Here is a 56,367-nt window from a genome sequence, read left to right as displayed (position 1 = left end):
CTGGGCATCGTCGTCACCGACACCTTCGGTCGCCCCTGGCGCATGGGCCTGGTCAACGTGGCCATCGGCCTGTCCCGGGTACCGGCCCGCGTCGACCTGGTCGGCGAACGTGACGCCTTCGGTCGCGAGCTGTCGGTGACCATGCCGGCCCTGGCCGACGAGCTGGCCGCGGCCTCGGGCCTGCTGATGGGCAAGCGCGACAAGACGCCGGTGGTGCTGTTCCGCGGCGTCGACTGGCAACCCTGCGACAGTTCGGCGAGCGAACTGATCCGCCCCCAACAAGAGGACCTGTTCCGATGAGCATTGCAATCCTAGGCGGTACCGGCCCCCAGGGCCGCGGCCTGGCCCTGCGACTGGCCCGCGCCGGCACGCCGGTGGTGATCGGCTCCCGTGACGCCGGCCGCGCCCGGGCGGCCGCCGACGAGCTCAACGCCCGGCTCGAGAACGCGGCCGCCATCGGCGGCGACGACCTGCGCGGCGCCGTGGCGGCCGCCGACGAGATGGTCATCCTGGCGGTGCCCTATGCGGCCCACGACGCCACCCTGGAGGCGATCCGCGACCTGCTCCCCGGCAAGATCCTGGTCGATATCGTGGTGCCGCTGGCCGACGGCGATCCCAAGCGGGTCGACATGCCGGCGGCGGGCTCCGCCACCGAGGCGGCCCAGGCCCTGCTCGGCGACGCCGTCCCGGTGGTCGGCGCGCTGCACAACGTCTCGGCCGTGACCCTCAACGACCTGGATCACCCGATCAACTGCGACGTGCTGGTCTGCGGCAATGACCTGGCGGCCAAGGAGAAGGTGATCGAGCTGGTCCGCCGGCTCGACGTGGCCGCCTACAACGCCGGCCCGGCCGTCAACGCCCGCTGCATCGAGGCCATCACCCCGATCCTGATCCGCCTCAACATCTCCAAGAAGGTCCCCTTCACCCATGCGGGGCTGCGTATCTGGGCGCCCGGCGCCTGACGCCCCTGCCGTCGATAGACCGCCAACAATCACAACAGGCAAGGAGAAAGACGATGGAATTCGGTATCTGTTTCAAGGGCTTCGTCAGCCCCGATCGCGCCCGCAACCTGGTCAAGCAGGCCGAGGAAGCCGGCTTCGACTACTGCTGGTTCTACGACTCGCACATCCTGTGGCGCGAGTGCTACCCGGCCATCGCCATGTGCATGGAACACACCACCCGGATGCGCTTCGCCCCCTGCGTGACCAACCCCAATGCCCGCGACTGGTCGCTGGCCGCCAGCCTGTTCGCCAGCCTGGCCAAGCAGAGCGGCGGACGCTTCGACATCGGCCTGGGCCGCGGCGACAGCTCGGTGCGGGTGATGGGCAAGAAGCCCGCCCCGCTGGCGCGGGTGGCCGAGTTCACCCACAAGGTGAAGGCCATGGTGCGCGGCGAGGAGGTGATCTACGGCGAGTGCCCGGAACCGGTCAAGTTCCCCTGGGCCGACGGCTACGAACTGCCCGTGCATATCGGCGCCTACGGTCCCAAGGCGCTCAAGACCGCCGGCGAGGTGGGCGATGGGGTGATCCTGCAGATCGGCGATCCCTACCTGGTGGAATGGCTGGCCGGCCAGGCCACCGCCGCGGGCCAGGAGGCGGGACGCGACATGGCCGACTACAAGGTGATCGTCGCCGCCCCGGCCTATTTCGGCGACAAGGCCAGCTGCATCGAGTCCACCAAGTGGTTCCCGGCCATGGTCGGCAACCACGTGGCCGATATCGTCGAGAAGTACGGCACCGACAGCGGCCTGGTGCCCAAGAGCCTCACCGACTACATCGAGAAGCGCAAGGGCTACGACTACTCCAAGCATGGCCAGAGCGACAACCCCTACCTCGACTTCATCACCCCCGAGATCGTCGAGAGCTTCTGCGTGCTGGGCCAGCCCGAGGACCACGTCACCAAGCTCAATCACCTCAAGGAAGCGGGCATGACCCACTTCAACATCTATCTGGATAACGGCGACGAGGAAAACATCATCGCCCAGTACGGCGAGCACATCATCCCGCGCTTCCGCGACTGATCCGGGGGGCCGGCGACGCGTCGCCGGCGCTTCCCTTTCCCACGACACGCTACGACGCCGCAGGGCCAGCCTCTCACCGGGCCGGGCACGCCCTGGGGAGAGGCACCCCTGCGCCCTGTGCACGGCAATAGGCCATTCGAACCACGTTTTCACGAGGCACCGACCATGCAAGACATCCGCACCAACCAGCAACGCCTGTGGGACAGCCTGATGGAGATGGGCGAGATCGGCGGCACCGAGAAGGGCGGCTGCTGCCGCCTGGCGCTGACCGACCTCGACAAGCAGGGACGCGATCTCTTCGTGCGCTGGTGCGAGGAAGCCGGCTGCACGATCACCGTCGACAGGATGGGCAACATCTTCGCCCGCCGCGCCGGCCAGGACGACTCGCTGCCGCCAGTGGTGATGGGCAGCCATCTGGACACCCAGCCCACCGGCGGCAAGTTCGACGGCGTGTATGGCGTGCTCGCCGGACTCGAGGTGATCCGCACCCTCAACGACCACGGCATCGAGACACGGGCCCCCATCGAAGCCTCGGTGTGGACCAACGAGGAGGGCTCGCGCTTCCCGCCGGCCATGGTGTCGTCGGGCGTCTTCGCCGGGGCGTTCGACCTGGAATACGGCCTCAGCCGCGCCGACCTGGACGGCAAGACCATGGGCGAGGAGCTGGCCCGCATCGGCTATGCCGGCAGCGCGGAAGTCGGCGGCCGCCCGTTCAAGGCCTTCTTCGAGGCGCATATCGAGCAGGGCCCGATCCTCGAGGCGGAGGGCAAGCGGATCGGCGTGGTGACCGATGCCCAGGGCCAGCGCTGGTACGAGATCACCCTCACCGGCCAGGAGTCCCACGCCGGCCCGACGCCCATGCCGACCCGTCGCGACGCCCTGGTGGGGGCCGCCCGCATCGTCGACCTGGTCAACCGCATCGGCATGGAGCACCAGCCCAATGCCTGCGCCACGGTCGGCCTGATGCAGGTATTTCCCAACTCGCGCAACGTCATTCCCGGCCAGGTGTTCTTCACCGTGGACTTCCGCCACCCGGATGCCGAAGTCCTCGCGCGCATGGACCAGGCATTGCAGGAGGGCGCCCGGCGCATCGTCGAGGACCAGCGCCTCGAGATGGACTTCGAGCAGATCTGGTACTCGCCGCCGGTGCCCTTCGACCGCGACTGCGTGGCCTCGGTCCGCCAGGCCACCGAGTCGCTGGGCCTCAGCCATCGGGAGATGGTCAGCGGCGCCGGCCACGACGCCTGCTACATCTCGCGGGTCGCGCCCACCTCGATGATCTTCGTGCCCTGCGAGGACGGCATCAGCCACAACGAGGCCGAGCGCGCCGCCCCGGCCGATCTGGCCGCCGGCTGCGATGTCCTGTTCAAGGCGGTGCTGGAACGCGCCAACGACTGACGAGTCCCTCCGGACCCAGGAGATTCACCATGCGCATATCGATCATGCGGGAGCGCTCCCCCGGCGAAGCCAGGGTGGCGCTGACCCCCGCGAATGTCTCGACGCTGGCCGGCCTCGGCTGCCAGGTCTGCGTGGAGACCGGCGCCGGCGACGCCGCCGGCTTTTCCAACGCCGCCTATCGCGAGGCGGGCGCCGAGATCCTCGAGACCCGTACCCAGCTGCTTGAGCGCGGCGAGATCGTGCTCTGCGTCGATGCCTCACGAGAGGACAGCCTGGCCGACCTCCAGGACGGCCAGGTCGGCATCGGCCTGATGGATCCGCTCGGCCACTGCGAGCGCTTCACGGCCCTCGCCGAACGCGGCATCACCACCCTGGCGCTGGAGCTGGTGCCCCGCATCAGCCGCGCCCAGAGCATGGACGCCCTGTCTTCCATCGCCACCCTGGCCGGCTACAAGGCCGTGCTGCTGGCCGCCGCCCAGGCGCCGCGCCTGTTCCCGATGATGATGACCGCCGCCGGCACCCTGAACCCGTCACGGGTGTTCATCATGGGTGCCGGGGTCGCCGGACTGCAGGCCGCCGCCACGGCCAAGCGGCTGGGCGCCGTGGTCGAGGCCTACGACGTGCGCCCGGCGGCCCGGGAGCAGATCCTCTCGGTGGGCGCCAAGCCGGTCGAGCTGGACCTGGACACCTCGGCCGCCGAGGGCAAGGGCGGCTACGCCAGCGAGCAGGACGACGCCTTCCTCGCCCGCCAGCGCGAGCAGATGGGCGCCGTGCTGGCCCAGCAGGACGTGGTGATCACCACCGCGGCGATCCCCGGGGCCACGGCGCCGGTGCTGATCACCGAGGACATGGTCAAGGGCATGAAGCCCGGGGCAGTGATCGTCGACCTGGCCGCCGAGCGCGGCGGCAACTGTGCGCTGACCCGGGCCGGCGAGACGCTGCAGGCCTACGGGGTCACCATCCTCGGCCCCGCCAACATCGCCGCCACCCTGCCCCACCACGCCAGCCAGATGTACGGCCGCAACCTGGAGAACCTGCTGCGCCTGCTGCTCGATGACGACGGGCGGCTTCAGTTGGACTTCGAGGACGAGATCGTCGCCGAGACCGTCGTCACTCATGCCGGCGAGGTTCGCGCCGCCCGTATTCGCGAACGCCTCGCCCCCGCCCCGGCCGCCCGGGAGGAGATCGCCTGATGGATATCCTGATCCTGCAGTTCTCGCTGTTCGTGCTGGCCGTGATCCTGGGGGTCGAACTGATCACCAAGGTCCCGGCCACCCTGCACACCCCGCTGATGTCGGGCAGCAATGCCATTTCCGGCATCACCCTGGTCGGCGCCCTGCTGGCCGCCGGTTCCGGCGACGCCAGCAGCCTGTGGGTCTCGGTGCTGGGCCTGGTGGCCGTCACCCTGGCCACCATCAACGTGGTGGGCGGCTTCCTGGTTACCAACCGCATGCTGCGCATGTTCCAGCGGAGGGGATGAGCCATGAGCCTGTCAATCGTCAATCTGTGCTACCTGCTCTCGGCCGTGCTGTTCATCGGCGGCATCAAGGGGCTGACTCGGCCGCGCACCGCGGTGCGCGGCAACCTGATGGCCGCCGTCGGCATGCTGCTGGCGGTGGTGGTGACGCTGCTCGACCGCTCGATCCTGTCCTACGGCTGGATCCTCGCCGGCGTGGTGCTGGGGTCGCTGATCGGCGTGCTGCTGGCGGTGCGCATCCAGATGACCGCCATGCCGCAGATGGTGGCGCTGCTCAACGGCTTCGGCGGCGGCGCCTCGCTGGCGGTGGCCGCGGCAAGCTTCCTGTCGAGCGGCGGCCCGGTGGCCGCCTCGGGCGCCATCGGCCTCACGGCCGTCGGCCTGACCCTGCTGATCGGCGCGGTGACCCTGACCGGTAGCGCGGTGGCCTTCGCCAAGCTGCAGGAGCTGCTGCCGGGCCGTCCGCTGGGCTTCCGCGGCATCACGCTGGTCAACGGCGCACTGCTGATCGTGGCCCTGGGCAGCGTCGCCGCCCTGACCGCGGGCCACGGCGGCATCGGCCTCGTCGTGCTGCTGACCGTCCTGGCCCTGGTGCTGGGCGTGACCCTGGTCATGCCGATCGGCGGCGCCGACATGCCGGTGGTGATCGCGCTGCTCAACTCCTACTCCGGAATCGCCGCGGCCGCAGCGGGCTTCATCATGGGCAACACGGTGCTGATCGTGTCCGGCGCCCTGGTCGGCGCCTCGGGCCTGATCCTCACGCGCATCATGTGCGTGGCCATGAACCGCTCCCTGGCCGGCGTGCTGTTCGGTTCGCTCTCCGAGGACGGCGGCCCCGGCGTGGAGGCCGACGAGGTCTATGCCGGCAAGGTCAAGTCTTCCTCGCCGGAGGAGATCGGCATGCTGCTGGAGACCGCCCAGCGAGTGGTGATCGTGCCCGGCTTCGGCCTGGCCATGGCCCAGGCCCAGCACGCGGTGCGCGACCTGGCCGATACCCTGGAGCGACGCGGCGCGGAGGTGATCTACGGCCTGCATCCGGTCGCCGGACGCATGCCCGGCCACATGAACGTGCTGCTCGCCGAGGCGGAGGTCGACTACGACAAGATGCAGCCCATGGAACAGATCAATCCGCACTTCGCCCAGACCGATGTGGTGATCGTGATCGGCGCCAACGACGTCACCAATCCCATGGCCCGGGAGGACAAGGGCAGCCCCATCTATGGCATGCCGATCCTCGACGTCGACCAGGCACGGACCGTGGTGGTGGTCAAGCGCAGCCTCAGTCCCGGCTTCGCCGGCCTGCCCAACCCGCTGTTCGCCAAGGACAATACCCTGATGCTGTTCGGTGACGGCAAGCAGGCGATCCTCGACCTGACCGGGGCCCTCAACGAAGCCGCCTGACACGGGCGAAGACGCTCCCCTCAACGTCACCGCCTCCCGGCAACCCCGCCGGGAGGCTCGCCGTTCTCCTCGCCATCTCCGCTCTGTTTCCTAGCCCTCGCCTCGATCGCACGGACGGCGGGCGCCCCCCGAGGCCGGAACGGCGGCATCGCGGGCGCACGATCGCGGACATCCGATCGAGCATGCCGGCCGGTGAACGGGACGACGGCGCTAGCGCTGCAGGCCGGTGCCCTTGAGCAGCACATGGGTCAGGAAGTCGCCGGCGCGCTGGAAGTCGCCCTGGTCGAGCGACGCCTTGCCCAACGCCAGGCTGATCTGGGCGGCGAAATCCGCGTAGGTCTGGGTCGAGGCCCAGATGCTGAAGAACAGGTGTTCCGGGTCGATGGGGTCCATCTGGCCCTGGTCGATCCAGCGCCGAACCAGGGCGACGTCGGCGTCCAGTTGGGGCAGCAGGTTATGCCGCAGGTAGTCCTGGAGGTGCTCGGCGCCGCTGATGACTTCGTTGGCGAAGACCTTGGAACCGTGGGGGCGGGTGCGCGAGATCTCGAGCTTGCCACGAATGTAGTTCTCGAGCATCGCCGCCGGCGTATCGCCCTCCTGCTCCATCAGCGCCATGTGCTCGATCCACAGGTCGAGGATATTCTTCAGGACATGGCGGTAGAGGCTTTCCTTGGAAGGAAAATAGTAGAGCATGTTCTGCTTGGAGAGGCCGACGCGCTCGGCGATGCCTTCCAGGGACGCTCCATTGAAGCCCAGTTCGGCGAAGGCGACCTCCGCCGCCTCCAGGATTCTCTGCTCCTGGGCTTCACGGGCGGCAGAACGCTTGCGGGGCTTGCGCTCGACATTGCTCATCTCGGATCCCGGCCGTTGTACATGACACCCCTCGCGGCCCGGGAGCTTGCACAGTCCATGCGCGCCCCGGCGCCTCGGGGCTGCGTAACATATCATAAGCCGCCCTCCGGAGTGGACAAGGCCGGGGCAACGTCGACACGGGAAACCGGGTGGCAGGGGCAGGCCGCCCCTTCGGGCGGCCAGGGCTGATGAAGGCTAGAACAGGTAGCGGGGAGTGACGATCTTCGCCGGCTCCCGTTGCAGGATGATCCGTCCGTCGCGGATGGAAAGCAGCACCTCGCTCTGGCGACGCAGCACGTCGTAGTCGTCCTCGCCATCCAGCAGGATGCAGTTGGCCGGCTTGCCCGGGGCGATCCCGTAGTCGTGCTCGATACCCAGCGTACGGGCGGCATGGTCGGTAATGAAATCCAGCGCGCGGCTGAAGTCCGCATAGCCCATCATCTGGCAGATATGCAGGCCGAAATCCAGCGTCCTCAGCAGCCGGCCATTGCCCAGCGAGTACCAGGGATCGCGGATCGAGTCCTCGGCGAAACAGACGTTGAGGCCGGCGGCGTCCAGCTCCTTGACCCGGGTCAGGCCGCGCCGCTTCGGGTAGCTATCGAAACGCCCCTGCAGGTGAATGCTCTCGGTGGGACAGCAGATGAAATTGATGCCCGAGTGCTTGAGCAGGCGAAAGAGTTTCGAGCAATAGGCATTGTCATAGGAGTGCATGGCGGTGGTATGGCTGGCCGTCACCCGACTGCCCATCTCGGCGAACAGCGCCTCGGCGGCCAGCACCTCCAGGAAACGCGAGTTGGGATCGTCGATCTCGTCGCAGTGCACGTCCACCAGGCGATCATGGGCCCGGGCCAGGCGGATCGCCTCCTTGAGGGACGCCTCCCCCAGCTCCCGGGTGTACTCGAAGTGCGGTATTGCACCGACCACGTCGGCTCCCACCTCGACCGCTCGCTCCATCAGCGCCAGCCCATCGGGATAGGACAGGATGCCCTCCTGGGGAAAGGCCACGACCTGGATCTGCAGGCGGTCGCTCAGCTCGTCGCGCAGTTCGCACAGGGTCGTCAGGCCGACCAGGCTGGGATCGCTGACATCGGCGTGGGTCCGCACGTGCTGCACGCCCTGGCTGACCAGCAGTTCCAGGGTCTCCAGGGCGCGACGGCGGATGTCACGCCGGTCCAGCATGGGCTTGCGCTCTGCCCAGCATTCGATGCCCTCGAACAGGGTACCGCTCTCGTTCCAGCGCGGCTCCCCGGCGGTCAAGGCGGCATCCAGATGGATGTGCGGCTCGATGAAGGGCGCGCAGAGCAGCCTGCCTTGCGCGTCGATCGCGCCGTCCTCCGCGGGGCGGCGGTCGGTCTGGGGCGTGACACTCGCAAAGCGTGCCCGCTCGATCCGGATCTCATGCAGGTCAGGCTTCCCACGCAGCCTGGCATTGACGATTCTCATCGCTGTTCCTCGGGATGGTGACAGTACTCGGCCCAGGCGCCCCATCCGCGGCGCCTGGGCCTCGATCATGAGCCCCTGGCGACATCGCCCACGTCCGACCGTCGCACGCAGGCCTGCAGGACGGTGTAGGCCAGGGCGGCGGCGCCGACCCCGACCAGCGGCGGCAGGATCGGCGAGAGCAGCGCCGCGCACGACCCCAGGCCGTAGGCGCCCAGCCCCACCCAGTCGAAGTTCGGCAGCCGCGCCTCGGCCATGGCCGGATACCGGCCGCGATAGCGCACCCAGAAGTTGGCCATGATGACGCCGCCGAAGGGCGGAATGAAGGTGCCGAGCAGCACCAGGAAAGGGATCAGCATGTCGTACATGCCGAATACGGCCAGCAGCGTGCCGATCGCCGCCCCGACCAGCGTCACCAGTCGGCGCCGCCGTGTGCGGACCAGGTTGCAGCCGGCCACGGCGAAGTTGTAGATGGTGTTGTCCTGGGTGGTCCAGATGTTGAGGAACAGCATCAGCACGGCCAGGACCACGAAGCCCTGCGCCAGCATGATGTCGACGATATCGGCCTGCTGGTAGACCAGGGCGCCGAAGGCGCCGGTGATCACCATCAGGCCATTGCCGACACAGAAGGCCAGCATGGTGGCGATGACCGCGATGCGCGGCGAGCGCGCGAAGCGGCTCCAGTTGGTGGCCTGGGTGCCCCCGCTGACGAAGGTGCCGATGATGACGGTCACGGCCGCGGCGAAGGTCATTTCCCCGCTGGGCGTCTGGGCGACCAGCTCGGCCCATCCTCCGGCGTCGGCCAGCCCGGTGAACAGGCTGATCAGGATGAACAGCAGCATGGCCGGCACGGCGAAACGCGACAGCCAGTCAAGGCCTCGATAGCCCACCATGGCGGTCAGGCAGAAGGCGATGCCGAAGAACACCATCAGCGGCGCCTCCGACCAGGCCGGCAGCCCGGTGGTCTTGACCAGCACGATGGCGATGGTGGCGGTCCCCCAGGCATACCAGCCGATCTGGGTGAAGCCCAGCAGCATGTCGGACAGCTTGCTGCCCATCTCGCCGAAGCAGAAACGCCCCATGAGCACCGAATTGAGACCGCTCTTGCAGGCGATATAGGCCAGCGCCGAGGCATAGCTCCCCAGCAACACGTTGCCGATCACGATGGCGAGGATCAGGTCCTGGAAAGCGAAGGCGGTACCGATGCTGCCGCCCGCCCACATGGTCGCGGTGAAGAAGGTGAAGCCCAGCAGTACCACCGACGTGGACAGCAGTCCCTTGCGCGATGCCCAGGGCACCTCGCTCAGGGGGTAGTCGGAATGTGACATGTGCCTTGTCCTGTCTTGTTATTGTTGAGCGAACGAACGGTCGTTCCCTCCGCCGGCTGGGCGGGGAACCGACCGAGTATGGCAGGGGTGGGCCCCGCTGGCAGGATCACCGCCCCGCCAGCGGGTGGGTCGCTATCAACGCTCGACCGGCTGAGGCTCCTGGAGAGCGGTGCGGCGGGCCATGGCCTCGAACACCGGGGTGAAGGGCGGGCGATGCAGGTAGCGTCCGGCGCCGCGCTCGGCCATCAGCTCGCCCTGGCGCCACACGATCTTGCCGTGGCTCAGGGTGTGGGTCGGAATGCCCCGAACGGTACGTCCCTCGAAGATATTGAAGTCGACGTTCATGTGATGGGTCTCCGCCGAGATGGTGCGCGTGCCGTTCGGATCCCAGACCACGATATCGGCATCCGCGCCCACCGAGATGCTGCCCTTGCGCGGATAGAGGTTGAACAGCTTGGCCGTGTTGGTGGAGGTGACCGCCACGAACTCGTTCATGGTCAGCCGCCCACCGTTGACGCCTTCGTCCCAGAGGATCGCCAGGCGATCCTCGACGCCGGCCGTGCCGTTGGGGATCTTGGTGAAGTCGTCGCGGCCGGCGGCCTTCTGATCCTTGCAGAAGCAGCAGTGATCGGTGGCCGTGGTGTGCAGGTTGCCGGCCTGCAGGCCGTGCCACAGCGCCTCCTGGTGTTCCTTGGGACGGAAGGGAGGGCTCATGACGTGACCGGCGGCGACGTCGAAGTCCTCGTGACGATAGACGCTGTCATCGATGGTCAGGTGTCCCGCCAGCACCTCGCCGTAGACGCGCTGCCCGGCGGTGCGAGCCCGGGTGATCGCCTCCAGCGAATCCTTGCACGACACGTGCACCAGGTAGATCGGCGTGCTCATCGCCTGCGCCACCTGGATCGCCCGGTTCGCGGCCTCTCCCTCGACGAGCGGCGGGCGCGACAGCGGATGCGCCTCGGGTCCGGTGATGCCCTTGTCCAGCATCTCCTGCTGCAACTGGTGGACCAGTTCGCCGTTCTCGGCGTGCACGGTGGGCATGGCGCCCAGCTCCAGGCAGCGACGGAAGCTCTTCACCAGGGTTTCGTCGTCCGCCATGATGGCGTTCTTGTAGGCCATGAAGTGCTTGAAGCTGTTGACCCCATGGTCACGTACCAGGGTGCCCATGTCTTCGCGGACCGAGTCGTCCCACCAGGTGACCGCCACATGGAAGGTGTAGTCGGCGGCGGCCTTCTCGGCCCACTCGCGCCACTGCTCGTAGGCCTCCATGAGCCGCTGGCCAGGCTTGGGGATCACGAAATCGATGATGCTGGTGGTGCCGCCGGCCAGCGCCGCCGCGGTGCCGGTGTAGAAATCGTCGCTGGCCACGGTGCCCATGAAGGGAAACTGCATGTGGGTATGCGGGTCGATGCCCCCGGGCATCACGTACTGCCCGCTCGCATCGACGATCTCCGCGGTATCCGGCACGTCCAGGTGGTCGCCGATGGCCGCGATCCGCCCTTCCTCGCAGTAGACATCGGCACGGAAGCTGTGGTCGGCGGTCACGACGGTCCCGCCCTTGATCAGTACGGACATGGTGCTTCTCCTTTCTGGTGTTGGCTCACCCGGTCAGGGTTCACGACGTGGCAGTCACCACGCTGGGTCGGGTCATGCGCATCAGCGCCAGATAGACCACGGCGCCGATGGCGACCCCGACGAACCAGGCATAGTTGTAGAGAGTGCTGAACAGGCTCGGTACGCCGTCCATCAGGCCGGCCGCGGCGAGGAAACCGGGCAGGTTGGGCAGCACGGCGATCACGAAGGCGATGAAGGCATTGACGTTCCAGCCGTTGCGATAGCTGTAGCGACCGTCGTTCTTGAACAGGTCGTCATGGGACAGCTCGGTCCGGCGGATCAGCAGGTAGTCGGCCAGCATGATGCCCGCCAGGGGACCGAGCAGCGCCGAATAGCCGATCAGCCAGGTGAAGATGTAGGCGCCGGTGCTCTCCAGCAGCTTCCAGGGCATGATGGCGATGCCCAGCCCGGCGGTGATGTAGCCGCCCATCCGGAAGGAGATGCGCCTCGGGCTCAGGTTGGAAAAGCCGTTGGCCGGCGCCACCACGTTGGCCGCCAGGTTGGTGGTCACGGTGGCGATCACCAGGGCAACCAGCGCGATGATCACCGCGAAGCCGCCCATGCGCTCGGTGATGGCCACCGGATCCCACAGCGCCTCGCCGTAGATCACCACGGTGGCGGAGGCAACGCCGACGGCGATGAACGCCAGCATCGCCATGGGGATCGGCAGGCCGACCGCCTGGCCGATGAACTGGTGCCGCTGGTTCTTGGCGAAGCGGGTGAAATCCGGGATGTTCAGCGCCAGCGTCGCCCAGAACCCCACCATCGCCGTCAGGCCGGGCCAGAAGACCTGCCAGAACTCGCCCTCGCGGGCCCCACCCTCGACGAACGCCGAAGGCGTCGACAGCATCGGTCCGAAGCCGCCGGCCTTGATCACCGCCCAGATCAGCAGCCCGAAGGACATGGCGATCAGGAACGGTGCCGCGTAGGTCTCCAGCGCCCGGATGGATTCGGTGCCACGGGCGATGAAGTAGACATGCATGCCCCAGCAGGCCAGGAAGCACAGGAACTGGGCCAGGTCGATCCCCAGCCCCGGCAGGGGCTCGCCGACCAGAGCGCGACCGGTCAGGATGTTGAGGATCACGTAGATGGCAGAGCCCCCCACCCAGGTCTGGATACCGAACCAGCCGCAGCCGACGACGCCGCGCATCATCGCCGCCAGCTTGGCGCCGGAGGTGCCGAAGGAAGCGCGCAGCAGCACCGGGAAAGGAATGCCGTGCTTGGCGCCGGCATGACCGATCAACAGCATCGGCGCCAGCACGATCAGGTTGCCCAGGAACACCGTCAGTACCGCCTGCCACCAGGACATGCCCTCGGGCACCAGGCTGGCGGCCAGCATGTAGGCCGGCACGCACACCACCATCGCGACCCACAGGCCCGCGATGTTCTGCCAGTTCCAGGTACGATCCTCCTCACCGACCGGGGCCAGGTCGGCATTCCACAGTTCGGGGCAAAAGCCCGGCTTGGGGGCGGCCTGGGCCGACCCCGTCGTCTCGCTCGTCGTATGACTCATCGTTCAACCCATCGTATTGTTGTTGTCGTTCCGGGATGCGTGACACCCCGGCGGCATCGCGGCGGTGGCGCCGCGTCGTCACTGCTCGGCAAGTTCCTCGTAGGACTCCGGCCGGCGATCGCGGAAGAACTGCCACCCCTTCCGGACCTCGCGGATCATGTCGAGGTCGATCTCGTGGACCAGCAGCTCGTCGCCGTCCTCGCTGGCCTGGGCCTCGATCTTGCCAAGCGGGTTGACGATGTAGCTCGAACCGTAGAACTCGCCCATTCGCTCGTCCCAGGGCGCCTCGCGACCGACCCGGTTGATGGCGCCGATGAACACGCCGTTGGCGGCCGCCGAAGCCGGCTGCTCGAGCTCCCAGAGATAGCGGCTCTTGCCCTTGACGGTGGCGGAGGGATTGACGATGTACTCGGCACCCTTGAGCGCCAGGGCGCGCCAGCCCTCGGGGAAGTGACGGTCGTAGCAGATGTACACCCCGAGCTTGCAGTAGGCGGTATCGAAGACCGGATAGCCGCTGTTGCCCGGCTTGAAGTACAGCTTTTCCCAGAAGCCGGGCGCCGTATCGGGGATGTGGTTCTTGCGATACTTGCCCAGGTAGGTGCCGTCGGCATCGATGACCGCGGCGGTGTTGTAGAAGACCCCGGTGACGTCCTCCTCGTAGATCGGCACCACGATGACCATGCGGTAGCGCTTCGCGTACTCCTGCATCAGCCGGGTGGTGGGACCATCGGGAATGCGCTCCGCGGCGTCATACCATTTCCCGTCCTGGCTCGGGCAGAAATAAGGCTGGGTGAAGACTTCCTGGAAGCAGAGAACCTGTACGCCCTGCCGGCCAGCCTCGTCGATGAGGGGAAGATGTGCCTCGAGCATCCTGTCGCGGATATCGTCGGGACTCATCGACGTCTCGCCCTTGAGGCCCATCTGGATCAGGCCACACTTGAGTGTCGTCATGCTGCACCTCGTTATTGTATTGCGTGCCGAGTGTCCGGCCGCCCGACATTTCCCCTGGAAAAGGCCGGCCGTCATCGCCCGGCTCTCGCCCTGAGGGCGGCCAGTAAAAGTCAGAAAATCGAGTGCTATTCCGGAAGGGTCATCCGGTGGGTTCAGGCGGGTCATTCCATGCTTTCATGAGCATCTCCGAAACCAGGCCGCTCTCCAAACATATGAAATAAATCATATTTTAATGAAGAAAACGGTCATGAATGTTGTCTTTGTTTTTTTACCTTTTGGTAAAGGTAAGAGTCGTTTCCGGGATGGTCAAGGGCGATTTTTACGTTTGGTCAAACTTTTTATTGGCATGCACCAGACACGGGCCTTCGGGCCGGACAGGCACCACATCGGGGCATGCCTGCGGTAGCGTGGCCAACACGGCAAGGCATCGCCCCCGATACGGCGGAGGCGACGAACGGCGAGGCACGAGTTGGAGGCCTGCCTATCCCCTGCGCGGCGGCCGGCTCAGCGGGCGAGCGCGACCTCTCCCGGCATGACACCGCCCCGCAGCACGTCCAGTGCCAGGCCGTCGCGGGCGATCCCGACCCCGGCCGGCAGCGCCGGGCCACCCGCCATCAGTTCGGCGTCGAGGTCGTGGCCGATGTGGGTCAGATAGGCCTGCGACGGCGCCAGGCGCTCGATGACCTGCAGCGCCAGGCAGAGATCGTTGTGGTTGCGCGGCCCCGGATGGGTCGAGGGGTGGGTGGCGTCCAGCACCACCATGTCGGGAGCCCAGTCGCGCAGGAAGCGCTCGGTCTCGACGGGCAGGCCGAGGGTGTCGGTGAGATAGGCCAACCGGCCGCCGCCGTCGTCCAGGCAATAGCCCAGGGTCGGCTTGCTGTGATTGAGCGGGACCGGGATCACCGTCAGCTCCTCTAGCTCGAGCGGACGGAAGGGCTTGAGGCCGGGCCGGAAATCGAGGATCCCGGCGTTGCGGTAGAGATCCGCACAGCCCTGGGCATCCTTGGGGCCGTGCACCGGGATCGACTCGCCGCTGCCCCAGCGCAGGTGGAAGAGCCCCTGGACGTGGTCGGCATGGTAGTGGGTCAGCAGGATGGCCGCGGGACGCTCGGCCTCGCAGCTGTCGGCCAGGTCCATGCGACCGGCGTCGAGCAGGTAGCGCCGCCCGCCGACGCGCACTTCGGCGCAGCAGGGTCCGCGGCGATGACTGGTCAGCACCCGGGCCCGGGCACAGGCCGGACAGTCGCAGCCGAAGCGCGGCACCTGGGCGCTGCTGCCGGTGCCCACGAAGCGGAAGTTCATGCCCGACACTCCTCCTCGAGCAGCGCACCCAGCCCGACCAGCGTCTCGGCCAGCGTGCCGCCGTTGTCGACCCGGGCCACCTCGGGCAGGGCCTCGGCCAGTTCGCGGTGACGCGCCAGCCGAGCGGCGATCCCGGCCTCGTCCTCGCGGCCACGGCCCCGCAGCCGCGCGGCGATCACCGCCTCGGGGGCGGTGACCAGCACCGGCAGCAGGGCATCCCCGAAGCGCGCCCGGGCGTCGGGCAGCGCACGGCGGCTGCCGTTGACCAGCACCGCCCGGCCCCGGGACAGCCAGGCCTCGAGCTCGATGCCGAGCCCGTAGTCCAGACCGTGGGCCCGCCAGGTCAGGCAGAACAGCCCCAGCCGCCGGCGCGAGGAGAACTCCGCGACGCTGAGCGCCACGGAGTTCTCGGACGACCCGCTGTCACGGGTCACGTAGCGATGCGCCACCAGCCAGTCGGGGTGGCGAACCCGGGCGGCGTCGAGCAGGGAATCCTTGCCGACGCCGCTGGCCCCCATCACGTAGACCAGGCGCCCCATCAGTGCACCTGCCTGCCGGCGCTCCACACCCGCTGTACCAGGGGATGGCCGTCCACCGGCCTGACCCGCAGCAGGTCGGCGCGCAGCCCCTCGGCCAGCCGGCCCCGGTCGGCCAGGCCCACGGCCTCGGCCGGTTGGCGGGTGGCGGTGGCCACGGCGCGGGCCAGCGAATAACCGCCCTCCATGTCGGCGATGCGGAAGACCGCGTCGAGCAGCGCCGCCGGATAGTAGTCCGAGGAGAGGATGTCGAGCACGCCGAGGCGCACCAGCTCGCTGGCGGCGATGTTGCCGGAGTGCGAGCCGCCGCGCACCACGTTGGGCGCGCCCATCATCACCGCCATGCCCTGGCGGTGGGAGGCCTCGGCGGCCTCGCGGGTGGTCGGGAACTCGGCCACCCGGGTGCCATACTCGCGGCTCTCGGCCACGTGGGTGACGGTGGCGTCGTCGTGGCTGGCGAGCGCCAGGCCCAGCGCTCGGCTGCGCTCGGCGATGGCGCGGCGGTGCTCGCCGCTGTAGCGCTCGCTGTTGGCCAGCTGCTTGGCGATGAAGGCCTCCAGGGCCCGGTCGTCGAGGCCGTACTTGCCCTGGTAGTAGGTGCGGTAGGCATCGAGGCTGGCGAACTGTCGCTGGCCCGGGGCATGGTCCATCAGCGAGACCAGCCCCAGCAGAGGCGCATCGGCCAGCGCCTCGAAGCGCGCCAGGGTGTCCGGGTGGCTGACCTCGCAGCGCAGGTGCAGGCGGTGGTCGACCCGGGCCAGGCCGTCGTCGACGATGTCACCCAGGGCGGCGACCATCTCGTGCAGCGCCCCGTGGCGCATGCTCTGCTCGTCCACGTCGCCGATCGACACCGCATCGAACACCGTGGTGATGCCGCTGGCGGCCATCTGGGCGTCGTGGGCGAGCGCCGCCTGGCGCCCCGGCCAGGCCACCTTGGGCCGCGGCTGGAAGTACTTCTCCATGTTGTCGGTGTGCAACTCGATGAGCCCAGGCAGCAGGAAGTCGCCGGCGCAGTCGATGGCCGCGGCCGAGCGGCTCGGAGCGGCGTCGACGGCGGCGATGACGCCGTCGCGGATCGCCAGGCTGCCCTCGACCACTTCATCGTCGAGCACCAGGCGGGCGTTGGTCAGGATCTGTTCGGGGGCGGTCATCACGGCGTCTCCTGGGCGTCGGGGGCGCTGGCGCGGGCCAGCATATGGCGGTCCAGCGGCAGCAAACGGTCGGCGACGCGCTCGCGCACGTCCTCGTCGTGGAAGATGCCGAGCATGGCGGTGCCGCGGGCCTTGGCCTCGCGGATCAGCTCGACGACGACGTCGCGGTTGGCGGCGTCCAGCGAGGCGGTGGGCTCGTCGAGCAGCAGCAGCGGATGCTCGCCGATGAAGCCGCGGGCGATGTTGACCCGCTGCTGCTCGCCGCCCGAGAAGGTGCCCGGGGGCAGCGACCACAGCCGCTCGGGCAGATTGAGCCGCGCCAGCAGGGCCTCGGCTCGAGGCCGGGCCTCGGCGGCGTCGACGCCGCGGGCCAGCAGCGGTTCCATCACCACCTCCACGGCGGGCACCCGGGGCACCACGCGCAGGAACTGGCTGACGTAGCCGATCACCTCGCGGCGCAGCGCGGGCCAGGCCTGGGGCGACAGGTCGGCGAGCTCCAGCTCGCCGTCCTCGAAGTGCAGCTGCAGGCTGCCTCCCGAGACCCGGTAGCTGCCGTGGAGCATCTTCAGCAGGGTGCTCTTGCCGATGCCGCTGCGGCCGGCCAGCACCAGGCATTCGCCCGGCGCCAGCGTCAGCGACAGGTCGCGCATCACCTCCAGGCGCAGGCCGCCCTGGCCATGGAGCACGAAGGTCTTGTCGAGCGACGCGACGCTCAGGAAGGGTTGGGTCATGGTGGTCATCTCGATCTCCTCAGGGCGTCAGCACCGACGACACCAGCAGCTGGGTATAGGCATGCTGCGGGTCGTCGAGAATCTGGTCGGTCAGCCCGGCTTCCACCACCCGGCCGCGGCACATCACCATCAGCCGGTCGGCGAGCAGCCGGGCCACCGCCAGGTCGTGGGTCACCAGCACCACGGACAGCCCCAGCTCGCGCACCAGGGTGCGCAGCATGTCGAGCAGCCGCGCCTGCACCGAGACGTCCAGGCCGCCGGTGGGCTCGTCCATGAACACCAGCCGCGGGCGGGTGACCAGGGTGCGGGCGATCTGCAGGCGCTGCTGCATGCCGCCGGAGAAGTGCCGGGGAGCGTCGTCGATGCGTCCCGGGTCGAGCTCGACGCGACCCATCCAGTCCTGGCCGGCGGCGCGCAGCTGGCCATAGTGGCGATCGCCCAAGGCCATCAGCCGCTCGCCGATGTTGGCGCCGGCAGAGACGCCGAGGCGCAGGCCGTCGCGGGGATTCTGGTGCACCAGCCCCCACTCCATGCGCAGCAGCGCCCGGCGCCGGGCCTCGCCGATGGCGTAGAGGTCGAGCTCGCCGTCGTCGGTCGCCCCGTCGAGGCACCGCTCGACATCAGAGTGATAGACGACCCGGCCGGCATCGGGCGTTTCCATGCCGCACAGGGTGCGCAGCAGGGTCGACTTGCCGGACCCCGACTCGCCGACGATGCCCAGCACCTCGCCCTCATGCAGGCGAAAGTCGATGTCCTCGCAGCCCTTGCCGGGGCCATAGAGCCGGGTGACGCCCCGGGCCTCCAGCAGCGCAGGGCGTTCCAGTTGCGGACGCTTCATGCCACTTCCTCCTGACGGCGCTGGCAGTAGTCGGTGTCCGAGCAGACGAACATGCGTCCGCCCACGTCGTCGGTGATCACCTCGTCGAGGAAGCTGTCCCGGGCGCCGCACAGCGCGCAGGGCTCGTCCCACGCCTGGATCTCGAAGGGGTGGTCCTCGAAGTCCAGGCTCTCGACCCGGGTGTGGGGCGGGATGGCATAGAGACGCTTCTCGCGTCCGGCGCCGAACAGCATCAGCGCCTCGCTCATGTGCAGCTTGGGATTGTCGAACTTGGGAATCGGCGAGGGGTCGGTCACGTAGCGGCCGTCGACCTTCACCGGGTAGGCGTAGGTGGTGGCGATGTGGCCGTGGCGGGCGATGTCCTCGTAGAGCTTGACGTGCATCACCCCGTACTCCTCAAGGGCGTGCATCACCCGGGTCTCCTCTTCGCTTGGCTCGATGAAGCGCAGCGGTTCGGGAATCGGCACCTGGAAGACCAGTATCTGGTCGGCCGACAGCGGCGTCTCGGGAATGCGGTGGCGGGTCTGGATGACGTCCGCCTCGGCGGTGGCGGTGGTGGTCTCGACGCCGGCCACCCGTTCGAAGAAGGCGCGGATGCTGACCGCGTTGGTGGTGTCGTCGGCGCCCTGGTCGATCACCTTGAGCACGTCGTCCTCGCCGAGGATGCTGGCGGTGAGCTGCATGCCGCCGGTGCCCCAGCCGTAGGGCATGGGCATCTCGCGGCCGCCGAAGGGCACCTGGTAGCCGGGGATGGCCACCGCCTTGAGCAGGCCGCGGCGGATCATGCGCTTGGTCTGCTCGTCGAGATAGGCGAAGTTGTATCCGTTCATGGGCTCACCTGCTCGGATTCGTTGGTGTCCTGCTCAACTGCGGGTTCCTTCTTCTTGCCCCCGTCATCGACCGTCTCGCGACTGTCCTCGGCACCGTCGGGTTGGCCATGGGCGCTGCGCAGCCGGCGCAGCAGTTCAAGCTCGGACTGGAAGTCCACGTAGTGGGGCAGCTTGAGATGGGAGACGAAGCCCGAGGCCTCGACGCTGTCGGCATGCGCCAGCACGAACTCGGGCTGCTGGGCGGGGCCCTGTACCGGCTCGCCGAGCTCCTCGGCGCGCAGTGCCCGGTCGACCAGCGCCATGGCCATGGTCTTGCGCTCGTTGCGCCCGAATGCCAGGCCGTAGCCGCGGGTGAACTGGGGCGCCCGATCCCGCGAGCCGGCAAACTGGTTGATCATCTGGCACTCGCTGAGCGCGATCTCGCCGATGCACACCGGGGCCTCGCATTCCTCCACGGCGATCTCCACCTCCAGCGTGCCGATGCGGATCTCGCCGGCGAAGGGATGGTTGCGGCCGTAGCCGCGCTGGGTCGAATAGCCCAGCGCCAGCAAGTAGCCTTCGTCGCCCCGGGCCAGCATCTGCAGGCGAGTGGCGCGGTCCACCGGGAAGTCCGGCGGGTCCCGGGTGATGTCGTAGGGCTCGGCACCGTCGTCCGTCTCGCGCTCGATCAGCCCCTCGGCATCGAGCTGCTCGAGGATCGGCGGGCAGGCCTCCAGCGCCTGCTCGGCGCGGGCCGGCTCGGGCACCTCGCCGTCGGCCAGCTGCAGGAAATCCAGCAGTCGATGGGTGTAGTCGTAGGTCGGGCCGAGCACCTGGCCGCCGGGGACGTCCTTGTAGGTGGCGCTGACCCGCCGTTCGAGCCGCATGGCGCCGGTGTCCAGCGCCACGGTCTCGGCCAGGCGCGGCAGGGTGGTGCGATAGGCGCGCAGCAGGAACACCGCCTCGACCAGGTCGCCGCTGGCCTGCTTGAGGGCCAGGGCGGCGAGCTCGGGGTCGTAGAGCGAGGCCTCGGCCATCACCCGGTCCACCGCCAGGTTCATCTGCTCGGCGAGCTGGGCCACCGAGAGCGCGTCACGCTCACGATCGCCGCGGCGGCGATCCGCCAGCCAGCGGTGGGCGTTGGCGATGGCCTGCTCGCCGCCTTTCACTGCGACGTACATGTGCGATCCTCCTCGGGGGTAGCGGAAACGGGGCCTGCGAGCCGGGTGCTGCGGGGAATCGCCGCCAGGCAGTCGCCGCAGCCGAGAATGGCGTCCAGCCCCTGCGGGAAGCGGGCCCGGTTGGCGGCCAGCCGGGTCATCAGCGCAGTGGCCTCGCCCACGTCCAGGCCGCGGGTGTCGGGGATGCCGGGGCCGGTCAGCCGCCAGGGACCGCCCTCGGCCAGGGCGTCGAGGACCACCAGCAGGGTGGTGCTGCGGTCGGGGTAGGCATCGCTGCCCTCGGCAAAGACCGGGGCCGGATCCACCAGGGTCGCCGGGGTGACCAGGGCGAAGTCGGCCCCGTCGGGTGTGGCGACCTTCCGGCAGCCGGTGTGGAAGGTCACCGCGTCGGCCAGGCCGCCGGCCTCGAGCCCCGGGGCGATCCACAGCCGGGTATCGAGGTCGCACAGCGACAGCAGGGTCGCCCACAGCGCCGGACCGATGGCCGCGTCCTCGGGCACCGCCGTCGCCGCGGCGTCATGCAGGGTGCCCGGCTCGGCCATGGCCGCGAGCACGCGGCGGAAGTGGCGTTGCCCGTCCTGGACGGGATCGGAGAAGCCTTGCCAGCGCATCGTCATTCGCCTCGTCGTCATTCGCTCGGTACTCACTCGCTACGCACCATGGTGAAGAAATCCACTCGGGTCGCCGCCGCGGTGCGCGAGGCCTGCTCGCGGGCCGCGTCCAGTTCCCGGGCCAAGGGGGCCATCAGCTCGGCGTCGATGCGCTCGGCCCACTCGGGGCGATGGGCGCAGGCGTCGACCAGGGCGATCAGCTCGGCGTGGCGATGGTCGCGGCCGGCTACCCAGCCGTGGCCCAGCGCGGCGCCGTCGTCCAGCGTCACGCTGGCCCGGCTCAGGGTCATCTCGCCGAGATTGAAGGCGTTGCCGGTGCCGCCCATGCGGCCACGCACCATGGCCATGCCGGTCTCGGGGCCGCGCACGCAGCGGTGCGTCACCGGGAGGGCCAGCTCGGCCCAGCCTTCCTCCAGGCGCTCGCAGGGAGTCAGCGCCAGCAGGCGCTGGCGCTGCGCCTGGGTCTGGGTCTGGGTCTGGGTCTGGGGCAGAGGGGTCTGCTTCATGGGAACACCTCGTCGGGGTCCGTCAGGGAGTGATCGAAATCGATGTGATAGGCCAGGCGGTCGGCCCTGGCGCGGCTGACCGAGACCTCCACCAGGCGGCCCGCCGCGTCGACGTTGTCGCTGGTCAGCGCCAGCAGCGGCGCCCGATGGGGGCACTGCAGCAGGCGGCTGTCCTCGGGGTCGGCCTGGAGGGCCTCGAGGCGCACCCGACGACGCCGCAGGCGCAGGCCGTAGTGCTGGTCGAGCAGCGCCCGGGTGGAGCCGCCGCGATAGCGGTCGACCCAGCCCGGCACTCGCGTCGGGTCGAACCAGTGGCGCAGCCGCAGCAGCGGGGCGCCGTCGACGCAGCGCAGCGTCTCCACCCTCAGCAAGGGGGTGCCGCGGGACGCCTCGAAGCGCTGGGCGATGGCCTCGGGCGGCGCGTCGAGGCCCTGGTCGAGACAGCGGGTCTCGGTGGCCATGCCGCGCTCGGCCAGGTTGTGGGTCACCTTGCTGCCGGCGTGGACGGCGTAGTCCAGGCGGCGGTCGACGACCTGGGTGCCGCGCCCCTGGTGGCGGGTGACCATGCCGGCGGCGACCAGCTCGTCCAGGGCGCGGCGCACGGTGTGGCGATTGACGGCGAAGCGCCTGGCCAGCTGGGACTCGGCGGGCAGCAGGTCGCCGGGGCCGTAGTCGGCGCGCACCTCCCGGGCCAGGGTGTCGGCCAGGGTGCGGTAGCGGGGTTGAGCGGCGCCGGTCGTGGAAAGTTGTCTAGACATCTCGCCTCCTGGCAAGGCGCTTGCGAACAAGCGCCCGTGTCCTGGTTCAGATGAAACGCTTGCGCACGCGCTGGGAGGCCATGTCGAGCAGGGTCACCGCGACGATGATCACCAGCATGATGGTGGCCGTTTCCTGGTACTGGAAACCGCGCATGGTTTCCCACAGCGCCACGCCGATGCCGCCGCCACCGACCATGCCGAGCACGGTGGCCGAGCGGATGTTGGACTCGAAGCGATACAGGCTCACCGAGATCCACAGCGGCAGCACCTGGGGAATCAACCCGAAGGCGATCTCCTCGATGCGCCCCGCGCCGGTGACCCGGATGCCCTCCATGGGGCCGGCCTCGCTGGCCTCCACGGCCTCGGAGAACAGCTTGGCGAGCACGCCGGTAGTGTGGACGAACAGCGCCAGGGTGCCGGCGAAGGGCCCCAGGCCGACCGCGACCACGAACAGCATGGCGAACACCAGCTCGTTGATGGCACGGCAGGCATCCATCAGCCGGCGCATCGGGTGGTGGATCCACCAGGGAGTGAGGTTTTCGGAGGACAGCAGGCTGGCCGGGATGGCCACCAGCACCGCCAGCAGGGTGCCCCAGATGGCGATCTGCACGGTGACCAGCATCTGGTCGACGTAGTGCCCCAGGTTGCCGAAGGCCAGCGGGAAGAAGTCGCCGATCAGCTCGGCCATGTTGTCGGCGTTGGTGACCAGCAGGCCGGGGCGTATCTCGGCGCCCTGCCAGGCCCAGGAGAGCACGCCCAGGGCGACCGCCCAGCCCAGCAGCGTGGTCCAGCCGCGCTTGCCGGCCGCGGCGGCGTTCAAGGTGGAAGACTGACTCATGATGCTCGGCTCCAGGCGGGAGGAGCGAGCTCCTCCCGGGTTCCAGTGGTTCGCTTCAGCTGGCCTGGGCGGCGGCGGCCTGCTCGGCCTCGGCGGCCTCGAGGCGGGCGTTCAGCTCGTCGAGACGGGCGTCGAGCTCGGCCAGCCTGGCCTCGCGCTCGTCGGCGGACAGGCTGGCGTCGTCCGCCACCTGGGCGCGCTGCTTGAACAGCTCGAGCTGGCGGATCGGCAGCAGCTGGTCGTTGGTGGACGGCGCGAAGCCGGACCACTGCAGCGGCTCGAGGATCGCCTGCTCGGCCTCGCTCTCGCCGTAGGCGTAGAAGAAGTCGCGCAGCTCACCCTTGAGCTCGTCGGACAGGTTCTCGCGCCACACCAGCGGGTCGGAGGGAATCAGCGGCGACTGCCAGATCACCTTGAGCTGCTCGGCCTTGTCCGGGTGCACCTCCTCCAGGCGCTCCATGCTTTCGGTGTTGAAGGTGGCGACGTCCACCTGGCCGTTGGCCACCGACAGCGCATTGGTCTCGTGGCTGGAGTTGAGGGTGCGCTTGAAGGCGGTGGCGGGATCGACGCCGTTCTGGGCGAAGACGTAGTAGCCCGGCACCAGGAAGCCGGAGGTGGAGTTGGGGTCGCCGTTGCCGAACACCAGCTCGGAGGCGTTGGCCAGCACGTCCTCGACGCTCGAAAGCTCGCTGTCCCGCTGGGTGATCATCAGGCTCCAGTAGCCCGGATCCCCGTTGGCGGCCACGGTCTGGGCGAAGATCTCGCCGCCGGCCCGGTCCACGGCTTCCATGGCGGACTTGTTGCCGTACCAGGCCAGGTCGATCTGGTCGAAGCGCATGGCCTGGATGACCGCGGCGTAGTCGGTGGCGAAGAAGGGCTCGACCTCGCGATCCAGGGCCTCGGACAGGTCGGCCAGGAAGGGATCCCAGAGCGGCGCCTGGTTCTGGCTCGACTCGGTGGAGATGATGCCGAACTTCAGCGGCTCCTCGGCGGCGACGAAGGGGCTGGCCGCCAGGCCGACGGCGGCGATCAGCGGCAGGGTCAGGCAACGAAAGGGCGTGAACGACATGGGAGGGTCTCCTCGGTAATGAAGCCTTGCGGGCATCAGCCCAGGGCGCCGACGGGCGCCGCCAGGTCGACGGGCGGGGTACGGGTCTTGAGCTCATCGAGCCCGGCGTTTTCATAGAGCGCGGTAAGACGGCCATCGGTGAGCTCGCCGATGGGGCCGTCGAAGTACAGGCGGCCCGCCTTGAGGGCGATGGCACGCTTGCAGAAGCGGCGGGCGACCTCGACCTGATGCAGGGTGATCACCACGGTGCGGCCGTCCTCGGCGTTGACGCGCTCGAGGATCTGCATCACCTCCCGGGCGCTGCGCGGATCCAGCGAAGCGATGGGCTCGTCGGCCAGGATGACGTCGGTGTCCTGCATCAGCACCCGGGCGATGGCCACCCGCTGCATCTGGCCGCCGGACAGGGTATTGGCGCGCTGGTCGGCCAGCGCTTCCAGCCCCACCCGGGCCAGGGCGCGGCGCGCCATGTCCCGCTCCTCGGGCGTGAAGCGGCCGAACAGCGCGCGCCCCCGGGGCATGCAGCCCAGGCGACCGATCAACACGTTGGTGAGCACGCTCAAGCGCCCCACCAGGTTGAACTGCTGGAAGATGTAGCCAGTGCGGCAGCGCTGCTGTCGGGAGGCCCGGGCGAGACGCCCGCCGGCCTGCACCTCGCGGCCCTGGAGTCGTACGCGGCCGGCAGCGCCCCGATCGCCGCGGGTCAGGCCGATCAGATGACGCAGCAGGGTGGACTTGCCGGAGCCGGAGGGCCCGATCAGGGCGACCATCTCGCCGGCATGGATCGTGAAGTCGATGTCGCGCAGCACGGGATGCTGCCCGAAGGTCTTGCTCAGCCGCTCGACAACGATGCTGGGAATCGACATGACGCCTCTCCTCTAGGAATGGCGCCAGTGTCGTGGTTCAAGATGAAGGGAACTTGTCTAGACAATGTCGATACGGTGACATTCGCCCGCCGGGATTCATTGCCCCCGTTCTCTTTCGACGACACGAGCCAAAGAAAATCAACGCCTTGCAAAGCGCCGTCATCGCCCTGTCTTGGCGGCGTCATCGGGTCGTCATCCAGAGGGGCCAGCCGCCGGCCGCCAGCTTCCCCATTTCCGACCGACCGCTACGCTTGGGAGATACCGCCGGGAAGGCGTCGCGCATAAAACCTGTTCACCTGGTCAACTAGCAAGCTAACCAGTAGACTGACCAGCGAACCAGGGTCTCGCGCCATCCCACCCCTTTCGATCAGTCACCGCCATGGGGACGAGCATGCAGCATCCACACCTCTCGCGCCGCGCTTTTCTCAAGGGAAGCGTCGCCGCCGGTATCGGCATCACCATCGCACCGCTCGGTAGCCGCGCCTTCGCCGCGCTCTTCGAGTCCCGGGTCACCGCGACGCCTGAACCATGGGCCTCTCCCGGCGGTGCGCGCTTCCGCATCGATGCGTTCAGCAAGGTCTGCGGCGGCAAGGTCTTCGCCCGCGACATTCGCGCCCGGGACATGCCTGGCTGGCCCCGGCAGCAGGGCCACGCGATGCTGCTCAAGGCGAACCGGGCGGACCACGCCTACCAGGGCTTCGAGCTGTCTTCCCTGGATGAATCGCTGCACCCCGACCGTATCGTCACGGCCGCCGACCTGGAACGCGACGGCATCGCGTTTCCCGACAGCCATGGCCCCGACCCGCTGCTACCCCAGGGCAAGACCCCGCTATACATCGGTCATCCGGTGGCGATACTGATCTGGCATGATTTCGCCCGCTATCGCGCGGCCAAGAACGCGCTGAAGTTTCGCGACGACCTGATTCGCTATGGCGCCGCGACCGGCGAGGTCGAGCGTCCGCCTTACGGCAGTTTTCGCTATGTTCGCGTCGGCGGCGACACGCCCTTCGCACCCGACGAATTCTCCAGCCTCAAGGACAGCGACCTCTTCCCCGCCATCAAGAATCGCCGCCCGGTATGGCCGGACGATCCCAGCCTCAACGGCGACGTCGGTGAGCGGGGGCTCTACCATGCCCAGCGCATGGCGGAACAGCTGGAACAGCCTCCCGAAAACTGGGAGGTCTTCCAGGCTCGCTACACCACGCCCTATATCGAGCCGGGTGCGCTGGAGCCGGACAACGGCAACGGCTGGTTCGACGCCGACTCGGGCGAGCTGCATTTCGTGGTCGCCACCCAGTGTCCCCAGGAGGCGGCGCGGGAAACCGCGCTGATGCTCGAGGGCTCGCGCTTCGCCGTGCGGCATCTCAACGTCCACCCGGGCTACACCGTGGGCTATGGCTCCAAGGACCACAACATCTTCGTCTACTATGCGGCCCTCGCCGCCATGTACGGCGACGGCCACCCGATCCGGCTGGCCAATGACCGCTTCGAGCAGTTCCAGAGCGGCATCAAGCGTCACCCCTTCGACATGGACTACCGCCTGGCGGTGGACCGCGACTCGCTCAAGTTCCAGATCTTCCGCGCCCATCTGGACGTCAATGGCGGGGGCCGCGCCAACTACAGCGCCTCGGTCGCCGCCGTCGGCGCCACCGCCGCGCAGTCGGTCTACTACCTGCCCCGCAGCGACCTGGCGACGACCGCCTATCCGTCCCGCGCCGTGGAAGCCGGCTCGATGCGCGGCTACGGCACCCTGCAGACCATGGCGGCCACCGAGATGATGGTCGATGAGCTGGCCGAGCGCCTCGGCGTGGATCCCTTCGCCCTGCGCCGCGCCAACCTGCTCGAAGCCGGCATGAAGAATACCCAGGGGGCGATTCCCGGCGGGGCCATCCGGGTCGGGGAGATCCTCGACAAGGCGGAACGCCATCCGCTGTGGCAGGAGCGCCATGAGCGCCGCGACGCGCGCCAGGCCGAGGATCCCGACCACCTCTACGGCACCGGCTTCGCGATCAGCCAGAAGGATTTCGGCACCGGCGCCGAGGCCCCCATGGCCAGCGTCGAGATCGATGCGGCAGGCCGCATTCGCCTGCGCCAGATCGCCATCGACATGGGGACCGGCGCCGCCACGTCGCAGGCCATGAACGTGCTCGAGGTCCTCGGCCGCCCCGCCGATGACATCAAGACCGGCGAGACCGACTGGTCGGAGCTGGCCCTGGAGACGAGCGGCAATCCCTACACGATGTCGCAGGATGAGCAAGATCGCCTGAGCCAGACGCCACGCTGGACGCCGCGTCTCGCCTCGCCGTCCTCGGCGTCCAATTCGGCCTACTATGCCAGTCATGCCACCCGCGAGGCCGCCAGGCTGGTGTTTCGCCACGGCCTGTGGCCGGCCGCGCTGTCGATCTGGCGCCAGGGGATATATGGCGGCCAGGCCAACCCCTATGTCATACGCCTGGAGGACGCCCGCTGGGTCGAGGGGCACCTGACCGCGAACGGCATGACGCCCCTCTCCCTGGCCACGCTGGCCGCCAAGGCCCATGAGCTCGGCCTGATCACCGGCGCCAGCGTGCATGCCTTCAACCGCTGGAGCTGGGCCAGCGCCGAGTTCGCGCTGGGCGAGGAACGCTCCCGCCTGCCGCTGGATGCCGTGGCGGTGAAGTACGGCGACGGCGCCGACGACGACAAGCGCCGGCTGATGAGCTCCCACGGCTATCACCTGCTCGATCGCCAGGCCATGCGCTACCCCGACGTGCAGCTCAACAACGCCCACGTCACCTACTACAGCCCGGTGGCCACCCTGGTCGACCTGCGCGTCAGCAAGGGCAGCGGCGAGGTCGAGATTCTCGAACACTATTCCTGGGTGGAGTGCGGCAAGCCGATCGTCTCCGAACTGGTCATGGGCCAGCTCGAGGGCGGCGTTGCCATGGGCATCGGCCATGCCCTCCTCGAGCACATGCCGCTCTACGAGGACGGCCCCGGCAACGGAAGCTGGAACTTCAATCGCTATCAGGTCCCCCTCGCCCGTCACTGCGCGGTCTGGAAGCAGGGCGGCGAGATCCTTCCCCCGCTCTCCGAGACCGATCCCGCCAAGGGCATGGGCGAGGTGGTGATGATTCCGGTCGTCGGCGCCATCGTGAACGCCCTCGCCCATGCCACCGGACAGCGCTTCCGCGACCTGCCCGTGACCCCCGAACGCATTCAGGAGGCCCTCCATGGCTGAGCTCCCCACCCGCTCCCTGAGCCTGACCATCAACGGCGAGGCGATCGGCCCCGTGGACGTGCCGGAAGACCTCATGATGATCGACTTCCTGCACGAGTATCAGGGCCTCACCGGATCGCGTCTCGGCTGCGGCCAGGGGATCTGCCGCGCCTGCGTGGTGATCCTCGACCACGACGACGGCACCAGCGAGGAGATGCGTATCTGCATCACCGGCGCGCACTTCTTCAACGGCAAGCGCATCCGCACCATCGAGGGGCACGCCGAACGCGACGCCGCTGGTGATATCGTCGCCTTGAACCCGATCCAGCAGAAGTTCATCGACCACTTCGCCTTTCAGTGCAGCTACTGCGCCCCGGGATTCGTCAATGCCGCCACGGTGCTGGTCGAACGCCTGCAACGCGACCCCCTCGCCGCCGGCGAGCTCGAGGGGGCCATCGAGCAGGCGCTGGGCGAGCACATCTGCCGCTGTACCGGCTACGTGCGCTACTACCAGGCCACCAGGGCCGTCATCGAGGAACTCGGCCTGGCCAAGGAGGGCTGAATGCGACGCTTACTGCTTGGGGCCCTGCTGCTGGCTCCCACCCTGGCCGTCCAGGCGGCCGATGACGAGACACTGATCGAACAGGGCCGCTACCTGGCCCGCGCCGCCGACTGCGCCGCCTGCCATACCGCCGAGGGGGGCGCGCCCTTCGCGGGCGGACGCCCCATCGAGTCGCCCTTCGGCACCATCTACGGCACCAATATCACGCCCGACCCGCAGCATGGCATCGGCGACTACAGCCGCGATGACTTCTACCATGCCCTGACCGAGGGCGAGACGCCGAGCGGCCGCCAGCTCTATCCGGCGATGCCCTACACCTCCTACCACCTGATGCGGCGCGAGGACTCCGATGCCATCTATGCGTACCTGAACAGCCTGGAGCCCATCGCACGCTCCGCCCCCGAGACCCGGCTATCGTTCCCCTACAACCAGCGCTGGGGCGTAGCGCTCTGGAACCTGGTCTACGCCGACGCCCTCCAGCCGGAGGACGCCGCATCCCATAGCCCGGCCTGGCAGCGCGGCCAATACCTGGTCGAGGCGATGGGACACTGCGGGGAATGCCACACGCCGCGCGGCTGGACCGGTGCCATGGACCTCGACCACCATCTCGAGGGCGGCATGCTGGCCGGCTATCTGGCCCCCAGCCTCAAGGCCGAGGCGCTGGCCGAGCGGGGCTGGACCCGGGACGACCTGGCCCGGTTCCTGCGCGACGGCATGAGTCCCCAGGGGTCGATGTTCAACGAGATGTTCCCGGTCATGCACCTCAGCACCCAGCACCTCGAGGACGACGACCTCGCGGCCATGGCCACCTACCTGCTCGGCGACTCGCCTCCCGAGGCCCGGCGCATCGACGCCCACCCCCTGGAAGAGCTTGGTGACTCCGCCCGCCGCGGACGCCAGGGCTATCTCGACACCTGCGCCGGCTGCCACGGTATCGAGGGACAAGGCAAGCCGCAGGTCGCCGTGGCCATGGAGGGCAATACCACCCTGCGCCTCGAGGCACCGGACAACCTGCTCAAGGTGATGCTCAACGGCATCGCCGCCCAGGACTTCCCCGGCTTCGCCCGCATGCAGGAAATGCCCGGGTTCGCCTCAAAGCTGAGCGATGCCGAGCTGGCCGACCTGAGCAACTATCTGCGCGAGACCTGGGGAGGCCGCGCCGGCGACGTCTCTCCCGAGGACGTCGCGGCACTGCGCGAGGAAAGCGGCCATGCCACCCCTTGACCTGATCACCCTGGAGCGCGCCCTGGAATGGGCGCGCCGCGGTGAGACGGTGTGGCTGTGCAGCGTGCTGAGCACCTACGGCTCGTCGCCGCGACCGCCGGGCGCGCTGCTCGCCGCGACCCAGGGGGGCGAGCATAGCGGTTCGCTGTCAGGTGGCTGCGTGGAAGACGACTTCCTGGCGCGCCTGGCCGCCGGCGAGTTCGACGCCACGCCTCGGCTGGTGCGCTATGGGGCCGACGATGACCGGGAGCGCGGCATTCGGTTGCCCTGCGGCGGCCAGCTCGACGTACTGGTCGAGAGGCTGGCACCGGGCACGGCCACCGAGGCGCTCATCAGCGCCATGCTCGACGTCCTGCGCGGAGCGCCGCCTCGGCTACGGGAGGTGAGCCTCATCGATGGGGAGAGTCGACTGGTCGACGACGCAGGCCTTGGCCCCCGAGTCGAACGAGCGCCCGACCACGTCAGGCTGCGCCTGGCCCCGGCCCATCGCCTGATCATTGCCGGCATCTCGCCGGTCTCGCGCTACTGCGCCCAGTTCGCCCGGGCGCTGGACTTCGACGTCATCGTCTGCGACCCGCGGGCCGACATGTGCCACGACTTCGATGTCGCGGACGTGCGCGTCATCGACCAACTGCCGTCCAGCGTGATTCCCGGCGCCAGCCATGGCGGCACCGCCGTGGTCGCCCTGACCCATGATCCCCGGATCGACGACCTGGCGATGATCGAGGCCGTCCGCACCCCGGCGTTCTATATCGGCGTGATGGGATCGCGCCAGACGTCGGCGGCGCGTGCCGAGCGCCTGCGACGCTCCGGCGGGCTCGGCGATGAGGACATCGCCCGCCTGCGCATGCCCATCGGCCTCGACATCGGCAGCAGGACGCCCGCCGAGATCGCGCTCGCGGTCATGGCCGACATCGTCGCGACCCAGCGCGGCAGCCGCCCCGCGACGGCCCCCCACATCACCGGCAGGCAAGCGGAACCGATCAGGCCACGGTGATCACCGTGCAGGGCGCCACGTGGCTGACCTTGTGGGACGTGCTGCCGAAGATCATGCCGTGCATGTCGCTGACGCCGCGACTGCCCATCACGATGACATCGACGCCGCGCTGCTCGGCCTCCTTGAGGATGCCCTCGGCCGGCGTGCCCTGGCGCACCAGCGTCTCGACCTCGATGCCGGACAGGTCGACGCTGTCCTGGACCGTCTTCAGGGCCTGCTGGGCGTCGGCCTTCAGCGAATCGGCGATCTCGTTCCAGTTCTCCGAGGTGAAGGGCTCGGGCGTGCCGCCGGTGAACAGCCCCATGTTGCCCGGCGGGTAGCCGGCCACGGTCATCAAGGTGAGCGACGCGGAGGAGCCCCGCGCCAGCTGTGCCGCGACGCCCAGCGCCTTGGCGGAATGTTCGGAGCCGTCGACGGGCACCAGAATCGACTGATACATGTTGGCCTCCTGAAAGCGCGAGTCAGGGACAGCCGGGAGCTTCCCGCTGTCCCTTCAGACTAGCCGCTCGCCACACAGGCGGCCGGGGATCGCCCGAGGGCTTGACCCGCATCAAGCCCTCGGGCCTCACTCCTCGTCGTCGGCCAGGCGGCGAGCCATGGCCTTGCGCGCCTTGTTGCGCCGGTAGAGCCGCACCAGGGCGATCCACAGCGCCGCCACCACCATGGCCCCCAGTGTCCAGCCCTGCCAGGGACGGGCGGCATCGCCGAGGACGGTTTCCAGAGTGATGATGAGGATGAAGCCCAGGGCCTGGCTGGCGATCGCCAGGGCCCGCAGGGTATCGAAGGCCTGTCGTGCCATGAACGCTCCTGCTGATGACAGCCCCGCCCACCGGCAGTAGGCTTGGCGAGGAAAATCCGCCCAGTGTACCCGGTCCGGCGCGATGCGCCGAGCCTGCTAAAGAGAACCCAAGGAGAGAGCCCGCCACGCCATGGACGCCATCGCCCTGGGGCCCGTACTGCTTCCCCTGCCCCGCCTCTACGCCCTGATTTCCGCCCTGCTGCTGCTCATCGCCAGCGCCTGGCTGCTGGGCCTGCCCCGTCGCCGCCGGGCCCGCTGGTTCAACGGCCTGGTCATCGCCTGGATCGTCGGCGCGCGGCTGGGCCACGTGGCACTGAACCTGCCCGCCTACCAGGCGGACCCGCTGACGGCGCTCAAGCTGTGGCTACCGGGCTATCACGGCCTGTTCGGCCTGCTGGCGGCGCTGGCCTGGAGCGCCTGGACGCTGCGCGACCGCCTGGGCGTCATGTACCGCGCCCTGGGCCTCACCCTGGGCGCCGCGCTGGTCTGGCTGGGGCTGATGAGCTGGGCGCCGCTGGGTAGCGGCATGACGCCGCGCCAGTTGCCCGAGCTGACCCTGGAGAACCTCGACGGCGAGCCGGTCGACCTGGCCGGCCTCACCGGCCAGCGCGTCATCGTCAACCTCTGGGCCACCTGGTGTCCGCCGTGCCGACGCGAGCTGCCGCGACTCGCCGAGGCCGATGGCCGTGACGATGTCACCGTGGTGGTGGTCAACCAGGGCGAGGACCTGCTGCCGGTGGCGCGCTATCTCGACGCCCAGGGACTCGCCTTCTCGCATGCCCTGCTCGACCCTCGCCAGTCGCTGATGGTGGCAAGCGACGCCCCGGGGCTTCCCACCACGCTGCTGTTCGACGCCGACGGACGCACCCGCGAGCGACACGTGGGCGAGCTGACCCAAGCCATCCTGGACGACTGGCTGGATGACGGTGAGGAGTGAGGCACAAGTTGCCGACGGCGTCCCGAGCGAGCCGCGATTGCCCGAGAAACGCCAAGGAGGCTCTTAAGCCGCGCCGGGGATTGCTGTAAGATACCGCGCCCTGTCGCCGAAGGCCGGGCGTGGCCAGCGGCGCGAGTACCGATCCCTAGCATCCCCGAGGCACCATGAGCGACTTCTCTCCCGGCCAGCGCTGGATCAGCGATGGCGAGGCCGAACTCGGCCTGGGTACCATCCTCAACTGCGACCCACGCAGCGTCACCGTCCTCTTCGGCGCCAGCCAGGAAACCCGCACCTACAGCAGTCAGCACGCCCCCCTCACCCGGGTGGTCTTCGGCAGCGGCGACCGCATCCAGTGCGCCGAGGGCTGGCAGATGACCGTCGACGACAGCAAGGAAGCCGGCGGCCTGATCGTCTACATCGGCGAGGACGACCAGGGCGAGGTTCGCGAGCTCCCCGAGGCCCGGCTGGCCGACACCATGCAGTTCGACCAGGCGCGCGACCGTCTGCTGACCGGCCAGGTCGACCGCAACGACTGGTTCGACCTGCGCTTCCGCACCCTGCACCATCACCACCGCACCGAGCAGAGCCCGGCGCTGGGACTGGCCGGGCCGCGCATCGATCTGATTCCGCACCAGCTCTACATCGCCGACGAAGTCGCCCGCCGTCAGGCGCCCAGGGTGCTGCTGGCCGACGAGGTCGGCCTGGGCAAGACCATCGAGGCCGGCCTGATACTGCACCGCCTGCTGCTCAGCGGCCGCGCCGAGCGGGCGCTGATCCTGGTGCCGGCCAGCCTCACCCACCAATGGCTGGTGGAGCTGCTGCGCCGCTTCTCGCTGGAGGTCACCCTGCTCGACGAGCAGCAGAGCCAGGCCCAGGGCGACGGCAATCCCTTCGAGACCGGCCAGCTGGTGCTGGCCAGCCAGGACTGGCTGTTCGCCAACCCCCACCGTCAGGCCCAGGCCGAGGCCGGCGACTGGGACCTGCTGATCGTCGACGAGGCACACCACCTGGAGTGGCGCGAGAACGGCGACGAGGTCGGCCCCGGCTACGCCTGCGTCGAGCGCCTGGCCGGCGCCGCCAGCGGGGTGCTGCTGCTCACCGCCACCCCCGAGCAGATGGGCCAGGAGAGCCACTTCGCGCGGCTGCGCCTGCTCGATCCGGACCGCTACCACAGCCTGGGGGCCTTCCAGGAGGAGGAGCGCCACTACGTCGAAGTGGCTACCGCCATCGAGGCCCTGGAGCGCCTGCCCGGTGACGCCGCCGCGCGCGACGCGGTAGCCGCCGTCAGCGACGATCCCGACAGCGCGGCGCTGCTCGGCACCCTGGCCGACGCCGAAAGCGACGAGGCCCAGCGCGCCTCGGCCCGCGACCAACTGCGCGACCAGTTGCTCGATCGCCACGGCACCGGCCGGGTAATGTTCCGCAACAGCCGCCGCCACGTCGGCGGCTTCCCCGAGCGACGCCTGCACGTCGAACGACTCGAGCCGCCTTCCGCCTATCGCCGCGTGCTGCGCCGCCTGGCCCGTGACGAGGACTACCTCGACGAACTGCTGATCGAGACCGGCCTCGACCATCCTGAAGTGCTGATCTACCTGGACACCATGTACCAGGCGCTGGCCGACGACCCGCTCAATGCCGAGCCCTGGTGGCAGTTTGACCCGCGCGTGACCTGGCTGCTGGAGCGCCTCACCGAGCTCGGCGACGACAAGATCCTGGTCATCGCCCACGACCGCGAGACCGCCCAGGGCCTGGCCGACGGCCTGCGGGTACTGGGCGGCGTGCACGCCCCGGTGTTCCACGAGGACCTCACCCTGGTCGAGCGCGACCGCGCCGCGGCGGCCTTCGCCGATGCCGAGGACGGCTGCCAGGTGCTGGTGTGCTCGGAAATCGGCTCGGAGGGCCGTAACTTCCAGTTCTGCCGTCACCTGGTGATGTTCGACCTGCCGCTGCATCCGGATCAGCTCGAGCAGCGCATCGGGCGACTCGACCGCATCGGCCAGCGCCACGCCATCGAGCTGCACGTGCCGGTGTTCGCCGGCAGCCCCGGCGAGCAGCTGCTGCGCTGGTACCAGGAGGGCATGGACGCCTTCAGCGCGCCCCACGGCCTGGGCGGCGAGCTCTACGAGGCCTTCGGCGACGCCCTGGCCGACGCGCTGCTCGACGCCGAGAGCCTGGACGAGGTGATCACCGAGACCCGCGAGCTGTTCGACCGCCGCCTGGCCGAGCGCGACGCCGGGCGCAACCGCCTGCTCGAGCTCAACGCCTGCCGGCCGCAGCGTGCCGAGGCCACCATTGCGGCAATCCGCGAGCTGGATGAGGATCGCGCCCTGCGCCGCTATATCGACCAGGCGCTGGACATCTTCGGCGTCGACGCCAGGGATCTGGGCGGCGACATCCAGCACCTGGTGCCCGGCCCGCAGATGCTCGACGGCCTGCCGGGGCTGGTGAAGGGCGAGGACGGTTTCTCGGCGACCTTCTCGCGGCAACGCGCCCTGGCCCGGGACGACGTCCAGCACCTGTCCTGGGAACACCCGCTGACCCGCGAGATGATGGGGCGGATCCTCGACGGCACCATGGGCAACACCGCGCTGGCGCTGCTCAAGCATCCCTCCATCCCCGGCGGCCGGCTAATGACCGAGCTGGTGTTCCGCACCCACTGCCCGGCGCCCAAGCGGTTGCACCTCAACCGCTTCCTGCCGCCCACCGCGGTGCGCGTGCTGCTCGACGAGTCCGGCGCCAACCTGACCGCCAAGGTCTCCTTCACCGGGCTCTCCAAGAACCTGCAGAAGGTCAAGAAGGCGGTGGCCCGCGACCTGATCAAGAGCCGCCACGACCAGCTCCGCGAGCTGCTCGACCGCGCCGAGGCCGAGGCCGAGCGGGAACTGCCGAGCATCGTCGAGGCGGCCCAGACGCGCATGCGCGAGGCGCTGGACGCCGAGCTGACCCGCCTGGAGGCCCTGGCCCGGCGCAACCCCGCGGTGCGCGAGGACGAGCTGACGGCACTGCGCGAGGAGCGCGCCGCGCTGGACGCCGCCATCGAGGGCACCCGGCTGCGGCTGGACGCGGTGCGCGTGATCGTCACCATCGACGAGAACACCCGCTAGGCGATCCGACCGGACGAGCCCGGTCGCCGCGTCCAACCAAGAGCCCCCGCCGGCACGCTGCCGGCGGGGGCTCGTCGTTTCAGGAGCAGCAATAAATCAGCGTTTCCCTAGCCGAGAATATCGGTCAGGGCCTCTTCCAGTGTCGGAAAGCGGAACACGAAACCGGCCTCCTCCAGGCGTGCCGGGCGCATGTCGGCGCCGGTCAGCAGCAGCCGCGACATCTCGCCGAAGGCGATCTCCAGCGCCCGGCCAGGCACCGGCAGCAGCGCCGGGCGATGCAGATGGCGCGCCAGCAGCCTCGTGAAGACGGCATTGGTGACCGGGTGCGGGGCGCTGCCGTTGAAGGCCCCGTCGAGATCGTCGCGCTCGATGAGAAACAGGATGGCGCTCACCAGGTCCTGGCGATGCACCCAGGGCATGTACTGGCGACCGTCGCCGAAGCGCCCGCCCAGGCCCAGGCGAAAGGGCGGCAGCATGCGCTGCAGGACGCCACCGCCGGCGTCCAGCACCAGCCCCAGGCGCAGGATCGCCAGTCGAGTCCCGTGGGCCGTGACATCGCGGGCGGCCTCCTCCCAGCGCTGGCACAGCCGATGGGCGAACTCGTCGTGTGGCGGCGTCTCCTCGGTGACCGGCGCCTCGCCCTGGTCGCCGTAGTAGCCCATGGCCGAGGCGGAGACCATCACCGACGGGGCAGATCCCTGGGTCGCCTTGAGCTGCTCGCTGAGCTGCACCAGCTCGCGGGTGGCATTGAGCCGGGAGTCGAGCAGGCGCTCCTTCTGGGCATCGCTCCAGCGCTTGCCGGCGATCGGCTCGCCGGCCAGGTTGACCAGCGCCTTCGGCGGCGCATCGACGAAGTCCAGCGCCGAGCGCCGGACATCGATCCCCTCGGGCAACCGTATCCGGGCCTGTGCCGGGTCCCGAGACACCACCTGGACCCGATGTCCCGCTTCGACGAGCCGGCGACACAGCGCCTGGCCGACGAAACCACTGCCGCCAGTGATCAGCACGCGCATATGATTCTCCCTGTCACGCGATGCATGGGTGTTATACAGCTGTTGTACACCTCTGCTAGTCTAGCGGTAAACTCGCGCCGCTGCAGGGCCACGCTCCGCGGCCGGCGCCCCGCAATCAGGAGAATTCCCGCTATGCCCAACGCCCTCATCCTGATGGCCCATGGCTCCAGCGATCCGAACTGGCGCGCCCCCTTCGAGCGCCTGGCCGAACAACTGGCCGAACGGCTATCCACGCCGCTGCGACTGGCCTACATGGAAATCTGCGCCCCCTCTCTGGAGGACACCGTAGCGGAGCTGGCCGCCGAGGGCATCACCCGCGCCGAGATCCTGCCGCTGTTCTTCGCCGCCGGTCGTCATCTGCGGCGCGACGTTCCCGGCCAGGTCGCCGCCCTCGGCGAGGTCCACCCCGGCCTGAACCTGACCCTGCTGCCGCCAGTGGGCGAACATCCGGCCTTCGTCGAGGCCCTGGCAGCCGTGATCGCCGAGCGGGCCGGAGAGCCTGGGTGAGGCGACGTGTTGTACATCGCTCGGATTTTGTACAAAATTATCGACTGAACGCCCTTCTTTCCGTCACCGACTCCACCACCGAGGCAGAGACGCGCATGAGCGATCAGGCGAACCACCCGGCCGATGCGCCGCTCTATCCGATCCGCGAAGTCTCGCGCCTGACCGGCGTCAACGCCGTGACCCTGCGCGCCTGGGAGCGTCGCTACGGACTGATCCGCCCCAAGCGCACGCCCAAGGGCCATCGTCTCTACGCCAAGGATGACATCGCCCGGGTCGAGCGCATCCTGCAGTGGCTCAATCGCGGCGTGCCGGTCAGCCAGGTGCGCGAACTCCTCGAGCAGCCCGAGGCCGTGGAGGCGCCGCCCCCCGCTGCCGGCGACTGGGAGAATCAGCGTCACCAGTTGATCACCGCCGTGGAGGCGCTCGACCTGGAACGCCTGGAAGCGCTGTTCAACCAGGGATTGGCGCTCTATCCGGTGGCCACCTGCCTCGACGAGCTGTGGCAGCCGGTGCTCCGCGAGCTGGAGGAACGTTGGGACGATCGCCTGGGCGCCGACCTTCAGCGCCGCGCCCTCGAGGCTTTCCTGCGCACCCGTATCGGCACGCGCCTCTATCACGCCAATGCCCTGGCCAGCGGGCCGACGCTGCTGATCGTGCCGCTGCCCGACGATGGCCCGCTGTGGGGGCTACTCGCCGCCCTGGCCGCCGCCGATCGCGGCTATCGCGTGCAGTGGCTGGACGCGCCCCTGCCGGCCCAGGAGCTGCCGCTCGCCGTGGAGCGCTTCCATGCCCAGGCCCTGCTGCTGGCCAGCGGCCGCGCCGAACGCGCCGACCTGGTGCGCCGTCAGCTACCGCGGCTGGCCGAGCAGCTCGAGGTGCCGCTGACCCTCTGCGGACCGGTCGCCCGCATCCGCCAGGGCGATCTTGAAGGCTCCGGCGTGGAAGTGCTCGGCGACGACCTGACCCACGCCATGAAGCGCCTGACATCCCTGACCCAAGCCGCCTGAACGGAGACGACGATGTCCCCGACCCTGGTCTGGTTCCGCAGCGACCTGCGCATCCACGACAACACCGCCCTGGCCGCCGCGGCCCGCCGCGGGCCGGTAATCGGCGTCTTCCTGCGCTGCGTGCCCCAGTGGCGTGAGCACGGCCACGGTGCCAACAAGCTGGACTTCTGGCGACGCGGCGTCGCGGCACTGTCAGAGGCGCTGGCAGGGCTCAACATTCCCCTGCTGCATCGCGACATCGAGCACTTCGACCAGGCCCCGGCGACGCTGCTCGCCCTGGCCCGGGAACTCGGCGCCGAGGCCCTGCACTTCAATCGCGAGTATCCCCTCGACGAGGCACGCCGCGACGCCGCGGTGATCGATGCCTTCGAACAAGCAGGCCTGACCGCCCACGGCCATCGCGACGCCGTGGCCTTCGCTCCGGGCGAGCTGCTGACCGGCAAGGGGGATTTCTATGGCGTCTTCACGCCCTTCGCCAAGGCCTGGCACAAGGCGATCACCGCCGACCGCCTGGCGCTTCAGGATACCCCGGCGCCCCAGGCCACGTTGACGCTGGACGCCGAGCCCATTCCCGAACTGCCCGAGCTCGAAGACGCGCCGATCGACGGCCGCCTGTGGCCCGCCGGCGAGGGCCCGGCCGCGGATCGCCTGGAGCGCTTCCTGCGCTTTCGCGGCCGCCACTACGACGATCAGCGCGACTTCCCGGCGATCCGTGGCACCAGCGAGCTCTCGCCCTATCTGGCACTGGGCATGATCTCCCATCGACAGTGCCTGCAGGCGGTACTGGCCGAGAACGACGGCGCCCTGGCGGACGGCGACGCCGGCCTCACCGCCTGGGTCGGCGAGCTGATCTGGCGCGAGTTCTACCAACACATTGCCGCGGGCTTCCCGCGGGTATGCCGCCATCGCGCCTTCCAGCGCCACACCGAGGCACTGCCATGGCGAGACGACGAGGCCGGCTTCCGAGCCTGGTGCGAGGGGCGCACCGGCTATCCCATCGTGGACGCCGCCATGCGCCAGCTCGTCGCCACCGGCTGGATGCACAACCGGCTGCGCATGGTCACCGCCATGTTCCTGTCCAAGCACCTGCTGATCGACTGGCGCCGCGGCGAGGCCTTCTTCCTGCGCCACCTGGTCGACGGCGAGTTCGGCGCCAACAACGGCGGCTGGCAGTGGGCCGCCTCCACCGGCACCGATGCCGCACCCTACTTCCGCATCTTCAACCCCACCACTCAGTCCCAGCGCTTCGACCCGGAGGGCCGCTTCCTCGCCGAGTGGCTGCCGGCGCTCGCCGAGCTTCCGCCCAAGGGCCGCCACGCCCCGGGCAGCGACCTGCTGAGCGGCGTCGACTATCCGGCGCCGATCGTCGACCACAAGGCCGCCCGCGCCCGGGCGCTGGACGCGTTCAAGAACCTGCCGCCCGCATCCTGACGCGGGCGCCGCTCCCGGCCACGTCTCAGCACCTCATTTTCCCAGCCATTCCCGCTCCGCTCTTCTTCGTCGCCTGCCCAGGAGGACGTCATGTCACCGGACCCGGCACTGGAGGCCTTCTGCGCCTTCTACAACAAGCTAGACAAATCATGTACAAAAAATCTGTACAAGATATATACTCCAGACGTCAGCTTCGTCGATCCATTGCACCGCATCGACGGCCTGGCGGCCCTGGAGCGCGACTTCGCTGGCTTGTACGAGAACGTGACGGCATGCCGCTTCGTCTTTCACGAGCAGCAGCGCCAAGGCGATATCGCCTTCGTGACCTGGACGATGCACCTCGCCCACCGACGTCTATCGAGCGGCAGGGAAATCACGGTGGAGGGCGCCTCGAGACTGGTCTTCGCGGCCGACGGCTCGGGGCGGGTGAGTCACCACCGGGACTACTTCGACGCCGGCGAGCTGCTCTACGAGCGCCTGCCGCTGCTGGGTCCGCTGGTGCGCTGGATGAAGCGCCACGCCGCGGGAGGCTGAAACCGATACGCCACCTCCCGCGTATCCACAGGGAGAGGATGCGCCACGATGAGAGGAGGCACGATGACGGCACCCCACACGCCCCGCTGCATATGGCTGACCGGCGCCACCTCCGGCATCGGCCGCGCCCTGGCGACGCGACTGCTCGACCAGGGCCATCGGGTCGCCCTCAGCGCCCGCCGCTTTGATGCCTTGCAAACGCTGGCCGGCGACCGCGACAACGCCCTGCTGCTGCCGCTGGACGTCGGCGACCGCGGCGCCATGCTGACCGCCGGCGATCGCATCGCCGCCCGCTTCGGCCGCCTCGATCTGGCGCTGTTCAATGCCGGCACCTGCGAGTACCTCGACGCCAGGCACTTCGATGCTGAGCTGTTCTCCCGCGTGTTCTCGGCCAACCTGTTCGGCGTCATCCATGGCGTGGAGGCCGCGCTACCGCTGCTGCGCCAGGCACGAGCCCAGGGCGCCCGACCGCTGCTGGCCGCCACCTCCAGCGCCTCGGCCTACCTGCCGCTGCCGCGTGCCGAGGCCTACGGCGCCTCCAAGGCGGCGCTCAGCCATTTCCTGGAGTCACTGCGCCTCGACCTGGCCGGCGAGGGTATCGATGTCAGCATCATCCATCCCGGTTTCGTGAAGACGCCCCTCACCGACCGCAACGACTTCCCGATGCCGATGCGCGTCGACGTCGAGACGGCCGCCGAGGCGATCCTCAAGGGCCTGGAGGCGCATCGCCTGGACATTCATTTCCCGCGCCGCTTCACCCTGGTGCTGAAGCTGCTGGGCATCCTGCCGCCGGGGCTGCGCTTCCGCCTCGGCCGCCGCCTGGCCCGCGATCCCGCCGCTACGGAGGCTTCGTCATGACGTCGCTCGCCACTCCCGCATCCCCCCACCGCCGCCAGCGCATCGCGGTGGTCGGCAGCGGCATCGCCGGCATGGCGGCCGGCTGGTACCTCTCCGCCCGCCACGAGGTCACGCTGTTCGAGGCCGCCCCACGTCTCGGCGGCCACACCGCCACCGTGGATGTCACCGTCGACGGCCGTGACTATGCCGTGGATACCGGCTTCATCGTCTTCAACGACTGGACCTATCCCCACTTCCAGCGCCTGCTGGATACCCTTGGGGTGGCCAGCCAAGCCACCGAGATGAGCTTCTCGGTGCACGAGACGGCGCGCGACTTCGAATACAACGGCCACAGCCTGCCGCGGCTGTTCGCCCAGTGGACGAACCTGCTGCGACCGAGTTTCCACGGCCTGCTGCGCGACATCCTGCGCTTCAACCGCGAGGCCACCCGGGCGCTGGTCGGCGAGCGCCTGCCGGCAGATCTGACGCTGGGCGACTACCTGGCGGCCGGCGGCTACGGTGAGGTCTTCCAGCGGCGCTACCTGCTGCCCATGGGCGCGGCAATCTGGTCGGCCAGCATCGGCGAGCTGCGCGACTTCCCGGCACGCTTCTTCGTGCGCTTCTTCCATCACCACGGGCTGCTGTCGATCGAGGAGCGCCCCCAGTGGTACACCCTGGTCGGCGGCTCGCGCGCCTACATCCCGGCACTCACCGCCCCCTACGCCGAACGCATCCGGCTGGCCACCCCGGTCCACGGCGTGCGTCGCGAGGCGGACGGCGTGCGCCTGCGCAGTGCCGCCGGCGAGGAACGCTTCGACCAGGTGGTGATGGCCTGCCACGCCGACCAGGCCCTGGCATTGCTCGACGATGCCAGCCCCGGCGAGCGAGCGATCCTGGGCGACCTGCCGTACCAGGACAACGAGGTGGTGCTGCACACCGATACTCGCCTGCTGCCCCGCCGCCGGCGCGCCTGGGCGAGCTGGAACTACCGGCTCGACGGGCGCGGCGATGACGCCCGGGTCTCGGTGACCTATGACATGAACATCCTGCAGCGCATCACGGCCCCGCATACCTTCTGCGTAACCCTCAACGACAGTGACAGCATCGATCCGGCCAAGGTGCTCGGCCGCTACACCTATGCCCACCCGCAGTTCACCCTCGCCGGCATGAACGCCCAGGATCGCCACGCCGAGATCTCCGGACCGGGCCTGCGGACTCATTTCTGTGGCGCCTACTGGCGCAACGGCTTCCATGAGGACGGCGTATGGAGCGCCCTGCGGGTCGCCCGGTCACTGGGCTGCGATCCCGACACACCCGTCTCCGCCCGTGCAGCCACGGAGGTGCCAGCATGATCCGCGCCCCGCGATCGCGCATCTATAGCGGCTGGCTGCGCCATCGCCGCTTCCTGCCTCGCGCCCATGCCTTTCGCTACCGGCTATGGATGGCCTGGCTCGACCTCGATGAGCTACCGGAGCTGTTCGACGGCGTACCCGGATTCAGCGCCCGGCGTCCGGCGCTGGCGCGCTTTCGCCGCGAGGACTACCTGGCGCCCTTCGACAGGCCGCTCAAGGATGCCGTGCGCGCCGAGCTGACGCGGCTGCTGGGCGACGCCCCTGACGGACGCATCTGCCTGCTCACCCAGCTGCGGACCCTGGGCGTGGGCTTCAATCCGGTGTCGCTGTACTACGCCTATGACGCCCGGGGCGAGCTGCGCGCCCTGCTCGGCGAGGTCAGCAACACGCCCTGGGGCGAGCGCACCACCTACGCCTGCCGGGTCGAGCCTCGCCGCCACGGCCATCGCGCCGAGTTCGACAAGGCCATGCACGTCTCGCCGTTCAATCCCATGGACATGCGCTATCGCTGGCGCTTCGATACGCCCGGCGAGCGCCTGACCCTGCACATGGAGACCTGGCGAGACGACGAGCGCCATTTCGACGCCACCCTCAGCCTGGAAGCCCGCCCGGCCACCCGCGGCGTGCTGCTGGCCACCCTGGCACGCCACCCGGCGATGGCGCTGAAGACCGTCGCCGGCATCCACTTCGAGGCCCTGCGTTTATGGCTCAAGCGCGTCCCCGTCCACGATCATCCCCGCCATCAGGAGAGTTCGCCGTGAATACACGCACCGCCAACGCCCGTCCACTGCCGGCCGAGGGCGATCGACTGACGCGCTGGCTCAAGGCTCGCCTGATCAACCAGTTGGATCGGCTGGAAGGCGGCGAAATCACCCTGATCGAGGGCCACCAGCGCCATCGCCTGGGCCGCGGCGGCCCGCTCTCGGTGACCCTGGTGGTCCGCGACTCGCGGGCCTGGCGGCGCCTGGCGCTGGGCGGCACCGTGGGCGCCGGCGAGGCCTATATGGACGGCGACTGGGACGCCGATGATCCGGTGGCCCTGGTGCGGCTGTTCGCCGCCAACCTGGAGCGGGTCAACGGCGAGATGGAGGGCGGCCTGGCGGGTGCCGGCCGCTGGCTGCTCGGCGCCCTCTACCGGCTGCAGCGCAACAGCCTGAACGGCTCGCGGCGCAATATCGCCGCCCACTACGACATCGGCAACGAGCTGTTCGCGACCTTCCTCGACCGCCGCCACTGGATGTACTCCAGCGCCGTCTTCCCCGACGCCGATGCCAGCCTCGAGGAGGCCTCGACCCACAAGCTCGAGCTGATGCTCGAGCGCCTCGACGTGCGCCCTCATCACCATCTGCTGGAGATCGGCACCGGCTGGGGGGGGCTGGCCATCCATGCCGCCCGCACCCGCGGCTGTCGGGTCACCACCACCACCATCTCCGACGAGCAGTACGCCCACACCGCCCGGCGGCTGGCCGAGGAAGGCCTGGAGGACCGCGTCACCCTGCTCAAGCGCGACTACCGCGAGCTCGAGGGCCGCTTCGACCGGCTGATCTCGGTGGAGATGATCGAGGCGGTCGGCCACCAGTACCTGGCGACCTACCTGACCACCCTGGACCGGCTGCTGACCGACGACGGCATGGCCATGCTGCAGGCCATCACCATTCGCGACCAGCGCTACGAGGCCGCCAAGCGGGAGATGGACTTCATCAAGCGCTACATCTTCCCCGGCGGCTTCCTGCCCTCCCACCGGGCGCTGCTCGACGGCCTGGCCCGGTGCACCTCGCTGAACCTGGTGGGCCTGGACGAGATCGGTCTTCACTACGCCCGCACCCTGCGCGAGTGGCGGCACCGCTTCGAGGCCAACCTGGATACCGTGCGACGGCTCGGCTACGACGAACGCTTCATTCGCATGTGGCGCTACTACCTGTGCTACTGCGAGGGAGGCTTCCTCGAGCGCACCATCGGCACCAGCCAGTGGCTGCTGGCCAAGCCCGGCGCCCGGCCGGCACCGCTCACGGGGGCGGTGTGACGCAGGGCATCTGGCGGGCGCTGGCCAACCTGGCCGGCTTCCAGCTGGGCTGGCTGACCTGCGTGCTGGGCGGCAGCCTGGCGGGGCTGGTGGTCGTGGCGGGGATTCTCCTGGCCCACCTGCGCTGGCAGGCTGCTCCCGGAGAGTGGCGCTGGCTGGCGGGTTTCGCGGCGTTGGGGCTGGCGATCGATGGCAGCCTGGCCCTGGCCGGCGGCTTCCGCTTTCCAGCGGAGCCGCTCGCCCCGGGGCCCCTGCCGCTGTGGATAGGCCCCCTGCCGCTATGGCTGTGGCTGCTGTGGCCGCTGTTCGCCACCCTGCTGCAGCATTCGCTGGCCTGGCTGTGGCGCCACCCCTGGCTGGCAGTGGCCGGCGGCGCCGTCAGCGGGCCGCTATCCTACTATGCCGGCGCCGAGCTCGCCGACGTCACGCTCGCTCCCTGGCTGCTGGCCGCCGAAGCCCTTTGCTGGGCGCTGCTATGCCTGTGGCTGAGCCATCGTCTCGGCCGGCGCGGCGGATTCGCCCAGCGAGGCTGACATGCGCTCACGCCAGCGCGCCTCCAGGTCGTGCACGGTCAGCGGCCGGTCGTAGAGAAAGCCCTGCACCAGCTCACAGCCCATCGAGCGCAGGAAGTCGCGCTGGGCGGGCGTCTCCACGCCCTCGGCCACCACTTCAAGGCCCAGCCCACGGGCCATGGCCAGCACCGCGTCGACGATGGCGGCGTCGGCTCGGTTGTCGGGCAGCGCCCGCACGAAGGCACGATCGAGCTTGAGCTTGTCCAGCGGCAGGTGCTTGAGGTAGCCGAGCGAGGAATAGCCGGTGCCGAAGTCGTCGATGGCGACCGGATGGCCACGCTGGCGCAGCGCCTCGAGACGCGGCGCCACGTCGCCGGCACGTTCGTCGAGCAGTACCGACTCGGTCAGCTCGAGGCCCAACAGTCGGGCCGGCACGTCGTGACGCGCCAGGCCGGCGGCGAGCGCCGCCTCCAGGTCGCCCTGGAACAGCTGCATGGCCGAGATATTGATCCATACCGGCACCTCGAGCATCGACTGCTGACGCCAGTGGGCGAGCTGCGCCAGCGCCTGGTCGATCACCCAGTTGCCCAGCGACGCCATCAGGCCATGACGCTCGGCCAGGGGAATGAACTCTCCCGGGGAGATCATGCCGTCGCGCGGATGTCGCCAGCGCAGCAACGCCTCGAGGCCAGCCAGGCCATCGTCGGCCAGGCGGTACTGGGGCTGGTAGTGAAGCTCCAGCTGCCCGCCGGTGGCCAGCGCGTTGCGCAGCTCGTTGACCAGCGCCAGGCGAGGGCTGTCCTGGACATCCAGCGCCGGCCGGAAACGCATGCAGTGATTGCGACCGTGGCGCTTGGCGGCGTACAGCGCCGACTCCAGGCGTTGGAACAGCACGCCCGAGTCGCGGCCATCCTCGGGGGCCCGGCAGCTGCCGACGGTCACCCCCAGGCGCAGGGAGTGGCCATCGAGCTCGAAGGGCTCGCCCAGGTGAGCCTGCAGGCTGGCCACCCACTGTTCGTGGTCGTCGAAGGTGGTGGTACGGATGACCATGAACTCGTCGCCGCCCAATCGACCCACCACGCCGCCGGCGACGTAGCGCGCCAGGCGCTCGCCGACCCGCGCCAGCAGGCGGTCGCCGTGCTCGACGCCGAGGCCGTCATTGACCTCCTTGAAGCCGTCGATATCGATCATCGCCATGTCCAGGCACTCGCCAGCCAGCAGGTGGCGCAGCCTCGAGCTCAGCAGGTCATGAAGTCGCCGCCGATTGGGCAGGCCGGTGAGCGGATCCTCGAAGCCGATGCGGCGCAGGTCGCGCTCGCGGGCCTTGCGCATGGAGATGTCCGAGAACAGACACACATAGTGGCGCACCCGCCCGTTGTCGTCGGTCACCGCCCGAACCTTGAGCCATTCGGGATACTCGTCGCCCTGCTTGCGCCGGTTCCAGATCTCGCCCTCCCAGCGCCCGGTGCTTTGCAGGGTCTGCCAGTAGCGCTCGAAGAACGCCTTGTCGTGACGCGGTGCGGCCAGGGAAGCCACATTGAGTCCGCTCACCTCGTCCTGTTCGTAGCCGGTGATCTGGGTGAAGGCCGGATTGACCACCAGGATGCGGTTGGCCGCATCGGTGACGATCACGCCCTCCTCGGTCAGGGTCAGCGCCTCCTGGCCCAGGCGCGCCCGCAGGTGCTCCTGGTGAACCTGTCGCCAGGCGTCCCACAGGCCTACCGCCGCAATCAGCACGGCAGCCAGCCGCAGCCCGAGGTCAGGCAGCCAGACGCTGGCCGACAGGGCAGCCAGGGCGACCCACATCAGCGGGCGATTGAGCGAAAAGACGGGCCACATGGCTTCGGCCTCGGCTGGTGAACGTGAATGATGCCCCCACGCGGGGGGACGCCGTCGACCTTATATCGGCCGATACTTACGGAACTGTACCCCGCTTGGCGACCGAAAGCGTCCAACGCCTTGCCTGGGGTGCATTCGCGGGACGCGAACAGTAGACTAGGCGGGGCCGCCTGGGCGGCCGCATGCCGTTCGCTCACGGCATACCATCACCTCGACACTCGGAACGATTCAGTGACCAAGCAACATTCCTTTGATCGCGAAGCACTGCTGGCATGCAGCCGTGGCGAGCTGTTCGGCCCCGGCAACGCCCAACTGCCGGCACCCAACATGCTGATGCTCGACCGCATCAGTCACATCCATGAAGAGGGTGGCGAACACGGCAAGGGCGAACTGATCGCCGAGCTGGATATTCGCCCGGACCTGTGGTTCTTCGATTGCCACTTCCCCGGCGATCCGGTGATGCCCGGCTGCCTGGGCCTCGATGCCATGTGGCAGCTGGTCGGCTTCTACCTGGGCTGGCTGGGGCATCCCGGCCGCGGCCGTGCCCTTGGCTGCGGCGAGGTCAAGTTCAGCGGTCAGATCCTGCCGGATGCCGAGAAGGTGACCTATCGCATCAACATCAAGCGCATCATCACCCGGCGCCTGATCCTGGGCATCGCCGACGGCACCGTGTCCGTGGACGGCCGCGACATCTATCAGGCCAACGACCTGCGGGTCGGCCTGTTCACCTCCACCGCGAATTTCTGATCAGGAGGCTCCCATGCGACGAGTGGTAGTCACCGGCCTGGGCATCGTGTCCTGCCTGGGCAACGACGCAACACAGGTTCTCGACGCCCTGCGCACCGGGCGCTCAGGCATTCGCTTCAAGGATGAATACGCCGAGCTCGGCTTCCGCAGCCAGGTAGCCGGGGTCGTCGATATCGATCTTGACGCCCTGGTCGACCGCAAGCTGCGCCGCTTCATGGGCGATGCCGCGGCCTACGCCTATGTCAGCATGGCCCAGGCGGTCGAGGACTCAGGCCTCACCCCGAAGCAGGTCTCCAACGAGCGTACCGGCCTGATCGCCGGCTCCGGCGGCGCCTCCAGCGCCAACCAGGTCGAGGCCGCCGACGTGATGCGCCAGAAGGGCCTGCGCCGCGTGGGGCCCTATCGGGTCACCCGCACCATGGGCAGCACCGTGTCCGCCTGCCTGGCCACGCCGTTCAAGATCAAGGGCGTCAACTACTCCATTTCCTCGGCCTGCGCCACCTCGGCCCACTGCATCGGCAGCGCCATGGAGCAGATCCAGCTCGGCAAGCAGGACGTGGTCTTCGCCGGCGGTGGCGAAGAGGAGCACTGGACACTGTCCTGCCTGTTCGACGCCATGGGCGCGCTGTCGACCCATTACAACGAGACGCCGGAGAAGGCGTCACGCCCCTATGACCAGGCCCGCGACGGCTTCGTCATCGCCGGCGGCGGCGGCATGCTGGTACTCGAGGAGCTGGAACATGCCAAGGCCCGCGGCGCCAGGATCTACGCCGAGCTGATCGGCTACGGCGCCACCTCCGACGGCGTCGACATGGTCGCGCCGTCCGGCGAGGGCGCGGTGCGCTGCATGCGTCAGGCCATGGCCACGGTCGACGGCGACATCGACTACATCAACACCCACGGCACCTCCACGCCGGTGGGCGACGTCGCCGAACTCAAGGCGATACGCGAGGTGTTCGGCAACTCCACGCCGGCGATGAGTTCCACCAAGTCGCTGACCGGGCACTCATTGGGTGCCACCGGCGTGCAGGAAGCGATCTACTCGCTGCTGATGATGGAGAACGACTTCATCGCCGCCTCCGCCAACGTGGAACAGCTCGACGAGCAGGCCGACGGCTTCGACATCGTCACCGAGACCCGCGACGCCAGCATCGAGCGCGTGCTGTCCAACAGCTTCGGCTTCGGCGGCACCAACGCCTGCCTGGTGCTGCAGAAGTATCGCGACTGATCGCTGATCGGCTCGCTCGACGCGACGCTGGAAAACGAAGAGGCGCCCCGCGGGGCGCCTCTTTTATTGGGACCTTCATTGCGGGAGCGCAGTTCTGCTGCGCGATATCGCCCGGAAGCCCAGGTCTGCGCTCCCGAAGGGGACGGGCCGTCGTCAGCTCGCCGCCGTCTCCTGGCGCTCCTTGGCCATCTCGTCTCGCGGCCTGGGCACCTCGGAGATTTCGGCCAGCCGCGCTTCGATCCAGGCTTCGGTCTCGGCAAGAACCTCCTCGGGAGTGCGGCCAACCGTCTCGATCGGATCGCCCACCACCAGCGTCAGCCGCCCGGGATGCTTGACCCAGTGGCGACCCGGCCAACGCTCCCCGGCGTTGTGCGCTACCGGCACCACCGGCTTTCCGGCACGACAGGCGATGACCGCGCCGCTCTTGTTGTAACGCCGGCGCTTGCCGGGCTCGACCCGGGTGCCCTCCGGGAATATCAGCACCGAGAGCCCCTCCTCGAGCCGGGTCTTGCCCTGGGTCAGCACCTGCTTCATGGCCCTGGCGGGCTTGGAGCGGTCCAGCGCGATGGGATGCAGCAGCCGCAGCCCCCAACCGAAGATCGGTATGTTCAGCAGCTCCCTCTTGAGCACCGTGCACACCGGCGGCTTGAGCAACTGCAGGTAGACGGTCTCCCACTCGCACTGGTGGTTGGCGAGCAGCACGCAGGGGCCTTCCGGTAGCCGCTCGCGGCCGCGGATCTCGTAGCGCACCCCGCAGGCCAGCCGGAACCAGGCGATGATGAAGTGGTTGTAGAGATTGAGCAGGCGATAGCGCGAACGCAGCGGCAACAGCGGCGCAGGCGGCAGGAACAGCACGCCGCACACCAGCATGGCGACGAAGTAGCCGATGTAGAAGATGATGCTGCGAATCACGCTCATGTCTCGCGGGTCTCCTCGACGGGGCGAGCGTCGTCGTCGCGCGCCAGGCACCAGATGTCGAGCATGCGACCCACTTCGAGCCGCCAGGGCTTCTGGTGGACGCCGAAGACGTCGAGCACTCGCCGGCAATTGAGCACGCGACGCAGCGGCTGGTCGTGATGGTGACTCAGCGCCTTGACGCCGCCGAGCTCGATCTCCTCGCCGCGCCCCTCGAGCCGGGTCGCCAGCTGTGTACGCACCATCGATACGAAGGTGTAGGCGCTGACCGGCTCGGTGCCGGCCAGATGATAGCTGCCCCAGGCCCCAGCACCGCAGCCCTGCTGCTGGAGGATGCCGATCAGCGCCATGGCGACCGAGTCGGCGGAGGTCGGACAGAAGATCACGTCGGCCTCGGCCCGCAGGTCGCCACCGCTGACCAGGGTATCGAGCAGCTCGCCAAGCCAGGCGTGGCTGCCTTCCAGGGCGAACAGCGGCCCCAGGCGCACGATCAGATGGCGAGGGAGTTCGCCGCGAATCCGGTCGCCGGTAGCCACCAGGCGACGCAGCCCCTCATCGCGGGGCGCCGGTATGACGTGCTCGTCGATCGGGCTTTCGAAGCCATCCTCGTAGAGCTGGTCGGAAACGCACCAGGCCATCGGCACGTCGCGCTCGCGACAGGCCGCCATGCAGGCCTCCACCGCCTCGGCATGGGCGGTGACGGCGGCCGGATCGGCACTGAGCGGGCGCGACAGCGGCGGAATCACCAGCGCATCGGGGCGCACCTCATCGAGCCGCTCGACCGACAGGTCCAGCCCGGGCTCGATGACCAGCTCCACGTCACGGCGGCGATTGGCCTCCCGCGCCAGAGCAAGACTCAGGCAGTGGCCGGCATCCAGGATCAGCAGCTTCACGGCAACTCCTCGTGACGGGGCGGCGCAGGATCAGAACGGGATCTCGTCGTCGAAGTCGTCGAAGCTGCCGGGATCCGGGGCTCCGAAGTTGCCACCCTGCTGCTGGCCACCGCCCTGGTTGGGCGCGGGCTGGGGCGCCGGGCGCGGCTGGCCGCCACCCTGCTGCGGGCCACCGAAGTTGCCGCCCTGCTGCTGACCGCCGAAGTTGCCGCCCTGCTGCTGGCCGCCCTGGGATTGGCCATAGTTGCCGCCCTGCTGCGGGCCGCCCTGGGGTTGACCATAGTTGCCGCCCTGCTGCGGGCCGCCCTGGGGTTGACCATAGTTGCCGCCCTGCTGCGGGCCGCCGAAGCCACCGCCCATGTCACCGCCGCTGCGCGAGTCGAGCATCTGCATGTCGTTGGCGACGATCTCGGTGGAGTATTTGTCCTGGCCGTTCTGGTCCTGCCACTTGCGGGTTTGCAGGCGCCCCTCGACGTAGACGCGCGAGCCCTTGCGCAGGTACTGCTGGGAGATCTCGGCCAGCTTGTTGAACATCACCACCCGGTGCCATTCGGTGCGCTCCTGGCGCTGGCCGCTCTGGCGGTCGGTCCAGGTGTCGGTGGTGGCGAGGTTGAGGTTGGCCACTGCGGTGCCGGACGGGGTGAAACGCACCTCGGGGTCCTGGCCGAGGTTGCCGATGAGGATGACCTTGTTGACGCCACGGGCCATGGTTGACTCCTTGATCTTGGCAGAAGACTGCTGGCCGTCGGGAGCACGCTCAGGCGGTATGGCCTGGGCTCCCGGAAAGCCCGAATGAATGTGAAGGAAGCACTGAATGGCGGCCTGCGCATGCAAACTGCGTCGTGGCGCGCTGCTCGCCGCTGGATTCAACACTTCCTGAACGCTCGCGCCGGGCCGACCCGGCATCGAGAAAAACCGATCCCGCCACTATACGCGAGATCCCGGTGGGTCGTCGCCGTCGCGATATCCTCGCCGAGGGCCGGGACCTTCCCGGCGCGAGTCCGTCAGCGTGACGGGGTCAACGAGACCCGGTCAGCCGCGACAGCGCCTCGCTATCGAGCCGGGCACGATCGACCTTGAGGTAGGCCAACCGCTCCTCCGGCACCACCAACACGTCCTCGACCCCGGCCACCGCGGCGAAGCGCGCCATCAGGGTATCCAGGGCATCGTCCTGCTGGTCCTCGGCCAGCGCCACTACCTCGCTGGACAGGTGACGCGGCGGGGTCATGCCGAGCATCAGCACGAACCAGGCCAGGCCCAGCACGGCCGCGCCGAGGAACACCGCGGTCAGGCCAAATTGCTGGGACAGGAAGCCGCCCAACACGCCGCCGAGGAAGGCGCCCAGGAACTGGCTGGTGGAGTACAGGCCCATGGCCGTGCCCTTGGCGCCGGCCGGCGCAAGCTTGCTGATCATCGACGGCAGGGTCGCCTCGAGCAGGTTGAACGCCGTGAAAAAGGCGAACAGCCAGCCCACCAAGGCCATCAAACCGTCGCCGGCGATGCCCAGCCCCAGCAGACTTGCCACGATGGCGGCGATGGCGCCCAGGCACATCAGCTTCATCTTGCGCCGCTTCTCGGCGACGATCACCAGCGGCACCATGGCCACGAAGGACAGTCCCATGACCGCCAGGTAGACCAGGCCATGGTGAGGCTCGGCGATGCCGGCATCGACCAGCCGGAAAGGCACGGCAACGAAGATCGCCATCAGGATCAGGTGCAGGCCGAAGATCGACGCGTCCAGCCGCCACAGGTCGAGGCGACCGAGGATACTGCGCAACTGGCCGCGGTCCAGGCCGACATCGCGATGGCCACGGCGCTGCGGCGCCTGCGGCACCAGCTTCCACAGCACGACGAGCCCCAGCGCCGCGAGCCCGGCGGTGAACCAGAACACGCCGCCGAGCCCGAAGTGTGCCGAGACCAGCGGCCCCAGCACCATGGCTACCGCAAAGGCCACGCCGATCGACAGGCCGATGGTGGCCATGGCCGCGGTACGCACCTGCTCGCGGGTCTGATCCGCCAGCAGCGCCATGATGGCGGCGGCTACGGCGCCGCTGCCCTGCAGACAGCGGCCGAGGATCACCCCGCCGATACCGTCGGCCTGGGCGGCCACCACGCTGCCGATCAGGAACAGCACCAGGCCGCCGGCGATCACCGGCTTGCGGCCGATGCGGTCGGACAGCAGGCCGAAGGGGATCTGCAGTACGGCCTGGGTCAGCCCATAGATACCCAGCGCCAGGCCGACCAGCAGCGGCGTGGCGCCGACCAGGTCGTCGGCCTTGAGGGCCAGCACGGGCAACACCATGAACAGGCCGAGCATGCGGGTGGCATAGAGCCCCGCCAAACCGACGATGGCCCGCCGCTCGGCGGCTAACAGCAATCTGGCCTTGGACATAGAGATTCCGGTATTTCCTGGGAGTGGGCGCGAGGCCCGATGATGGACCGCATATTCTAGCGTTTCACGGCGGCACAGGAAACGCCGCGCCCCGGACGACTTTGCCGCGGTTGCGGCCGGCCCCGTATAATTGTCGTTTTGCCGCGGCCCGCGAGGTGGGAATGGACAGGATTCTGGTCAGGGGTGCCCGCACCCACAACCTCAAGCAGATCGACGTGGAGCTGCCCCGGGACAGGCTGATCGTGGTCACCGGACTGTCGGGCTCCGGCAAGTCCTCACTGGCCTTCGACACCCTCTACGCCGAGGGCCAGCGGCGCTACGTGGAATCGCTGTCCACCTATGCGCGGCAGTTCCTGTCGATGATGGAGAAGCCCGACGTCGACCATATCGAGGGACTGTCGCCGGCGATCTCTATCGAACAGAAGTCCACGTCCCACAATCCGCGCTCCACCGTGGGTACCATCACCGAGATCTACGACTACCTGCGCCTGCTTTACGCCCGCGCCGGCACGCCACGCTGCCCGGAACACGGCGAGGACCTCGAGGCACAGACCATCTCGCAGATGGTCGACCAGGTACTGGCCCTGCCCGAAGGCAGCAAGCTGATGCTGCTGGCCCCGGTGGTCAGCGGGCGCAAGGGCGAGCACCTGCAGCTGCTCGCCGAACTGCGCGCCCAGGGCTTCGTGCGCGCCCGGGTCGACGGTCAGGTGCTCGAACTCGACGACATCGCCCCGCTCGACAAGAACAAGAAGCACGACATCAGCGTGGTGGTGGACCGCATCAAGGTTCGCGACGGCCTCGCCCAGCGCCTCGCCGAGTCCTTCGAGACCGCCCTCGGCCTGGCCGACGGCACCGCGGTGATCCACTTCATGGACGGTGAGCGCGACGACCTTGCCTTCTCGTCGCGCTTCGCCTGCCCGGTGTGCGGCTATTCCATCGCCGAGCTCGAGCCCAGGATGTTCTCCTTCAACAATCCGGCAGGCGCCTGCTCGAGCTGCGACGGCCTGGGCGTGCAGCAGTACTTCGATCCCGACAAGCTGATCAGCCACCCCGAGCTGTCGCTGGCCGAGGGCGTGATCAAGGGCTGGGACCGGCGCAGCGTCTACTACTTCAACCAGCTCCAGGCAGTGGCGGACCACTACCGCTTCACCCTGGAGACGCCCTGGCAGGACCTGGCTCGCCACGAGCGCGAGATCATCCTCCACGGCAGCGGCAGCGACGACATCGCCTTCCATTACGTCAACGACCGCGGCCGCAAGGTGACCCGCGAACATCCCTTCGAGGGCGTGCTGCCCAACATGCAGCGCCGCTACCGGGAGACCGAGTCCAGCTCGGTGCGCGAAGAGCTGGCCCGGCATATCGCCGTCCAGCCGTGCCCGACCTGCCACGGCTCGCGGCTGCGCAAGGAATCGCGCCATGTCTACATCGACGACCGCACCCTGCCCGACGTGGTGCGCCTGCCGATCGGCGAAGGACTGGCGTATTTCCACGACCTGGCACTACCGGGCCGCAAGGGCGAGATCGCCGAGAAGATCCTCAACGAGATCCGCGCGCGCCTCGAGTTCCTGGTCAACGTCGGGCTCGACTACCTCAACCTGGAACGCAGCGCCGAGACCCTGTCCGGCGGCGAGGCACAGCGCATCCGCCTGGCCAGCCAGATCGGCGCCGGCCTGGTCGGTGTCATGTACATCCTCGACGAGCCCTCCATCGGCCTGCACCAGCGCGACAACGACCGGCTGCTCAAGACCCTCGAGCACCTGCGCGATCTGGGCAACACCGTGATCGTGGTGGAGCACGATGAAGACGCCATTCGCGCCGCCGACCACGTGCTCGACATCGGCCCCGGGGCCGGCGTCCACGGCGGTCGGGTGGTCGCCGAGGGCACTCCGGAGCAGATCATGGCCAGCCCCGAGTCGCTGACCGGCCAGTATCTGTCCGGCGAGAAACGCATCGAGGTGCCGCCCTGGCGGATTCCCGGCAACCCCGAGAAGCAGGTAGTGCTCAGCGGCGCCCGGGGCAACAATCTCCAGGACGTGACCCTGACCCTGCCGCTGGGGCTGTTCGTGTGCGTCACCGGGGTCTCCGGTTCCGGCAAGTCGACGCTGATCAACTCGACGCTGATGCCGATCGCCGCCCGCGAACTCAACCGCGCCACGGCGCTGAGCCCGGCGGCCCACGACAGGATCGAGGGCCTCGAGCACCTGGACAAGGTGATCGACATCGACCAGAGCCCGATCGGCCGCACGCCGCGCTCCAACCCGGCCACCTACACCGGCATCTTCACGCCCATCCGCGAGCTGTTCGCCGGCACCCAGGAGGCGCGCTCCCGGGGCTACAAGCCCGGCCGCTTCTCGTTCAACGTCAAGGGCGGGCGCTGCGAGGCCTGCCAGGGCGAGGGCATGATCAAGGTCGAGATGCACTTCCTGCCCGACATCTACGTGCCCTGCGACGTCTGCAAGGGCAAGCGCTACAACCGGGAAACGCTGGAGGTGCAGTACAAGGGCAAGGGCATCGACGAGGTCCTGGAGATGACCGTCGAGGAGGCGCTGGAGTTCTTCGCCCCGGTGCCGGCCATCGCCCGTCGCCTGCAGACGCTGATGGACGTGGGGCTGTCCTACATCCGCCTGGGCCAGAGCGCCACCACCTTGTCCGGCGGCGAGGCGCAGCGCGTCAAGCTGGCCCGCGAGCTGGCCAAGCGCGACACCGGCAAGACCCTGTACATCCTCGACGAGCCCACCACCGGCCTGCACTTCGAGGACATCCGCCAGCTGCTGACCGTGCTGCACCGGCTGCGCGACCACGGCAACACCATCGTGGTCATCGAGCACAACCTCGACGTGATCAAGACCGCCGACTGGCTGATCGACCTGGGCCCCGAGGGCGGCTCCGGCGGCGGCCGGATCATCGCCGAGGGCACGCCGGAACAGGTCTCCAGGCACGAGACCTCTCACACCGGGCGCTTCCTGAAGCCGCTGCTGGAGCGGCAGGGCGCGGGCTCCGAGCCGCGCACAGCGAGCACGGCGGAGAGCTGACCTGGAAGCTGGAAGCTGGAAGCTGGAAGCTGGAAGCTGGAAGCTGGAAGCTGGAAGCTGGAAGCTGGAAGCTGGAAGCTGGAAGCTGGAAGCTGG

The 56,367-nt window shown here is 68.9% G+C and carries 53 protein-coding genes (1 of these 53 only partly in view); 25 read left to right on the top strand and 28 right to left on the bottom strand.

Annotation, left to right across the window (positions count from 1 at the left end; all coding sequences use genetic code 11):
* The 7 genes from cofE to FHR96_RS12380 form a co-directional block, all read left to right on the top strand.
* Positions 1-300, top strand: partial view of a coenzyme F420-0:L-glutamate ligase gene (gene cofE / locus FHR96_RS12410; protein ID WP_183388007.1) — the final stretch only. 540 nt of this gene lie to the left of the window's left edge; the window shows 300 of its 840 coding nt (coding positions 541-840); its start codon lies off the left edge, out of view; it ends in the stop codon at positions 298-300.
* Complete coding sequence (gene npdG, locus FHR96_RS12405) at positions 297-962, top strand: NADPH-dependent F420 reductase (RefSeq protein WP_183388006.1); 666 nt, start codon at positions 297-299, stop codon at positions 960-962. The genes cofE and npdG overlap by 4 nt, the downstream gene beginning before the upstream one ends.
* A gap of 53 nt (positions 963-1,015) precedes the next feature.
* Positions 1,016-2,020, top strand: coding sequence for a TIGR03842 family LLM class F420-dependent oxidoreductase (locus FHR96_RS12400; RefSeq protein ID WP_183388005.1), 1,005 nt, complete (start codon positions 1,016-1,018; stop codon positions 2,018-2,020).
* Between the two features lie 165 nt (positions 2,021-2,185).
* Complete coding sequence (locus FHR96_RS12395; RefSeq protein ID WP_183388004.1) at positions 2,186-3,418, top strand: Zn-dependent hydrolase; 1,233 nt, start codon at positions 2,186-2,188, stop codon at positions 3,416-3,418.
* Between the two features lie 29 nt (positions 3,419-3,447).
* Positions 3,448-4,611, top strand: a complete 1,164-nt coding sequence (locus tag FHR96_RS12390; protein ID WP_183388003.1) for a Re/Si-specific NAD(P)(+) transhydrogenase subunit alpha — start codon at positions 3,448-3,450, stop codon at positions 4,609-4,611.
* Positions 4,611-4,898 (top strand): NAD(P) transhydrogenase subunit alpha part 2, encoded by a 288-nt coding sequence (locus FHR96_RS12385; RefSeq protein WP_183388002.1) that lies wholly within the window; start codon positions 4,611-4,613, stop codon positions 4,896-4,898. Before FHR96_RS12390 ends, FHR96_RS12385 begins: the two co-directional genes overlap by 1 nt.
* A gap of 3 nt (positions 4,899-4,901) precedes the next feature.
* The gene (locus FHR96_RS12380) at positions 4,902-6,296 is read left to right on the top strand and encodes an NAD(P)(+) transhydrogenase (Re/Si-specific) subunit beta (protein ID WP_183388001.1); all 1,395 of its coding nucleotides are present in this window, start codon (positions 4,902-4,904) and stop codon (positions 6,294-6,296) included.
* Between the two features lie 210 nt (positions 6,297-6,506).
* Here the strand turns inward: FHR96_RS12380 and FHR96_RS12375 are convergent, their stop codons facing one another.
* From FHR96_RS12375 to phnC, 19 genes are all read right to left on the bottom strand, one after another.
* The gene (locus FHR96_RS12375; RefSeq protein WP_183388000.1) at positions 6,507-7,148 is read right to left on the bottom strand and encodes a TetR/AcrR family transcriptional regulator; all 642 of its coding nucleotides are present in this window, start codon (positions 7,146-7,148) and stop codon (positions 6,507-6,509) included.
* A 195-nt stretch (positions 7,149-7,343) separates the two neighbouring features.
* A complete protein-coding gene (gene codA, locus FHR96_RS12370; protein WP_183387999.1) occupies positions 7,344-8,591 on the bottom strand; it encodes a cytosine deaminase in 1,248 nt (415 codons plus the stop codon).
* A 65-nt stretch (positions 8,592-8,656) separates the two neighbouring features.
* A complete protein-coding gene (codB, locus tag FHR96_RS12365) occupies positions 8,657-9,916 on the bottom strand; it encodes a cytosine permease (RefSeq protein WP_183387998.1) in 1,260 nt (419 codons plus the stop codon).
* Between the two features lie 135 nt (positions 9,917-10,051).
* Complete coding sequence (gene hydA / locus FHR96_RS12360; RefSeq protein ID WP_183387997.1) at positions 10,052-11,491, bottom strand: dihydropyrimidinase; 1,440 nt, start codon at positions 11,489-11,491, stop codon at positions 10,052-10,054.
* A gap of 40 nt (positions 11,492-11,531) precedes the next feature.
* On the bottom strand, positions 11,532-13,043 hold the full coding sequence (locus FHR96_RS12355) for an NCS1 family nucleobase:cation symporter-1 (RefSeq protein WP_183387996.1): 1,512 nt from the start codon (positions 13,041-13,043) through the stop codon (positions 11,532-11,534).
* Positions 13,044-13,121: 78 nt separating this feature from the next.
* Positions 13,122-13,994: a nitrilase-related carbon-nitrogen hydrolase gene (locus FHR96_RS12350; protein ID WP_183387995.1), complete on the bottom strand. Its 873-nt coding sequence runs from the start codon at positions 13,992-13,994 to the stop codon at positions 13,122-13,124.
* Between the two features lie 504 nt (positions 13,995-14,498).
* On the bottom strand, positions 14,499-15,296 hold the full coding sequence (gene phnP, locus FHR96_RS12345; protein WP_183387994.1) for a phosphonate metabolism protein PhnP: 798 nt from the start codon (positions 15,294-15,296) through the stop codon (positions 14,499-14,501).
* On the bottom strand, positions 15,293-15,835 hold the full coding sequence (gene phnN, locus FHR96_RS12340; protein ID WP_183387993.1) for a ribose 1,5-bisphosphokinase: 543 nt from the start codon (positions 15,833-15,835) through the stop codon (positions 15,293-15,295). Before phnN ends, phnP begins: the two co-directional genes overlap by 4 nt.
* The gene (locus FHR96_RS12335) at positions 15,835-16,983 is read right to left on the bottom strand and encodes an alpha-D-ribose 1-methylphosphonate 5-triphosphate diphosphatase (RefSeq protein ID WP_183387992.1); all 1,149 of its coding nucleotides are present in this window, start codon (positions 16,981-16,983) and stop codon (positions 15,835-15,837) included. Before FHR96_RS12335 ends, phnN begins: the two co-directional genes overlap by 1 nt.
* Positions 16,983-17,723: a phosphonate C-P lyase system protein PhnL gene (phnL, locus tag FHR96_RS12330; protein WP_246392919.1), complete on the bottom strand. Its 741-nt coding sequence runs from the start codon at positions 17,721-17,723 to the stop codon at positions 16,983-16,985. The genes FHR96_RS12335 and phnL overlap by 1 nt, the downstream gene beginning before the upstream one ends.
* A 10-nt stretch (positions 17,724-17,733) precedes the next feature.
* Entirely contained in the window at positions 17,734-18,552 is an 819-nt protein-coding gene (phnK, locus tag FHR96_RS12325) for a phosphonate C-P lyase system protein PhnK (protein WP_183387991.1), read from the bottom strand.
* A complete protein-coding gene (locus FHR96_RS12320) occupies positions 18,549-19,382 on the bottom strand; it encodes an alpha-D-ribose 1-methylphosphonate 5-phosphate C-P-lyase PhnJ (RefSeq protein ID WP_183387990.1) in 834 nt (277 codons plus the stop codon). The genes phnK and FHR96_RS12320 overlap by 4 nt, the downstream gene beginning before the upstream one ends.
* The gene (locus FHR96_RS12315; RefSeq protein WP_183387989.1) at positions 19,379-20,542 is read right to left on the bottom strand and encodes a carbon-phosphorus lyase complex subunit; all 1,164 of its coding nucleotides are present in this window, start codon (positions 20,540-20,542) and stop codon (positions 19,379-19,381) included. The genes FHR96_RS12320 and FHR96_RS12315 overlap by 4 nt, the downstream gene beginning before the upstream one ends.
* Complete coding sequence (gene phnH / locus FHR96_RS12310; protein ID WP_183387988.1) at positions 20,527-21,159, bottom strand: phosphonate C-P lyase system protein PhnH; 633 nt, start codon at positions 21,157-21,159, stop codon at positions 20,527-20,529. Before phnH ends, FHR96_RS12315 begins: the two co-directional genes overlap by 16 nt.
* A 26-nt stretch (positions 21,160-21,185) precedes the next feature.
* Positions 21,186-21,659 (bottom strand): phosphonate C-P lyase system protein PhnG, encoded by a 474-nt coding sequence (gene phnG, locus FHR96_RS12305; RefSeq protein ID WP_183387987.1) that lies wholly within the window; start codon positions 21,657-21,659, stop codon positions 21,186-21,188.
* Positions 21,656-22,417, bottom strand: a complete 762-nt coding sequence (phnF, locus tag FHR96_RS12300) for a phosphonate metabolism transcriptional regulator PhnF (RefSeq protein WP_183387986.1) — start codon at positions 22,415-22,417, stop codon at positions 21,656-21,658. Before phnF ends, phnG begins: the two co-directional genes overlap by 4 nt.
* A gap of 46 nt (positions 22,418-22,463) precedes the next feature.
* Entirely contained in the window at positions 22,464-23,255 is a 792-nt protein-coding gene (gene phnE / locus FHR96_RS12295; protein WP_183387985.1) for a phosphonate ABC transporter, permease protein PhnE, read from the bottom strand.
* 55 nt (positions 23,256-23,310) lie between these two features.
* Positions 23,311-24,324, bottom strand: coding sequence for a phosphonate ABC transporter substrate-binding protein (phnD, locus tag FHR96_RS12290; RefSeq protein WP_183387984.1), 1,014 nt, complete (start codon positions 24,322-24,324; stop codon positions 23,311-23,313).
* A gap of 35 nt (positions 24,325-24,359) precedes the next feature.
* Positions 24,360-25,187: a phosphonate ABC transporter ATP-binding protein gene (phnC, locus tag FHR96_RS12285; protein ID WP_183387983.1), complete on the bottom strand. Its 828-nt coding sequence runs from the start codon at positions 25,185-25,187 to the stop codon at positions 24,360-24,362.
* A 391-nt stretch (positions 25,188-25,578) separates the two neighbouring features.
* Here phnC and FHR96_RS12280 point away from each other — a divergent pair, with 391 nt between their 5' ends.
* Genes FHR96_RS12280 through FHR96_RS12265 form a run of 4 tightly spaced genes read left to right on the top strand, consistent with a single transcriptional unit; the run spans position 25,579 to position 31,169 of the window.
* On the top strand, positions 25,579-28,407 hold the full coding sequence (locus tag FHR96_RS12280) for a xanthine dehydrogenase family protein molybdopterin-binding subunit (RefSeq protein ID WP_183387982.1): 2,829 nt from the start codon (positions 25,579-25,581) through the stop codon (positions 28,405-28,407).
* A complete protein-coding gene (locus FHR96_RS12275) occupies positions 28,400-28,948 on the top strand; it encodes a (2Fe-2S)-binding protein (RefSeq protein WP_183387981.1) in 549 nt (182 codons plus the stop codon). The genes FHR96_RS12280 and FHR96_RS12275 overlap by 8 nt, the downstream gene beginning before the upstream one ends.
* Complete coding sequence (locus tag FHR96_RS12270) at positions 28,949-30,172, top strand: c-type cytochrome (protein ID WP_183387980.1); 1,224 nt, start codon at positions 28,949-28,951, stop codon at positions 30,170-30,172. It begins immediately after the preceding gene.
* Positions 30,159-31,169 carry an XdhC family protein gene (locus tag FHR96_RS12265; protein WP_183387979.1) on the top strand — a complete coding sequence of 337 codons (1,011 nt, stop codon included), beginning with the start codon at positions 30,159-30,161 and terminating at the stop codon, positions 31,167-31,169. Before FHR96_RS12270 ends, FHR96_RS12265 begins: the two co-directional genes overlap by 14 nt.
* Here the strand turns inward: FHR96_RS12265 and FHR96_RS12260 are convergent.
* On the bottom strand, positions 31,156-31,608 hold the full coding sequence (locus FHR96_RS12260) for a universal stress protein (protein WP_183387978.1): 453 nt from the start codon (positions 31,606-31,608) through the stop codon (positions 31,156-31,158). The two genes, FHR96_RS12265 and FHR96_RS12260, sit on opposite strands and share 14 nt — an antisense overlap.
* A 126-nt stretch (positions 31,609-31,734) precedes the next feature.
* Positions 31,735-31,968: a hypothetical protein gene (locus FHR96_RS12255; protein WP_183387977.1), complete on the bottom strand. Its 234-nt coding sequence runs from the start codon at positions 31,966-31,968 to the stop codon at positions 31,735-31,737.
* Between the two features lie 130 nt (positions 31,969-32,098).
* Between FHR96_RS12255 and FHR96_RS12250 the strand changes: the two genes are divergently transcribed.
* Positions 32,099-32,905, top strand: a complete 807-nt coding sequence (locus FHR96_RS12250; protein WP_183387976.1) for a TlpA disulfide reductase family protein — start codon at positions 32,099-32,101, stop codon at positions 32,903-32,905.
* A 164-nt stretch (positions 32,906-33,069) separates the two neighbouring features.
* Complete coding sequence (gene rapA, locus FHR96_RS12245) at positions 33,070-36,009, top strand: RNA polymerase-associated protein RapA (RefSeq protein WP_183387975.1); 2,940 nt, start codon at positions 33,070-33,072, stop codon at positions 36,007-36,009.
* A 107-nt stretch (positions 36,010-36,116) separates the two neighbouring features.
* Here the strand turns inward: rapA and FHR96_RS12240 are convergent, their stop codons facing one another.
* Positions 36,117-37,022: a TIGR01777 family oxidoreductase gene (locus tag FHR96_RS12240; protein WP_183387974.1), complete on the bottom strand. Its 906-nt coding sequence runs from the start codon at positions 37,020-37,022 to the stop codon at positions 36,117-36,119.
* Positions 37,023-37,154: 132 nt separating this feature from the next.
* On the opposite strand from FHR96_RS12240, the gene FHR96_RS12235 reads away from it, so the two are divergent.
* From FHR96_RS12235 to FHR96_RS12195, 9 genes are all read left to right on the top strand, one after another.
* Positions 37,155-37,529 carry a sirohydrochlorin chelatase gene (locus FHR96_RS12235; protein WP_183387973.1) on the top strand — a complete coding sequence of 125 codons (375 nt, stop codon included), beginning with the start codon at positions 37,155-37,157 and terminating at the stop codon, positions 37,527-37,529.
* Positions 37,530-37,624: 95 nt separating this feature from the next.
* Entirely contained in the window at positions 37,625-38,536 is a 912-nt protein-coding gene (locus FHR96_RS12230) for a MerR family transcriptional regulator (RefSeq protein WP_183387972.1), read from the top strand.
* Between the two features lie 12 nt (positions 38,537-38,548).
* Complete coding sequence (gene phrB, locus FHR96_RS12225; RefSeq protein ID WP_183387971.1) at positions 38,549-39,967, top strand: deoxyribodipyrimidine photo-lyase; 1,419 nt, start codon at positions 38,549-38,551, stop codon at positions 39,965-39,967.
* Between the two features lie 90 nt (positions 39,968-40,057).
* Positions 40,058-40,501 (top strand): nuclear transport factor 2 family protein, encoded by a 444-nt coding sequence (locus FHR96_RS12220; protein WP_183387970.1) that lies wholly within the window; start codon positions 40,058-40,060, stop codon positions 40,499-40,501.
* Between the two features lie 63 nt (positions 40,502-40,564).
* A complete protein-coding gene (locus tag FHR96_RS12215; protein WP_183387969.1) occupies positions 40,565-41,359 on the top strand; it encodes an SDR family NAD(P)-dependent oxidoreductase in 795 nt (264 codons plus the stop codon).
* On the top strand, positions 41,356-42,690 hold the full coding sequence (locus tag FHR96_RS12210; protein WP_183387968.1) for an NAD(P)/FAD-dependent oxidoreductase: 1,335 nt from the start codon (positions 41,356-41,358) through the stop codon (positions 42,688-42,690). The genes FHR96_RS12215 and FHR96_RS12210 overlap by 4 nt, the downstream gene beginning before the upstream one ends.
* Positions 42,687-43,451: a DUF1365 domain-containing protein gene (locus tag FHR96_RS12205; protein WP_183387967.1), complete on the top strand. Its 765-nt coding sequence runs from the start codon at positions 42,687-42,689 to the stop codon at positions 43,449-43,451. The genes FHR96_RS12210 and FHR96_RS12205 overlap by 4 nt, the downstream gene beginning before the upstream one ends.
* Entirely contained in the window at positions 43,448-44,713 is a 1,266-nt protein-coding gene (locus FHR96_RS12200; protein ID WP_183387966.1) for a class I SAM-dependent methyltransferase, read from the top strand. The genes FHR96_RS12205 and FHR96_RS12200 overlap by 4 nt, the downstream gene beginning before the upstream one ends.
* Positions 44,710-45,246: a DUF2878 family protein gene (locus FHR96_RS12195; RefSeq protein WP_183387965.1), complete on the top strand. Its 537-nt coding sequence runs from the start codon at positions 44,710-44,712 to the stop codon at positions 45,244-45,246. The genes FHR96_RS12200 and FHR96_RS12195 overlap by 4 nt, the downstream gene beginning before the upstream one ends.
* Here FHR96_RS12195 and FHR96_RS12190 read toward each other — a convergent pair.
* On the bottom strand, positions 45,187-47,064 hold the full coding sequence (locus FHR96_RS12190; RefSeq protein ID WP_183387964.1) for a putative bifunctional diguanylate cyclase/phosphodiesterase: 1,878 nt from the start codon (positions 47,062-47,064) through the stop codon (positions 45,187-45,189). The genes FHR96_RS12195 and FHR96_RS12190 overlap by 60 nt on opposite strands.
* Before the next feature lie 231 nt (positions 47,065-47,295).
* Between FHR96_RS12190 and fabA the strand changes: the two genes are divergently transcribed.
* Both fabA and fabB read left to right on the top strand, forming a co-directional pair.
* Positions 47,296-47,811: a 3-hydroxyacyl-[acyl-carrier-protein] dehydratase FabA gene (gene fabA, locus FHR96_RS12185; protein ID WP_183387963.1), complete on the top strand. Its 516-nt coding sequence runs from the start codon at positions 47,296-47,298 to the stop codon at positions 47,809-47,811.
* 13 nt (positions 47,812-47,824) lie between these two features.
* The gene (gene fabB / locus FHR96_RS12180; protein WP_183387962.1) at positions 47,825-49,039 is read left to right on the top strand and encodes a beta-ketoacyl-ACP synthase I; all 1,215 of its coding nucleotides are present in this window, start codon (positions 47,825-47,827) and stop codon (positions 49,037-49,039) included.
* 153 nt (positions 49,040-49,192) lie between these two features.
* On the opposite strand, the gene FHR96_RS12175 is transcribed toward fabB, so the two are convergent.
* The 4 genes from FHR96_RS12175 to FHR96_RS12160 all read right to left on the bottom strand — a co-directional run bounded on the left by FHR96_RS12175 (position 49,193) and on the right by FHR96_RS12160 (position 53,239).
* Positions 49,193-49,957 carry a lysophospholipid acyltransferase family protein gene (locus tag FHR96_RS12175; RefSeq protein ID WP_183387961.1) on the bottom strand — a complete coding sequence of 255 codons (765 nt, stop codon included), beginning with the start codon at positions 49,955-49,957 and terminating at the stop codon, positions 49,193-49,195.
* Complete coding sequence (locus FHR96_RS12170) at positions 49,954-50,847, bottom strand: sugar nucleotide-binding protein (RefSeq protein ID WP_183387960.1); 894 nt, start codon at positions 50,845-50,847, stop codon at positions 49,954-49,956. Before FHR96_RS12170 ends, FHR96_RS12175 begins: the two co-directional genes overlap by 4 nt.
* 30 nt (positions 50,848-50,877) lie before the next feature.
* Positions 50,878-51,555 carry a single-stranded DNA-binding protein gene (ssb, locus tag FHR96_RS12165; RefSeq protein ID WP_183387959.1) on the bottom strand — a complete coding sequence of 226 codons (678 nt, stop codon included), beginning with the start codon at positions 51,553-51,555 and terminating at the stop codon, positions 50,878-50,880.
* Between the two features lie 310 nt (positions 51,556-51,865).
* Positions 51,866-53,239, bottom strand: coding sequence for an MFS transporter (locus FHR96_RS12160; protein ID WP_183387958.1), 1,374 nt, complete (start codon positions 53,237-53,239; stop codon positions 51,866-51,868).
* A gap of 161 nt (positions 53,240-53,400) precedes the next feature.
* Between FHR96_RS12160 and uvrA the strand changes: the two genes are divergently transcribed.
* Positions 53,401-56,271 (top strand): excinuclease ABC subunit UvrA, encoded by a 2,871-nt coding sequence (gene uvrA / locus FHR96_RS12155; RefSeq protein ID WP_183387957.1) that lies wholly within the window; start codon positions 53,401-53,403, stop codon positions 56,269-56,271.
* On the opposite strand, the gene FHR96_RS12150 is transcribed toward uvrA, so the two are convergent.
* A partial coding sequence (locus FHR96_RS12150) for a hypothetical protein (protein WP_425485676.1) occupies positions 56,187-56,367 on the bottom strand: 181 nt, incomplete at its 5' end. The two genes, uvrA and FHR96_RS12150, sit on opposite strands and share 85 nt — an antisense overlap.

This window comes from Halomonas organivorans, assembly GCF_014192055.1.
Lineage (GTDB): Bacteria > Pseudomonadota > Gammaproteobacteria > Pseudomonadales > Halomonadaceae > Halomonas > Halomonas organivorans.
This window is presented reverse-complemented; position numbering and strand designations above follow the sequence as displayed.

Bases quoted from the DNA above. Each gene is read 5' to 3' on its own strand.
- npdG (WP_183388006.1), top strand. From the start codon at position 297: ATGAGCATTGCAATCCTAGGCGGTACCGGCCCCCAGGGCCGCGGCCTG.
- FHR96_RS12400 (WP_183388005.1), top strand. From the start codon at position 1,016: ATGGAATTCGGTATCTGTTTCAAGGGCTTCGTCAGCCCCGATCGCGCC.
- FHR96_RS12395 (WP_183388004.1), top strand. From the start codon at position 2,186: ATGCAAGACATCCGCACCAACCAGCAACGCCTGTGGGACAGCCTGATG.
- FHR96_RS12390 (WP_183388003.1), top strand. From the start codon at position 3,448: ATGCGCATATCGATCATGCGGGAGCGCTCCCCCGGCGAAGCCAGGGTG.
- FHR96_RS12385 (WP_183388002.1), top strand. From the start codon at position 4,611: ATGGATATCCTGATCCTGCAGTTCTCGCTGTTCGTGCTGGCCGTGATC.
- FHR96_RS12380 (WP_183388001.1), top strand. From the start codon at position 4,902: ATGAGCCTGTCAATCGTCAATCTGTGCTACCTGCTCTCGGCCGTGCTG.
- FHR96_RS12375 (WP_183388000.1), bottom strand. From the start codon at position 7,148: ATGAGCAATGTCGAGCGCAAGCCCCGCAAGCGTTCTGCCGCCCGTGAA.
- codA (WP_183387999.1), bottom strand. From the start codon at position 8,591: ATGAGAATCGTCAATGCCAGGCTGCGTGGGAAGCCTGACCTGCATGAG.
- codB (WP_183387998.1), bottom strand. From the start codon at position 9,916: ATGTCACATTCCGACTACCCCCTGAGCGAGGTGCCCTGGGCATCGCGC.
- hydA (WP_183387997.1), bottom strand. From the start codon at position 11,491: ATGTCCGTACTGATCAAGGGCGGGACCGTCGTGACCGCCGACCACAGC.
- FHR96_RS12355 (WP_183387996.1), bottom strand. From the start codon at position 13,043: ATGAGTCATACGACGAGCGAGACGACGGGGTCGGCCCAGGCCGCCCCC.
- FHR96_RS12350 (WP_183387995.1), bottom strand. From the start codon at position 13,994: ATGACGACACTCAAGTGTGGCCTGATCCAGATGGGCCTCAAGGGCGAG.
- phnP (WP_183387994.1), bottom strand. From the start codon at position 15,296: ATGAACTTCCGCTTCGTGGGCACCGGCAGCAGCGCCCAGGTGCCGCGC.
- phnN (WP_183387993.1), bottom strand. From the start codon at position 15,835: ATGGGGCGCCTGGTCTACGTGATGGGGGCCAGCGGCGTCGGCAAGGAT.
- FHR96_RS12335 (WP_183387992.1), bottom strand. From the start codon at position 16,983: ATGACCGCCCCCGAACAGATCCTGACCAACGCCCGCCTGGTGCTCGAC.
- phnL (WP_246392919.1), bottom strand. From the start codon at position 17,723: ATGACCACCATGACCCAACCCTTCCTGAGCGTCGCGTCGCTCGACAAG.
- phnK (WP_183387991.1), bottom strand. From the start codon at position 18,552: ATGAAGCGTCCGCAACTGGAACGCCCTGCGCTGCTGGAGGCCCGGGGC.
- FHR96_RS12320 (WP_183387990.1), bottom strand. From the start codon at position 19,382: ATGAACGGATACAACTTCGCCTATCTCGACGAGCAGACCAAGCGCATG.
- FHR96_RS12315 (WP_183387989.1), bottom strand. From the start codon at position 20,542: ATGTACGTCGCAGTGAAAGGCGGCGAGCAGGCCATCGCCAACGCCCAC.
- phnH (WP_183387988.1), bottom strand. From the start codon at position 21,159: ATGACGATGCGCTGGCAAGGCTTCTCCGATCCCGTCCAGGACGGGCAA.
- phnG (WP_183387987.1), bottom strand. From the start codon at position 21,659: ATGAAGCAGACCCCTCTGCCCCAGACCCAGACCCAGACCCAGACCCAG.
- phnF (WP_183387986.1), bottom strand. From the start codon at position 22,417: ATGTCTAGACAACTTTCCACGACCGGCGCCGCTCAACCCCGCTACCGC.
- phnE (WP_183387985.1), bottom strand. From the start codon at position 23,255: ATGAGTCAGTCTTCCACCTTGAACGCCGCCGCGGCCGGCAAGCGCGGC.
- phnD (WP_183387984.1), bottom strand. From the start codon at position 24,324: ATGTCGTTCACGCCCTTTCGTTGCCTGACCCTGCCGCTGATCGCCGCC.
- phnC (WP_183387983.1), bottom strand. From the start codon at position 25,187: ATGTCGATTCCCAGCATCGTTGTCGAGCGGCTGAGCAAGACCTTCGGG.
- FHR96_RS12280 (WP_183387982.1), top strand. From the start codon at position 25,579: ATGCAGCATCCACACCTCTCGCGCCGCGCTTTTCTCAAGGGAAGCGTC.
- FHR96_RS12275 (WP_183387981.1), top strand. From the start codon at position 28,400: ATGGCTGAGCTCCCCACCCGCTCCCTGAGCCTGACCATCAACGGCGAG.
- FHR96_RS12270 (WP_183387980.1), top strand. From the start codon at position 28,949: ATGCGACGCTTACTGCTTGGGGCCCTGCTGCTGGCTCCCACCCTGGCC.
- FHR96_RS12265 (WP_183387979.1), top strand. From the start codon at position 30,159: ATGCCACCCCTTGACCTGATCACCCTGGAGCGCGCCCTGGAATGGGCG.
- FHR96_RS12260 (WP_183387978.1), bottom strand. From the start codon at position 31,608: ATGTATCAGTCGATTCTGGTGCCCGTCGACGGCTCCGAACATTCCGCC.
- FHR96_RS12255 (WP_183387977.1), bottom strand. From the start codon at position 31,968: ATGGCACGACAGGCCTTCGATACCCTGCGGGCCCTGGCGATCGCCAGC.
- FHR96_RS12250 (WP_183387976.1), top strand. From the start codon at position 32,099: ATGGACGCCATCGCCCTGGGGCCCGTACTGCTTCCCCTGCCCCGCCTC.
- rapA (WP_183387975.1), top strand. From the start codon at position 33,070: ATGAGCGACTTCTCTCCCGGCCAGCGCTGGATCAGCGATGGCGAGGCC.
- FHR96_RS12240 (WP_183387974.1), bottom strand. From the start codon at position 37,022: ATGCGCGTGCTGATCACTGGCGGCAGTGGTTTCGTCGGCCAGGCGCTG.
- FHR96_RS12235 (WP_183387973.1), top strand. From the start codon at position 37,155: ATGCCCAACGCCCTCATCCTGATGGCCCATGGCTCCAGCGATCCGAAC.
- FHR96_RS12230 (WP_183387972.1), top strand. From the start codon at position 37,625: ATGAGCGATCAGGCGAACCACCCGGCCGATGCGCCGCTCTATCCGATC.
- phrB (WP_183387971.1), top strand. From the start codon at position 38,549: ATGTCCCCGACCCTGGTCTGGTTCCGCAGCGACCTGCGCATCCACGAC.
- FHR96_RS12220 (WP_183387970.1), top strand. From the start codon at position 40,058: ATGTCACCGGACCCGGCACTGGAGGCCTTCTGCGCCTTCTACAACAAG.
- FHR96_RS12215 (WP_183387969.1), top strand. From the start codon at position 40,565: ATGACGGCACCCCACACGCCCCGCTGCATATGGCTGACCGGCGCCACC.
- FHR96_RS12210 (WP_183387968.1), top strand. From the start codon at position 41,356: ATGACGTCGCTCGCCACTCCCGCATCCCCCCACCGCCGCCAGCGCATC.
- FHR96_RS12205 (WP_183387967.1), top strand. From the start codon at position 42,687: ATGATCCGCGCCCCGCGATCGCGCATCTATAGCGGCTGGCTGCGCCAT.
- FHR96_RS12190 (WP_183387964.1), bottom strand. From the start codon at position 47,064: ATGTGGCCCGTCTTTTCGCTCAATCGCCCGCTGATGTGGGTCGCCCTG.
- fabB (WP_183387962.1), top strand. From the start codon at position 47,825: ATGCGACGAGTGGTAGTCACCGGCCTGGGCATCGTGTCCTGCCTGGGC.
- FHR96_RS12175 (WP_183387961.1), bottom strand. From the start codon at position 49,957: ATGAGCGTGATTCGCAGCATCATCTTCTACATCGGCTACTTCGTCGCC.
- ssb (WP_183387959.1), bottom strand. From the start codon at position 51,555: ATGGCCCGTGGCGTCAACAAGGTCATCCTCATCGGCAACCTCGGCCAG.
- FHR96_RS12160 (WP_183387958.1), bottom strand. From the start codon at position 53,239: ATGTCCAAGGCCAGATTGCTGTTAGCCGCCGAGCGGCGGGCCATCGTC.
- uvrA (WP_183387957.1), top strand. From the start codon at position 53,401: ATGGACAGGATTCTGGTCAGGGGTGCCCGCACCCACAACCTCAAGCAG.